Here is a 57,671-nt window from a genome sequence, read left to right as displayed (position 1 = left end):
GGCCAAGCTCAACGGGGCGTTCTGGCGCAAGCCGGACCTGGCGCAGCTGTGCTATGGCGACCCGGCGGGTGACAGCCGCCTGCGCGGCCTGATCGCCGCTTACCTGCGCAGCTCACGGGGCATGCAATGTACGGCTGAGCAAATAGTGATCACTAGCGGTGCACAACAGGCAATCAGCCTTTGTGCACAGCTGCTGGTAGAGCCAGGCGATGGGGTAGCGGTGGAAAACCCGGGCTATCGGGCCGCCGGGCACGCGTTCGCACTGGCCGGTGCCAACCTGCAGGGCGTGCCGGTGGACAGCGACGGCATCGATTGCCAGGTCCTGAATACCTTGGGTGATTGCCGCCTGGCCTATGTCACGCCCTCCCACCAATATCCGCTGGGCGTGGTGATGAGCCTGGCGCGGCGCCTGGAGTTGCTGGCCTGGGCCGAGCGCACCGGCGGTTGGATCGTGGAGGACGACTATGACGGCGAATACCGCTACAGCGGCGCACCCCTGGCGCCGCTGGCCGCGCTGGACCGCAGCGGCCGCGTGCTGTACGTCGGTACCTTCGGCAAAGTCGCATTCCCGGCCTTGCGCCTGGGCTATCTGGTATTGCCGCCAGGCCTGGTTGATGCTTTCTCACGGCGCCGTGCGGTGGATATGCGCCACTCGGAAGTCAGTACCCAGGCGGTGATGGCCGAGTTTATGGCGGCCGGGCACTTCCAGCGGCATATCCGCCGGATGCGGCGCGCGGCATTGAGCCGGCGCAATGCCTTGCTCGCCGGGTGGCCGCGTGGTCTGCCGGGGGTGGGCGAGTTGCCCGTTATCGCTGCAGGGCTGCACATGACCGTGCGCGTGGACAGCCTGGCCCGCGAGCAACAGCTGCTTGAGCAGGCCCGTGCCGTGGGCGTCGAAGTCAATGGTTTAAGCAGTTACTGGCTGGCGCACTCCACCACTCCGGCAGACCAGCGCGCCGGCCTGGTGCTGGGGTTTGCCGCCGTACCCGAGACGGCCGTTGCCGAGGCCCTGGCAACGTTGCGCAGGGCCTGGCAGCACGATTGACGGTCAGGCCTGGAAAAACAACGAGCGGGCCAGGATCGGGCTGATTTCACTGCGATAAATCGCGATCTGGTCACGGTCGCTCAAGCCCGTGCGGTGTACAGCACCCCCCAGCTTCTGCTGGTCGCGGGTCTTGAGGTGGCCGGCGGTGTAGTGCTCCAGCGCCGTCTGGGGAGACTCATAGTGAAAGTGCGCATACCAGAGCACCGCATGGGTCTGGTGATCACGCACCTCGTATTCGTCCAGGTAGTTTTTGCCGGGGCCCTTGAGCCGCCGCCGCGTGACCACTTTGGCGATTTTCACCAGGCCTTGGCTGTGCAGCCACTCCACCCGTGCCGCCGTGGGTGGTTGTTGTTTGGTCATGCTGATGCGGGTGCTTGTGCCCAGTTCGTATAGCCGTTGTGCGGCGTCATTGAGCCGGCGGTTCAGGGCTGCGGCGGGCGGACGGTCGCTTTCCGTGAGGTTGAGCCGGGTGAGCGCCTCTTCGATCGTGGCCATTGCGTGTTCAAGGCGTGCGGCGTACTGGTGGAACATCTCTTCGATTTCCACCGGAATACGCCCGGCTTTCTTCGCGTGGTCCAGGGTGCGCACGGTGGCGGCGGGCTCTTCATCCAGCAGGCTCTGGGCGGCGTCGATGCTGCTACCCAGGTCGATCACCTGGGGCTCACGCGGGCTTGAGGGTGTGCTCTGGCGTTCGACCCAGACCCCAGGGGTTTTTTCGTGAAAGGTCGCGATGAGTTTGCCCGTCACTGGGGCCTTGACGTCCACCAGGCCGCTTTCGGCTTCACGGGGCTCGCCCACCACCACCCCGTTAAAGCGTGTCTTGATGACTTTGCGCTTGGGTGTCGGGGGGGCTTTTGATGGGCCAGGCTTGGGCTCCAGGGCTTTTCGTTGCCTGATCAAGAGCGCCAGTTCATGCACCGCCTGTTGGTTGAATTCATCGATGCGTTGGCGCAGGTGTTCCAGGGGTTCTCGCTGCACCTGTTCCGGGTGTTCGGCGTGCAGGTCCAGCAGGCGTTGGTCGACAATCGCGAACTGGTCGACCAGGCTGTTGAGCACTTCAATACGCTCGTGCAGGTCGCTGATGCTGGTTTCCACCAGGGTCTCGATCCACGTTTGCACCGTGAGATCGGCGGTATCCACGATGTCATTGAGTTGTACCCGGGCGTCGGTGAAGGCCTCCCCGCTGCCTTCGCCAATACACAGGTAGCGGCTGAGGGTGAGTTGCATGGCCTTGAGGTCGTGCAGCTTGAAGTCGGGCAGGGCCTGCACGCTGGTGTGGATGACCTTGGCACCCTCTATGCCCAGGCTTTCCAATTGGCGATAGCGCGATTGCGCATACTCCATGCGGTTGATCATATCCAGGTTCAGCTTCGCCATCGTCTGTGCGATCTCGTTACGCTGCTTGATGTCCAGGGCGGTGACGGCTTCCATGTCTTCCACCGACACCAGCAACTTGTCGCGAAAGACCGGCAAGCGTTCCGAGATGGCCGAGCGGGTCAGCAGCAGTTGTTTGTTCAGGTAGTCGATCATCGAACTCTGGTAGTTGGGTACCGAATCGATGACATTCAGCGAACGTAACTGGCGAATGGGCACGTCATAGTCGGCCAGGCGGCTGTCGACCTTGTCGAGGAACGCCTGGCGCTGGCGATCGGAGGAGGGCCCGGGCACCGGGTCTATCGCGGCGTGGGCCTGGGCGACTTCAGCTTGCCCGCGCCGTTCGTCAGCATCGAATTGGTTGAGTTTCTGCCGGAGGTCGGTGATCCGCGAAGGTGCCTTGCCGCGAGCCGATTGCCGGCGATTCCTGAAACCGGCACCGCGCAGGCGCAGGCGAGTGTCGACAAACCATTGCCCGGCCAGGTTGCTCACCAGCAGCGGGCCGACGTGAGTGGGGCGGCCCGGATCGACGATCATGACATTGTCGTTTTCATCCACCGCCACCTCGAACCAGCGTGCGCCCACCGGCGCGTACCATTTATCGGCAAGCGCACAGAGATGCAGGTGCGGCCCTGTTTCCTTGACGGCTTCCCCCAGCCCGTCGGGCCTGGCCACTTTGAAGCGATCCAACGTGGCCCCCAGGCTTGTCGGAGAGCGTTGGAGTGCGCCGCTGTTGTACAGCGGGCCTTGATGGCGAGCGGGCGGTTCGGCGTCGGGCAAGTCGGGGCGGCGCATCACGGGGATCCGGCGCTCCGGCGGCAGTCTGGTTTCAGGCGCTTGGGTCGGGGTGGCTTCATGTTTCGGCAACGTGGCCTTGGGCGTCTTTCGCAGCGGCGGATGGCGCAGGGCGACGTGCAGCACCAGGGCCATGCCCAGGTTGAGCAGCAGATCCACCTGGGCTGTCCAGGACACCTGCCCGTCAGGCTCCGGCTCCGCCTGGGCGGTCGCCTGCAGGTCGTCCATGATTTGCCAGATCCAGGCCGCGATGCCCACGGTGCGGCCTATGAATGGCAACGCCGCGCTGAAAATCAGCCAGCCGGCTTCTCGATAGCTTGCCCAGCGTTTCTGGGCGTTGGACACCGATTGCCGCGTCGCCAATTCAACCATCGCGTTGGCGTTGTCCCTGAACAGCGTCGCCAGGCTGTCGTTGCCCATCACTTCGTCGCTCAAGGCCAGGGGGCCGCTCATTTGCACCACCACTTGCGGCTCCACCAACCCGCGCACCACGGTCCACGGCGAAGGTAATGCGGCAGGGAAGACATACTGCTCGTAGTTGAAGCGCACATCTTCGGCCAGCCAGGCCAGTACCGAGTCGCGCAGGGTGCGGTGATGCTTGATGGCGTACAACAGGTTTTGCCGTGACGGGTACTGGATCAGCACCGGCTCCAGCAGTGGGCGGTACAACAGGCACGGGCCTTGGGTGTGGTCGCGGGGGCCGATCACAAACATATTCGCCACCCCATCCTGCGCCTGGCTGGTGCGCAGGGTTGGAATGAACGCCAGGCGCCGGATGACGATCTCTTGCCCCTCGACCTGCCGTTCATGGACGTGTGCCTGCACCGCGGCAGCGATATAGCGATAACCGCGATCATCGATGCCGTGCAGGCCCTGGATCTTCCACTGCAAGGCCAGCAGTGGCAGTTGCACCCGCAAGTGCGAGGTGTAGAGGGTTTGCCGGCGCCTTGATTGAACGGGGTCGTCGAGCAAGGTGTGTTTGATCAGCGTCGGGTAGCGTTCACCGATGTCGAGGGTTTCGATCACGTCCTTGAGGTAGTTGTACGTCAGCCATTGCGGCCCCTCGCCGCCGTTGTAGTGCACGCTGGGCGTACCGGTGGGCAGCCCGGTGAGGTTTTCCAGGGCCAGGTCGATCAGGCTGCGCCGGGTGATGTCAGTGGTTCCGGGCAGCACGAAGGTGCCCCAGACCACCGGGCTCTCGATGCTGATCTCTATCTTGTCCAGGTTCAGGCTCGCGCCATTTGCATGGGCCTTGATCCGGTTTTGCAGTTGCTGCCTGGCGTAGTCGCGGATCGGCGGGATACCGTCCTGGAAAGACTGCCCGTGGTTGTGGGTATGCAGTTCGGCCAGCTCGATCACATAACGGCTGTAGGTCGATACGTCCAGGTCCGAGGCATTGGCAAGCCAGTCGGGAAGTTGCTCGTGGATCTGGCGGATGCTCGACAATGAGTGATCGCTCAAGTCTTCAATCACCGGCAGGATGCGCGCGACGGCCTGGCCGGTGACGGCAGCCGTGGCGGGGGCTTCAAGGTCGGCGGAGCCAATTGATCCGATGGCCTGCAATTGCAGGGCGATCAGGTTGCACGCCAGGCTGTCGAAAAAATCCCCGGCGGGTTCGTACAATCGCCATTGCACGGTTACCTCCCCCTCCGCTTGAGTCAGTGCCGCGGGCAAGGCTTCGCCGAGCTTTTGCAGTGACTCGAATTTCTCGTAGCCGTTGATCAGCGAATACGTCAGGACCCGCTGGCGTTGCTCATGTACCCCGATCAGCACCGCGATATCCGACAGGCCGACGTGAGTGGAGCGGTTGTTTTTAAGGCCATCTATATCGATCAGGTAAGCGTGTGTCTGGAATGTGTCGAAGTTCCGACGCTTGGCCCGGTCCGGAAAGTGGAACAACGTCCTGGCCATGGCGCAATCGTGTTCATCCCAGCCGTCCTGCGCGGTGACGTTCCACACGTTGCGCAGGGAACGGGAGAGTGTTTGCCAGCGTGGGCCCGCCAGGCCGTTGGAAGCGTTCCAGTAGTCAAGTTGCTGCTCCTGGAAGGCGGTAAAGATCAGCGCCGCCAGCTCATTGATCAGCCGCGCAATGGCATCGATCTGCACCGGCAGGTGCACGGCGGGCTTGGCCTCGGGCTCCAGGGTGAGGAAGTGTTCGCCGTCGATATAGATCACCGGCTCGGGCGCCAGGGCCTGGTTGGCCAGCACCGAGGTCAGCGATTGCGCGGTGGCGGGTGCGGATTGGATGACATCGCCAACGATGCGCCAGCGCGGCGTGATGACCATGGCCAGGTCAGGGTCGATAGCGAGTGTCGGGTATTGCTCCATGAGGGACGAACGCAACAGGTTGGCGGCAACGTCGCGGATCGACGGGCCGACGCTCAGTTGCGTCAGCAGCTCATAGCTGCTGGGCGGGCGATTGTTGCTAGGGGGTGAATCGTTGGGCATCTGCAGCTCCTTGGCCTGGGTCGGCATGAAGAGCTGCAAGGTAATTGGCGCTGCGGCCGGGCGGTCGGTAGATAAGTCATCATGGCCGGGAAGCGCACTTCCCGGCCACATTTGCTCAGGTCCCGGACTTGATCCTGGACCAGGCGCGGGTCCTGGCGCGTTCGGCGTCACGTCCCAGAGGTTTCAAGGTATAGAGCGTGGCCATCGCGGCTTCGGTGGGGTACAGGTTGGGATTGTTGCGGATCGCCGGGTCCACCTGCCCGGTAGCGTCTTTGTTGGGATTGGGGTAGCCGACAAAATCACTGATCGGCGCAATGACGTGCGGTTGCAGCAGGTAGTTGATGAAGGTGTAGGCGTCCTGGGGGTTCTTCGCGCCCTTGGGAATGGCGAGCATGTCGAACCAGATCGGCGCGCCTTCCTTGGGCAGGCGCATGTCTACGATCACGCCGTTCCTGGCCTCCTTGGCGCGGTTGGCGGCCTGGGAGAAGCTGCCGGAGTAGCCGACGGCGACGCAGATGTCGCCGTTGGCGATATCGGCCATGTACTTGGAGGAGTGGAAGTAGGTGATGTACGGGCGGATCTTCAGCAGCAAGGCTTCGGCTTTTTCATAGTCCTTGGGGTTGTTGCTGTTGGGGTCCAGGCCCAGGTGCTGCAAGGCCAGGGGCAGGATCTCCGAGGGTGAATCCAGCAGTGCCACGCCGCATTGCTTGAGCTTGCTGATGTTCTCCTCCTTGAAGATCAGGTCCCAGCTGTCCACCGGTGCATCTGCGCCCAGCGCGGCCTTGACCTTGTCGGGATTGAAACCAATCAGGATGGTGCCGTACATGTAGGGCACGGCGAATTTGTTGCCCGGGTCGTTGGCCTCGATCAGCTTCATCAACTTGGGATCGAGGTGGTTCCAGTTCGGCAACTGGCTGCGGTCCAGGGCCTGGAACACACCGGCCTCGATCTGTTTGGCCAGGAACACGTTGGACGGCACCACCACGTCATAGCCGGAATTACCGGTGAGTAGCTTGGCTTCCAGGGCTTCGTTGGTGTCGAAGATGTCGTAGACCAGTTTGATCGACGGGTTTTGGGCCTTGAAGTCTTCCAGGGCTTTGGGGGTGATGTAGTCGAACCAGTTGTAGACCCGCAGGTTTTTTTCTTCAGCGTGCGCGGCGGTGCTTAATACGGCGGCGCAGAGCACAAGCGACTTGAACAGATTCATTCGACTGCCCCTTCAAAACCTTCGAGAACGTTGACGGCATTGATGCCGATTTCTTCCACCGCGTAACCGCCTTCCATCACGAACAGCGTCGGCTTGCCCAGGCGGGCGATACGCTTGCCCATGGCCAGGTAGTCGGGGCTGTCGAGCTTGAACTGCGAGATGGGGTCGTCCTTGAACGTATCGACGCCCAGGGACACCACAATGACGTCGGCGCCGTAGCCCTCAATCGCCTGGCAAGCCTGTTCCAGTGCGGCGCTCCAGGTGTCCCAGCCCGAACCGGCCGGCAACGGATAGTTAAAGTTGAAACCCTCTCCGGCCCCGTCGCCCCGCTCATCGGCATAGCCGAGAAAAAACGGAAACTCGGCTTCCGGGTGCCCGTGGATCGAGGTAAAGAGCACGTCACTGCGCTCATAGAAAATCGATTGGGTGCCGTTACCGTGGTGGTAATCCACGTCGAGGATCGCAACCTTCCTGTGGCCGTGATCGAGAAATGCCTGGGCGGCGATGGCGGCGTTATTGAGGTAGCAATAACCGCCCATCAAGTCGCTGGCGGCGTGGTGTCCCGGTGGCCGGCACAGCGCGAAGGCACTGTGGGCGCCTTGCTGGATCGCCCGTTGCGCGGTCAGCGCCACCTGCGCCGCACTATAGGCTGCCTGCCAGGTGCCGGCGGTAATCGGCGCGCCGCCGTCGAAGCTGTAGTAACCCAACTGGCCGTGCAGGCTGGTGGGCATGACGGCGCGCAGGGTGCGGGCGGGCCAGGTATAGGGCAGCAGGTCGCCGTCCTGGCCGAACTCAAGCCAACGGGCCCAGGCACCTTTGAAAAAATCCAGGTACTCGCGGCTGTGGATGCGCTGCAAGGGGGCCAGGTCAAAGTCCTGCGGGGCTTGCACCGGGCCGAGCTGGCGGTCCTTGACCCGCTGCAGCACATGGTCGGCGCGGGCGGGCATTTCGAAGCAGGGCATCAATTGCCCGTCCATCAATTCACAACGGCCGTGGTGCAGATGATGATCGTCCGAATAGATCGTCAGCATTGTTGTTCTCCGCAGGCTGCTTGGGATGCCTTGCAGTGTTGCGGCGTGGGCAGGTTTGGAGAACGGCAGGAGCGGCCAAAAGGGGATAAATATGGCCAAAGCCTGTGTCCGTTATTCGCCCCATGTGGGGCACGCGACTCAAGCGCGGAACTGACTCGGTGCCACGCCGCTCCAGCGTACGAAGGCGTGCCTGAAACTTGCGGTTTCACTGAAGCCTAACTGCTCGGCGATGCGATAGATCGGCAGTTGGTCCTCGCCCAGCAACTGCTTGGCCCGCTCGAAGCGTAACTCGTCCAGCAGTTCCTGATAGCTGCAACCCAGGTCATGCAGATGCCGGCGCAAGGTGCGCGGCGAACAGTTCATCTGCCCGGCCAGGCCATCGATGCCGGGGGCGGCGTTCAATTGGGCGGCCAGCAATTGGCGTACCCGGCCGAGCCAGGCCTGGCGCCCGGTGAATTCGGTGTTCTGTTTGCGGCAGCGCTCGGCCATGGCGCGGTGGGTGATGGGGTCGGCCAGCGGCAACTGCTGGTCGAGCCAGCGCCGGTCGAAAGCGAAGGCATTGGCGCTGGCAGCGAAGGCAAGAGGGCAATCGAAGTGCTCGGCATAGCGTGCGCGATAGTCGGGGGCGCGGTGTTCGAAACGCGCACCGAGCAACGGCAGGGCATGGCCCAGCAGATCGTCACAGATGACCTTCAACGACACCAGGCAGAACTCGACATTGAAGGTGGCCAGCGCCGGGTTTTCCCGATACCCGTCGGCGGTGAACCAGATGCGCTGGCCGTCGTCTTCCAGGCTCAGCTCGAAAAGTGTTCCCAACAGCGCCGGATAGCGCAGGGCCAGGCGCAAAGCGTCACCGAAGGTGGCACTGGTCAGCAGCGCGTAGCCGAGCATGCCGTAGGATGACACGTGCATGCGCCGGCCCAACTCCAGGCCGATATCGCGGCGCAGGGCCACGGCATTGGCACACACGCGCATCTCCTGGTTGGTGGTGATGCGCGTGTCGGCGGTTCAGGTCGGCGCCGCAGATACCGCTGCCGGCCAGCAGCACGTCGCGGCTCACGCCCTCGGCCCTGAAGGTGTCGAGTACCAGGGAGACGGCGTTGAGCGTAGTCAGGTGCGAGTGCAGCATGGGGGAGTCCTGCCAGGGTTTGCCCAGAGGCAGCAAGGAGTGTGCCGCCTACTTGTGGTCAAAAAATAGCCGTTTGGCCGCCTCCAGGCTGATCTCGCTGCGGTAATAGTCGATTTGCTGCTGCTCGTTCAGGCCTTTGACCGAGTCGGCCGCCGAGCCTTGTCGATATTCATGGGTGGTTTTCAACCGTGCGCTGAGGTAGGCCTTGGCAGGCGTCCAGTCGGTCGAATAATGAAAGTGCGCGTACCAGAGCACTTGATGGGTCGCGCGCTCGGTGATGATGTATTCGTCCAGGTAGTCCTGTGTGCTGCTTTTGAGCCGGCGACGCCTCACGGATTTCTTGATGACGATCTCGTCGCGCTCGCTCAGCCATTCGACGCCTTTGGTGGTTGGGGGCTGATGCTTGATCATGCGCGTCATGCTTTCGGATGCGCGTCGGTACAGGTCCTGCGCGGCGTCGTTGAGCTGCTTGCCAAGGGCGGTTGCCGATTGGGTTTGATCGGCTGTGATGGTGCTGTCGGCCAGGGCCTGCTCGATGTGCCGGTTGGTCTCTTCCAGCAGCAACGCGTGACGGTGGTACAGGTATTCGATGCCGACGGCGGTGCGCCCGGCTTGGCGTGTTTGCTCGATGGCCCGTTGCCTGAACGCGGGCAAACCGTCCAGCAGCGTGCGGCCCTGCCCGAGGCTGGCTTGAAGCTCGGGCACCGCCTGCTCGGTGTGTGCAGGGCTCAGCCGTTGCACCCAGACGTTGGGGGTTTTCTCATGGAAGGTGGCAATGACCTGTCGGGTCAGCGGTGACTTGATATCCACCAGGTCAGTTTCAAGGCCGACCGCCGTCAGGCGGGGCTCGCCGATCATCACGCCGTTGTAACGGGTATGGATGAATTTCTTCAAGGGCTTGGGGGGCGTCGGTGGAGGGGTGGGCCGGTTGCGCAGGATGTCCCGCTCAGCGTGCAGTTGGGACAGATGAGTCAAGGCCTGCCTGGAGAAATCCTTGACCTGTTTGCGCAGGCGTTCCAGCGGGGAGAGGTGGGTCAGGCTGGAAAACTCCTGGGAGAAGTCCTCCAGGCGCTCGTCAAGGACCTTGAACTGTTCGATCAGGCTGCTCAGGGATTCGATGCGTTCGTCCAGCCGCGCCTCGCTGCGTTCGTTGAGGGTGTCGCGCAGGGCCTGGACCGACAGATCGGCGTTGTCGACAATCTCGTTGAGGTTGGCCCAGGCCTGGGGTGCACGGGTCGCGCTGTCCTCCGGCAGGCACAACCTGCGCGCCAGGGTTATCTGCAGGGCCTTGAGGTCGATGCTGGTGTAGGCCGGCAGTTTTTTCCTGGCGCTCTGGATCAACTGCACGCCCTCCTTGGCCAGGGCCTTGAGTTGAGTGAAGCGCGCATGGGTGTAGTCCAGGCGGGTGATCATGTCTTCACTCATCTCGGTCATTTGTCGCGCGTCTTCGACGTACCGCGCCGGGTGCCGGGTGTCGGGGTGTTCGAGCTGGTCAAGCACGACCCTGAGCTGGGGGGTGAAGGTGGTCTGGGCCTCCCTGATCGCTGCTTCGGTAAGCTCCAGTTGCGCTCTTATATAACCCAGGGCTTTTTGCTGGTAGTCGGGGACCGGGGTGAACACACTCAGGGTCTTGAGGTGTTGCAGTGCCGCTTCGTAATCCGCGCTTTGCTGGTCGAGGGTGTCCATGTAGTGCTGGCGTTTGACTTCTGCAGCGTTACCGGAGACGTCGGTCATGGCCTGGCGGGCCTGTTGCAGCGCTCTTTGTGCGGTCTTCTTGGCGTTTTCGAAGGCCTCGAGCTTGGCCCGTACTTCGGCGGCCTTGAGGGTCGCTTCCGCTTCGGCTTTGTTGAGCATGCGCTTGGGGCCGCCGCCGCGCAGGCGCAGGCGGGTGTCGACGAACCATTGGCCGGCGGCGTTGTGAATCAGCGGCGGTCCGGTTCGATCCGGCTGCCGAGGGTCGATGATGACCACGTTGCCCTCGTCGTCCGCGCTCACTTCAAACCAGCGCTCGCCGACCTGTGCGTAGAGACGCTCGGCGACGCGGGTCAGGTGGCGGGTGGGCCCCGGGCGGGTGTCGACGCTGCTCGCTGCGCCAGGCTGGCTGACTTTGAAACGGTCCAGCACCCGCCCCAGGGTGGCGGGCGAGCGATTGAGCGCGCCGCTGGTATGCAGCAGTGGAGTGTGGCCCGGTGGGCTTTCATTGCCGGCGATGGCGCCCAGCTGTTTGATCTCGACACGCTGCCCTGCCGAGGGCTCGGTCGGCCTGGATTCCCGCTCGGGCCGAGCGCCGCGGGGACGCAGGCGCGTGCTGATATGCAGGGTAATCGCCATCGACAGGTTCAGCAGCACGTCGGTGAAAGTGGTCCATTGGACCGCGGTGTCATCCTGCTCCGTGGCCCCGACAAACTGTTGCAACTGATCGACGACCTGCCAGATCCATAGGCCTGTCGCCACGCTGGGGCTGGTAAAGGGCAGCGCGGCATTGAGGAGCGTCCAGCCGGTTTGCTTGAGGGTCGCCCAGCGGTTTTCGGTATTGGAGGTCGACTGGCGGTCGGCCAGCTTGACCAGGGCCTGGGCGTTGGCTTCAAACAGCCCGGCGAGCAGGTCACCCTTGAGTGGGTCTTTGCCCAGGCCGATAGGGCCGCTCATGGTTTCCAGCGTCGAGGCGTCCACCAGAAAATCGGCGACGGCCCAGGGGGAAGGCAATGCTCCCGGGAACACATAGTTGGCGTAAGCATCGCGCGCGCTGTCCGGCAACCAGGCCAGCACCGAACGGCGCAGGTCGGGGGACTGGGCAATGGCGTACATCAGGTTGGCCGGGGACGGATATTGCACCAGGGCCGGGGTGAACAGAGGTCGATAGAGCAGGCAGGGGCCGGCGGCGGGATCTTGCGGGCCGATGACGTACATGTTTTCGACCTCATCGGCAGTGGCGTCGCCCCGCCGTTGCGGGATGAACGCCAGAGGCCGCATGACGATGGTCTGCCCGTCTACTGTGTGATCCGAGGCATCGGCTTGCATCAGGGTGGCGACGTATCGATAGCCGCAGTCATCGATGCCATCCTGTTGCTGAATCTTGCCTTGCAGGGCCAGTAACGGCAGCTGGATGCGCAGGTGCTGGATGTAGAGGTTCTTTCGCGATGAGGCCTCGCGGGGCATTTCCAGCAGCTTGCTTTTGATCAGCGCCGGGTAGTTCTGGCCGATGTCCACCCGGGAAACGAGGCTCTCGATGTACTCGACGGTCAGCCAGTCCGGCAGATTTTGGCCGTTATGCAGCTGCAAGGTCTTGTTGCCGACCGGGATGGCGATCAGGTTGTGCAGCGCCAGTTCGGCGAGGTTGAAGGTGGTGGTCTCGGTCATGCCGGGCACCGTGAAAGTCCCCCACACCACCGGCTGCTGGACTTTCAGGGTGAGCGTATCCAAGGCCAGGGCACCGGCTTGCGGGTGGTCCTTGAGGATTTCCGCCTTGAGATGATTGAGCGCGTACTGCTCGATGGGCGGGATATCGTCCTGATACGACTTGCCGCCGGTGCTGCTGTTCAGGGACGCGAGGTCCTTGAGATGCCGCGCATAGAAGTTCAGGTCGGACGTCGACGCCTCCTGCAGCCAGCCCGGCAGCGCCTGCTGATACCACTCGCGGTCGGGGCCGGGGCCGGTGGCCAACTCGGTGGCACCGGGTGGCGGAGCCGTGTCCGGGTGGCGCAGGTCGGAGAAGTCCAGGCTGCCAATAGCCTCGACCTGCAAGGCAATCAGGCTGCAGGCCTGGTGATCGAAAAAATTGCCGTCAGGTTCGAACAGGCGCCATTGCAACTGTGTGCGGGGCGCCGAGGTGTCCAGGCGAGCGGGCAGGCTTCGGCCCAGCTGTGCCAGGGACGTGAACTTCTCATAGCCCTTGAGCAGCGAGTGGGTGAGGATAACGTCTCGCCCGGCCTGCTTGCCGATCAGGACCGACAGCGCGAGCCGGTTGAGGTGGGTCACCTGCGCGCCGTCGACCTGATCGATGTCGAGCAGGTAGGCGTGGCTGGTGTATGGGTCGTCGAGCAGTCGCACATCGTAGGTGGGCGCGTGAAACAACTGGCGCGCCATGGCGCAGTCGCTTTCGTTCCAGCCCGGTGCCTGCCGGACATTCCACACCCCGCGCAATGAGTTGGACAGCTGATGCCAATGGGGGCCGCTGCCGTTGCTTTTGTTCCAGAACGCCAGCTGTTGCTCCTGCCAGGCCGCCAGCATGACGGGGGCCAGGGTATTGAGCAGATGGGCGATGTCACCGATGCGCACCGGCAAATGGGTTGGCGGCTCGGTGAGCGGTTGCTGGGTCAGGAAGTGTTCGCCTTCGATGTACAGGGTCGGTTCGCCGAGCACGGCCTGATCGGTCAGGCTGTCGCTCAGTGTGCCGTAGGCGGTGGTAGTGGCGCAGGCCTGTTCGTCGATGATGTCCCAGCCGGGGGTGCCGATCAGGCAGATATCGGGGTCGATTGCCAGTGTGGGGTAGCGGGCCTGCAGCGCCTGGCGCAACAACACCGCCGCCACTTCCCTGAACGACGGGCCTGTTAACAGTTGGGTGAGCAATTCCAGTGGCTGTTGTGAAGCGATTGAGATGGGCGTGGTCATGGGGCATCCCTGTCTTGCCGGTTGATGGGAACGGCCCGAGGTGTTCGCTCGGGTGTTCCATGCTAGGGGCCGGCCAGCCAGGGAAGGGGGTGACTATCTACAGTGCGGCGGTGGGGTCAGCTCAGTTCGCCGCACAGGTCCAGCTCTACCAGTCGCCGGACTTCGGCGATGGACAGCCCGGCCCCGAGCAACGCGTTGAGCTTGCCGAATACCGCTTCACGGGTCATGCCGCCACCTGACAACACGCCCACGCCGCGCAGGCGGCTGCCGGCTTCGTACACATCCAGTTCCACGCCGCCTTCATGGCATTGGGTGATTGCCACGACCACGATGCTGTTTTCTTCGGCGCGCTGGAGGCTGGCAAGAAACTCAGGGTTATCGCTGGGCCCGGTGCCGCTGCCGAAGCATTCAAGCACCAGTGCCTGGATGCCACTGCCGAGCAGTGCGTCCAATTGTGCTGCGGCGATGCCCGGTACCAGCGGCAATACGCCGACATTGGCCAGGGCCTTCGGCTGGCGGTAATCCAGCGCGGCGGGCAGCGCTTCGGCTTGGGCCACACCGCCGTTGCGCTGCAGCGCGGCGAACGGATGGCGACCAAAGCTGCGGATCTTCGCGCAGCGGGTCGGGGCCATCAGCGCGCCGTGGAAGTACAGGTGCACGCCGGGCGCCAGGCCCTCGCCCAACGCCAGCAGGGCTCCGCTGACGTTTTCCCAGGCATCGCTGTCGGGGACGCCGGCAGGCAACATCGAGCCGGTGAACACCACCGGCGCCGGCAAGCCCAACAGCTGGAAGCTCATCGCCGCCGCGCTGTAGGCCAGGGTGTCGGTGCCGTGCAGGATCAGCACGGCATCGCAACCGTCATCCACGGCCTCGACCACGGCGGTGCGCAGGCGCTGCCAGTAGGCGGGGGTCATGTTGGCGCTGTCGATCAGCGGGGACATTTCCCGGAAGCGCCAGGCGGGTACTGACACGTTGGCGAGCTGTTCGCGCATGCGCGCTTCAAAACCGGATGCGGGCGCCAGGCCATTGGCGCTGGCCTGCATGCCGATGGTGCCACCGGTGTAGAGCACCATGAGGTTATTGGCTGGGGACATCGAAGATTCTCCTGAACGAAAAACGCCGCCGGGCCCAGAGCATGCCCAAGGCCGGGCGGCGTGTCATCTGTCTACGCTCAGCGTTGCACTTGAGCGTTCAGTTCTGCCGATGCGGCAACGTCCGGTTTTGCCGGGTTGGCCGGCCAGGCCTTGCGGTCCAGGTCCAGGTCTGGGAACTGGCTGGAGTCGAACACCGGGGTCTTGATGCCTGCCGCGCGCTGGTTGTCGTAGTCGTTCAGGATGCGCATGGCAATCTTGAAGAGGAACGCCAGGGCGAACAGGTTGACGAACGCCAGCAGGGTCATGGTGATGTCGGCGAAGGCGAACACGGTGCTCAGGTTCTCGATCGAACCCCAGAAAATCAGCACCAGCACCAGCGCGCGATAACCCATCAGCACCTTGCGGTTGTTGCCCACCAGGAAGCGCAGGTTGCTCTCGCCCAGGTAGTAGTTGTACATGATCGAGGTAAACACGAACAACGCCAGGGCCACCGAGATAAACATGCGGCCCCAGTCACCCACCACAGCGGCCAGGGAGTTCTGGGTCAGGGCAATGCCGTCGCCTTCGAAGCCTGGGGTGTAGAAACCGGAGAGCAGGATCAGCAACGCGGTGCAGGTGCAGATCACGAAGGTGTCGAGGAACACGCTGAACGCCTGGACCACGCCTTGGGCGATCGGGTGTTCAACCGACGCTACCGCCGCCACGTTCGGCGCACTGCCCAAGCCGGCTTCGTTGGCGAACACGCCGCGCTTGACGCCCATGATGATCGCGCTGCCCACCAGGCCACCGAAGGCTTGGTCGAGGCCGAAGGCGCTTTTGACGATGGTCGCGAGCATGGCCGGTACGTGGTCGAATTGCAGCACGATCACATACAGGGTCACGGCGATGTAGACCAGGGTCTTGACTGGCACCAGCAGGTCGGCGATCGAGGCGATGCGCTTGATCCCGCCGATGAACACCAGGCCCAGCAATACCGCCAGGGCCAGGCCGGTGTAGGTGGTGTCCAGGCCAAACGCGTTGTTCAGCGAGTGGGTCACGGCGTGGGCTTGCAGGCCGTTGAAGGCAAAGCCGAAGGTCACCAGCAGCAGGAACGCCATGACCATCCCCAGCCAGCGCTTGTGCAGGCCGTGCTGGATGTAATAGGCCGGGCCGCCACGGTAGGTGCCTTCAGCGTCGGTGCGCTTATAGAGCTGGCCGAGGGAGCACTCGATAAAGCTCGAAGACATGCCCACCAGCGCGGTGACCCACATCCAGAACACGGCACCGGGACCACCCAGGGTCACGGCAATGCCGACACCGGCGATGTTACCGGCACCGACGCGGCCGGCCAGGCTGAGCATCAGCGCCTGGAACGAGCTGAGTTGGTCGGAGCTGTTTTTCAGGCTGTCGCGAAACACCGAAAACATGTGGAAAAAGTGACGCAATTGAACGAAACGCGAGCGGATCGTGAAATAACCGCCGAGCCCGACAATGAGCACGATCAGTACTTTCCCTGAGAGGAAGTCGTTGATGACTTCGAGCATGGAGTGTTCCTCGCTGATTTTTCTAATGGCAAACGCAGGACGGTCCTACCCCTCGCATAGCACCAGGCAGTGCGCGACGGTTCGACCCCAATCCTTTTGCGGGTGTTGTTATTCATGCGCTATCGCGTGTATCCGGGCTCGTTACCGACGGCCGCAGACGCGAAGAGGGGCGGCACTATACCTAGGCGAACGTGATCCGTCTGCTCGGGCTGATTAAAGGTTTGTAGGAGCGAGCTTGCTCGCGAAGGTCGTGAACGATGAAGTTGGCTGTCTGGACGGTTGCGGTCTCCTTGCGTTTTTCGCGAGCAAGCTCGCTCCTACAAGCAAAAAAAAGGGCCTGAAGAACGAGCCTTCAGGCCCTCAAAAGGTGAGAGGTGTCTAGTCCCTCAACCTGGTGAGCGGTGCAACAAACGCTTAGGCCTTCAACGGGACCAGGCGTGGGGCAATCATGTTTTCGGGGCGCAGGATGTCGTCGAGCATGGCGTCGTCGAGCAAGCCTTCTTCGCGCACCAGTTCCAGCACGCCGCGGCCGCTTTCGAGGGCGATACGCGCAATGCGGGTGGCGTTTTCATAGCCGATGTACGGGTTCAGCGCGGTGACCAGGCCGATGGAGTGTTCCACCAGTTCGCGGCAGCGGGCTTCGTTGGCGGTGATGCCGACGATGCAGTGCTCGCGCAGCATGTCCATGGCGCGTTGCAGCAGGCGGATCGAGTCGAAGATCTTGAAGGCGATCAGCGGCTCCATCACGTTCAGTTGCAGCTGGCCGCCTTCGGCCGCCATCGTCAGGGCCAGGTCGTTGCCGATGACTTGAAACGCGACTTGGTTGACGGCTTCCGGGATCACCGGGTTGACCTTGCCGGGCATGATCGAGCTGCCTGGCTGGCGCGCCGGCAGGTTGATCTCGTTGATGCCGGTACGTGGGCCGCTGGACAGCAGGCGCAGGTCGTTGCAGATCTTCGACAGTTTCACCGCGGTACGCTTGAGCATGCCGGAGAACAGTACGAAGGCGCCCATGTCGGAGGTGGCTTCGATCAGGTCGGCAGCCGGGACCACTGGCTGGCCGCTGATAACGGCCAGGCGTTGTACGGCCAGGGCCTGGTAGCGCGGGTCGGCGTTGATGCCGGTACCGATGGCGGTGCCGCCCAGGTTCACTTCGGTCAGCAGTTCTGGCGCCAGGGTTTTCAGGCGGGCCAGGTCTTCACCGAGGGTGGTGGCGAAGGCGCGGAATTCCTGGCCGAGGGTCATCGGCACGGCGTCCTGCAATTGGGTGCGGCCCATTTTCAGCACGTGGCTGAATTCGACGCCCTTGGCGGCGAACGCCTGGATCAGGCTGTCGAGGCTGGCCAGCAGCGCGTCGTGGCCCAGCAGCAGGCCCAGGCGGATCGCGGTCGGGTAGGCGTCGTTGGTCGACTGCGCCATGTTCACGTCGTTGTTGGGGTGCAGGTACTGGTATTCGCCCTTGTTGTGGCCCATGGCCTCCAACGCGATGTTGGCGATGACTTCGTTGGCATTCATGTTGGTTGAAGTGCCGGCGCCGCCTTGAATCATGTCCACCACGAATTCTTCGTGGAAATCGCCGCGGATCAGGCGGGCACAGGCTTCGCTGATGGCCGCGTGCTTGGCTTCGCTGAGCTGGCCCAGCTCGCGGTTGGCGTCAGCCGCCGCTTGCTTGACCATTGCCAGGCCGACCACCAATTTCGGGTAATGCGAAATCGGAACGCCCGAGAGGCGGAAGTTATTCACCGCTCGCAGGGTCTGGATGCCGTAATACGCTTGGGCAGGTACTTCGAGTACGCCAAGCAGGTCTTTTTCTGTGCGGAATGATGCAGCGGAGGACATGACGGAAATCATCTCGATATGGACCCGGAACAGGCCGGAACGCTGCGAATGCTAGGCCTGTAGGAAATTTTGGGCCAATGCTGTTAAACACTGGCCTATGCATAAACGGCATAATGTGAGTGTGACCCGGCTATCATGGCGGGCGTGTGTGCCAAAATGGTGCGTATCCGTGGGAGGCAGTGATGAACCTTGAGAGCAAATGGCTGGAAGACTTCAGCGCCCTGGCGGCGACTCGCAGCTTTTCCCAGGCGGCGGAGCGGCGCTTTGTCACCCAGCCGGCGTTCAGCCGACGTATCCGCAGCCTTGAGGCCGCATTGGGCCTGACCCTGGTCAACCGCTCGCGCACGCCGGTTGAGCTGACGGCGGCGGGGCAGTTGTTCCTGGTCACCGCGCGTACCGTGGTCGAGCAGCTCGGCGAAGTGCTGCGCCATTTGCATCACCTGGAAGGCGGGCAGGGCGAAGTCATGCAGGTGGCCGCGGCCCACTCCCTGGCGTTGGGTTTCTTTCCGCGCTGGATCGCGCAACTGCGCAACGACGGCCTGAACATCGCCACGCGGCTGGTGGCCACCAACGTCGGCGATGCGGTGCATGCCCTGCGCGAAGGCGGCTGCGACCTGATGCTGGCGTTCTACGACCCGGATGCGGCGATGCAAATGGACGCCGAAATCTTCCCCTCACTGCACCTGGGCAACACCGAAATGCTCCCGGTATGCGCCGCCGACGCCGACGGCAAGCCGCTGTTCGACCTCGAAGGCGAGGGCAGTGTGCCGTTGCTGGCCTACAGCGCCGGGGCGTTCCTCGGCCGTTCGGTGCACCTGTTGCTGCGCCAGCGCGCGCTGCGCTTTACCACGGTGTACGAAACCGCCATGGCCGACAGCCTCAAAAGCATGGCCCTGGAAGGCCTGGGCATCGCCTGGGTGCCGCAACTGAGCGTGCGTGCCGAACTGGCCCGCGGTGAGTTGGTGGTGTGCGGCGGGCCGCAATGGCATGTGCCGCTGGAAATTCGTCTGTATCGCTGCGCGCTGGTGCGCAAGGCGAATGTGCGGTTGTTGTGGCGCAAGTTGGAAGGTGGCGCGGCGCAAAGTACCTGAGCCTAATCTCGGGCCGAGTGCAGAGTAAATGTGGGAGGGGGCTTGTGGTGATTTGGCTGACTTGAAAGTCAATAAAACCGCCACTTTGCCCCGCTAGACAGATGGTCATCCCAGGGGCTGTTTATCTGGATTATTACGGTATACTGCGCGGCCTTCGGCCGGTCCAACCGGCCACATTTCGTACAACAAGCCACGCCGGATTTCCCGCGTGGCTTGTTGTTTTTTGACGCGCCTGCGGGCGCCCAGAGAGAAGAGGCACGACGATGAGTGCATTGGTTGGCGTGATCATGGGCTCCAAGTCCGATTGGTCCACCCTTAGCCACACCGCCGATATGCTGGAAAAACTCGGCATTCCGTATGAAGTGAAAGTGGTCTCTGCCCACCGCACCCCGGATTTGCTGTTCCAGTATGCCGATGAAGCAGAATCCCGTGGCATCGAGGTGATCATTGCCGGTGCCGGTGGTGCCGCACACCTGCCGGGCATGTGTGCGGCCAAGACCCACCTGCCGGTGCTTGGCGTACCGGTGCAGTCGGCAATGCTCTCGGGCGTGGATTCGCTGTTGTCCATCGTGCAGATGCCGGCCGGTATCCCGGTGGCCACCCTGGCGATCGGCAAGGCCGGCGCGATCAACGCAGCCCTGCTGTCCGCCAGCATCCTGGGCGCCAAGCACCCGCAGTTCCACGCGGTGCTGAAGAAATTCCGCGCCGAGCAGACAGACAGCGTGCTGGACAATCCAGACCCACGTATCGCCTGAGGGTGTTGACGATGAAAATCGGTGTAATCGGTGGCGGCCAACTGGGCCGTATGCTGGCCTTGGCGGGCACCCCGCTGGGGATGAACTTCGCTTTCCTGGATCCTGCGCCGGACGCCTGTGCGGCAGCCTTGGGTGAACACCTGCGCGCTGACTACAGCGACCCGGACCACCTGCGCCAACTGGCCGACGAAGTCGACCTGGTGACGTTCGAGTTTGAAAGCGTCCCGGCCGAAACCGTGGCCTTCCTGTCGCAGTTCGTACCGGTGTACCCGAGCGCCGAAGCCTTGCGCATTGCCCGTGACCGCTGGTTCGAGAAGAGCATGTTCAAGGACCTCGGCATTCCGACCCCAGCCTTCGCCGATATCCAGTCCCAGGCGGACCTGGACGCCGCCGTCGCCAGCATTGGCCTGCCAGCCGTGCTCAAAACCCGCACCCTGGGCTACGACGGCAAGGGCCAGAAAGTCCTGCGCACCGCCGCCGATGTGGTCGGCACCTTCGCCGAACTGGGCAGCGTCGCCTGCCTGCTGGAAGGCTTCGTGCCGTTCACCGGCGAAGTCTCGTTGATCGCCGTGCGTGCCCGGGATGGTGAGACCCGCTTCTACCCGTTGGTGCACAACACCCACGACAGCGGCATCCTCAAGCTGTCCGTGGCCAGCACCGATCACCCGTTGCAGGCCCTGGCCGAAGACTATTCCAGCCGCGTGCTCAAGCAGCTGGATTACGTCGGTGTGATGGCGTTCGAGTTCTTTGAAGTCGACGGCGGCCTCAAGGCCAACGAAATCGCCCCGCGTGTGCATAACTCCGGGCACTGGACCACCGAAGGCGCCGAGTGCAGCCAGTTCGAAAACCACCTGCGCGCTGTCGCGGGCTTGCCATTGGGCTCCACGGCCAAGGTCGGTGAGAGCGCGATGCTCAACTTTATCGGCGTGGTACCGCCGGTGGAGCGCGTGATCGCCATCCAAGACTGCCACCTGCATCACTACGGCAAGGCCTTCAAGGCCGGGCGCAAGGTCGGCCACGCCAACCTGCGCTGCAAGGACCGCGCAACGCTGCAAGCGCAGATCCTCAAGGTCGAAGCGCTGATCGCCGAGCAATAACCCGGGGATCGGCGGGAACCATTGGTTATCGCCGTCCTCTGATTGCAGGATGCCAAAGCCTGTCTAGGCTTTGGCATAGCTCACTTCATTCAGAGGGAAATGCCATGGGTATCATCGGAACCATCTTTATCGGCTTGATCGTCGGCCTGTTGGCGCGTTTCCTCAAGCCCGGCGACGACAGCATGGGCTGGATCATGACCATCCTGCTGGGTATCGCCGGTTCCCTGGCCGCGACCTACGGTGGCCAGGCACTGGGTATCTACCAGGCGGGTCAAGGCGCAGGCTTTATCGGCGCACTGGTCGGCGCCATTGTGCTGCTGGTGCTCTACGGCCTGATCAAAAAGAAGTAATCAGCCGACAAAGTCCTCTGCGCTGCGCAGGCGCAGAGGGCTAGAATGCTCGCCACTTGTACTTGCCGAGCCTCTCCATGCGCCGTCTCCTGTTGACTCTCCTTCTGCTGGGCTCTGGCCTGGCCCACGCCGGTGAATTGCCGGAAACCGACTGGCTCGACCTGATGCCGCTGTCGGACCAGAAGGCCCTCGAGGCCATGCCCGAGATCGACCACAACTCCCCCGAAGCCCAAGGCACGTTCACCGACAAAGGTGGCCTGAAGCAGAGCAAAGGCTTGCCGGCGGTGATGTATTCGACCAAGACCGTGGCTGCCATGAACGGCAGGAACATCCGCATCGGCGGCTACCCGGTGCCGTTGGAAACCGACGCCAAAGGCCGCAGCACCCTGTTCTTCCTGGTGCCATACCCGGGCGCCTGCATCCACGTGCCGCCACCGCCGCCTAACCAGTTGGTGCTGGTGCGTTATCCCAAGGGTTTGAAGCTGGATGATATCTACACGCCGCTGTGGGTGACCGGCACGTTGAAGGTGGAGACGGTGAATAACGATTTGGCCGACGCCGCCTATGCGCTGGATGCGGGCAAGGTGCGGGTCGTAAAGGAATCCGATCTATAAGCTTACGCTGAACCCAATGTGGGGGGCGGTGTGCCCCTCCCACATTTTCGATTGGGTTTACAGGGCGATAGCGGTGATGCTCACGCCCAGCGTGTGGCTTTCACCTGGGGCCAGGCTCACCACATCATCCAGCACATTCGCCGTCTCGATGCACAGCATGCCCTGCCAGCCATCATCGGCCATGTCGTCGAAGGCTTTGGCGCGTTCGGTCCAGGGGTTCCAGATCACGGTGGATTTCGAGCCTTGGCTGGTGAGCTGGATGCGACGCTGCCAGTCCTGATCGAGGATGCTCAGCGACGGGGGCGTATCGAGGTAGATGCGGTCGGTCTCGGCAGTGAAGTGCAGCAGGCCGGACTGGGTTTTCTCGCTCCAGCCATCGGCGGTATCGATGTATACCGAGCCGTCCAGGCCTTCGACCTGCACGTTGCGTACGTCGCTCACGGCGAAATAGGTGTGCAGCGCCTGGCTGAGCGTGACAGTGTCGTTGCCACGGTTGTGGCTGGTCAGGCGGATGTGCAGTTGGTTGTCCAGCAGCAGGCTCAGGCTCAGGTCGACCTGATGGGGCCAGCCGGGGAAGCCGCCTGCAGGAACCGGTAGTTGCAGGTCCACCCGCAGCGCTTCACCTTCAAGGGTGGTCCCGGCCAATGCCCAGGTCGCGGTACGCACGAAACCGTGAGCGCCCGCAGGCTGATCACTTTGGCGCATCGCCTTTACGCTGGGCGGGTTGCGGTCGAACACCCCAAACCAGGGCCAGCACACCGGGACGCCGGTACGAATGCCCTTGCCCTTCTTGAACACCGCCTCAGGGTTCGGCCAGATCAGCGGCTGCTCGCCTTCGCGGCCGTAACTGAAGATATGCGCGCCCTGCTGGGCGATCATCAGTTCGGCGCCGTTATGGCGGATGCGCCAGCAGTCCAGTTCGTCGACTTTCACGGTCTCAACGTGGGGCGTAGGCATAACAGGCACTCTCAATGGCAGGCAATGGGGCAATTGACCGTCAAAACCCCGCGAGGTTTAACGCGCGCGCGATGGCACCGAGCGTGTGCGGCCGCTGCCATCGATAGCGACGAACACAAACACCGCCTCGGTGACCTTGCGCCATTCGCTGGACAGCGGGTCGTCGCTCCACACTTCGACCATCATCTGGATCGAGCTGCGGCCGATTTCCAGGGCCTGGGTATAGAAGGACAATTGCGCGCCCACTGCCACCGGCACCAGGAACGCCATGCGGTCAATGGCCACGGTGGCCACACGCCCGCCCGCGACCTTGCTGGCCATGGCGGTACCGGCGAGGTCCATCTGCGCGACCAGCCAGCCGCCGAAAATATCGCCAAAACCGTTGGTTTCACGCGGGAGCGCGGTGATTTGCAGGGCGAGATCGCCTTGCGGGATAGGATCTTCTTGTTCGAGTTCGATCATGCCGGGGGGCCTCTGACCCGTGACGCTTTTATAGGTGGAGCAAGGTGGATAGCCGACTGTTAGAAAAACGTTTCAGCACAAACATACTCCGTTCGATACGTTTCTCGTAAGGCGTGCTAAAGGGAAACTCTGCCAAATCGGCTGGATGGCACCCAACGGCGTTTTGGCGCAGCAGCCCCTCAAGCCTGGGGTTCTTGCGCTTGCAAGGGCCGAGTATATCGAGACCCTGGCGCCACGACGACCTCCCGACGCTCATTTGGTCGGTAAATAGCCGCTGTATCGCGGCTTTTGCGCGCAACTGTTCTCCTGGCGCTGTGCTTTTACAAGCGATTTGCTATCTTGCCAGACCCGCCGCCAGTCCCGGGCGTGCCGTCCTTATCAAGCTGACTACTATAAGAGAAGCCTTGCCATGTCCTCCGTGCCCGCAAGCAGTGCGCAACCGTCGCGCCCGCTGACCCGCAACGACTACAAAACCCTGTCGCTGTCTGCCTTGGGCGGGGCGCTGGAGTTTTATGACTTCATCATTTTCGTGTTTTTCGCCACCGTGGTCGGAAAACTGTTCTTCCCTGTCGATATGCCCGAATGGCTGCGCATGATGCAGACCTTCGGCATCTTCGCCGCCGGTTACCTGGCACGCCCGCTGGGCGGCATCATCATGGCGCACTTCGGTGACCTGCTGGGCCGCAAGAAGATGTTCACCCTGAGCATCTTCATGATGGCGGTGCCGACCCTGATCATGGGCCTGCTGCCGACCTACGCGCAGATCGGCCTGTGGGCGCCGGTCCTGTTGCTGTTGATGCGCATCATCCAGGGCGCAGCGATTGGCGGCGAAGTCCCGGGCGCCTGGGTGTTCGTGTCCGAACACGTACCGCCGCGCCACATTGGTTACGCCTGCGGCACCCTGACCAGCGGCCTGACCGCCGGTATCCTGCTGGGTTCGCTGGTGGCCACTGCCATCAACACTATTTACAGCCCGGAGCAGGTCTCGGATTACGCCTGGCGCATTCCTTTCCTGCTCGGTGGCGTGTTCGGCCTGCTGTCGGTGTACCTGCGCCGCTGGCTGCATGAAACGCCGATCTTCGCCGAGATGCAGCAACGCAAGACCCTGGCCGCCGAGCTGCCATTGCGTGCCGTGCTGCGCGACCACCGTGGTGCCATCGTATTGTCGATGCTGCTGACCTGGCTGTTGTCGGCCGGCGTCGTGGTGGTCATCCTGATGACCCCGACCGTGTTGCAGACCATCTACCACTTCAGCCCGACTGTTGCGCTGCAAGCCAATAGCCTGGCCATCGTGACTTTGAGCCTTGGCTGCATTGCCTCCGGCGCCCTGGCTGACCGTTTTGGTGCCGGGCGTGTACTGGTAAGCGGTTGCGCATTGCTGCTGGCGACCTCCTGGACGCTGTACCACAGCCTCATGACCCACCCGGACTGGCTGTTCCCGCTGTACGCCTTGACCGGCCTGTTCGTCGGCACCATTGGCGTGGTGCCTTACGTGATGGTGAAAGCCTTCCCGCCCGTGGTGCGCTTCAGTGGCCTGTCGTTTTCCTACAACGTGGCCTACGCCGTGTTCGGCGGGCTGACGCCGCTGGCGGTGTCGCTGCTGATGAAGGAAAGCCCGATGGGCCCGGCTTACTACGTGGCTGTCCTGTGTGTGATGGGGATGGTGGTGGGTGGGTATCTGTGGAAGCGCGGGCGGTAACCCCGTTTAGCGCTTTTACCGGTAACCATGTGGCGAGGGAGCAAGCTCCCTCGCCACATGCCTTGCGTTTTATAACAATTACAGCTTGTTTCCAAGAAGTCGCTTAGTCGCTCTAACCTCCTCGTACGTCCCGACCTTCTCTCCTTTTGTTGTGTGATCTCCAATGCTGGCCTTTCATCCAATTGTCATATTTCAGACATAGAGTGTTCACACGGCCTCTCGATACTTGGCCCCGATCCAACTATCCCTATCTGCTAGGAGCAAGGCATGAAACTGAAACGTTTGATGGCGGCAATGACTTTTGTCGCTGCTGGCGTTGCGACCGCCAACGCGGTGGCCGCAGGTGTTGATCCGGCAATCCCGGCTTACGTCAAGACCACTGGTGTGTCGGGCAACTTGTCCAGCGTCGGTTCCGATACCCTGGCCAACCTGATGACCCTGTGGGCCGAGGGTTACAAAAAGGAATACCCGAACGTCAACATCCAGATTCAAGCTGCCGGCTCCGCCACCGCGCCACCTGCGCTGACTGAAGGCACCTCCAACCTGGGCCCGATGAGCCGCAAGATGAAGGACACCGAACTGGCGGCCTTCGAGCAGAAGTACGGCTACAAGCCAACCGCTATCCCGGTTGCCGTGGATGCCCTGGCCGTGTTCGTGCACAAGGACAACCCGATCCAGCACCTGACCATGGAACAAGTCGACGCGATCTTCTCCTCGACTCGCCTGTGTGGTGGCAAAGCCGATGTGAAAACCTGGGGTGACCTGGGTGTGACCGGCGACCTGGCCAACAAGCCAGTGCAACTGTTCGGCCGTAACTCGGTATCCGGCACCTACGGCTACTTCAAGGAAGAAGCCCTGTGCAAAGGCGACTACAAGCCTAACGTGAACGAACAACCCGGCTCGGCTTCGGTCGTGCAGTCGATCAGCTCTTCGCTGAACGGCATCGGTTACTCGGGCATCGGCTACAAGACCGCCAGTGTGAAGACCGTGGCCCTGGCCAAGAAAGGCAGCACTGACTTCATCGAAGACAGCGAAGAAAACGCCCTGAACGGCAAATACCCGCTGTCGCGTTTCCTCTACGTTTACGTCAACAAAGCCCCGAACAAGCCTCTGGCCCCGCTGGAAGCCGAGTTCGTGAAACTGGTTCTGTCCAAACAGGGCCAGGAAGTTGTCGTCAAGGACGGCTACATCCCACTGCCAGCCAAGGTTGCCGCCAAGGCCCTGGCTGACCTGGGTCTGAAAGAAGGCAACTGATTGCCTCTGCGGGGCCGGAATACCGGCCCCGCATCCGAATTTTCTAGTCCGCTGCCAGCCCTGCTTCGCGGCGGATTTGTTGCGTCACTGCACTGTCATCTTTCTGTCATACAGGATCGCTAGGGTGTGCGCATGAATGATCTGGCCAATTCCACCATGACGACAACTTCTCCCCCCAAGCGCATTGATTTCAATACGCCTGAGCTGCAACGCAAGCGCCGTATTCGCGCGCTCAAGGATCGCCTGACCCGTTGGTATGTGCTGGTGGGCGGCCTCGCCGTTCTGGGTGCGATCACCCTGATTTTCTTTTTCCTCGCCTACGTGGTCGCGCCACTGTTCCAAGGCGCCTCGCTGACCAAGGAAGACGCACTGACGCCCGCCTGGATGCAGGACGCCGGCAAGCCGTTGTTGATCTCCCTGGAAGAGCAGAACCAGGTCGCCATGCGGGTTTCCGACAAGGGCCAGGCGCTGTTCTTTGACGTCACGAGCGGTGCCGAACTCAAGCGTGTCGACCTGCCGCTTGCGCCCGGCGTGAGCGTGGCTTCCATCGGTGAAGACCAGCCGGGCAGCCCGCTGGTGATCCTCGGTTTGTCCAATGGCCAGTCCCTGGTGTTCCGTCACACCTATAAGGTGTCGTACCCGGACGGCAAGAAGACCATCACGCCTGCGATTGAATACCCCTACGGTGAAACGCCGATCGTGCTCGACGATGCCGGCCGCCCGTTGGAGCATGTCGCCCTCAACGCCACCGATTCGTCGCTGGTGGTGGCAGGCTCGGCCGGTTCGCACTTGAACGTGCTGACCCTGAGCCGCGAAGAAAACATGATGACCGGTGAAGTCACCAGCGAGCAGAAGCGTGTCGAGCTGCCGCAAATGACCGAGCCGGTGAAGGCGATCTTCATCGATCCGCGCCAGCAATGGCTGTACGTGATCAACGGCCGCGCCCTGGCGGATGTGTTCAGCCTGCGCGACAAGAGCCTCAACGGTCGCTACAAATTACTGGAAGATGGCACTGCCGAAGTCACCGCCAGCACCCAGTTGGTGGGCGGCATCTCGCTGATCGTCGGTAACTCCAAAGGCGGCCTGGCCCAGTGGTTCATGGCCCGTGACCCGGATGGCGAGCAGCGCTTCAAGCAGATCCGTACCTTCCAGATGGGCACCGCGCCCATCGTGGAAATCACCGCCGAAGAGCGGCGCAAAGGCTTTACCGCCCTCGACGCTTCCGGCAAGTTCGGCGTGTTCCACAGCACCGCCCACCGCACCCTGCTGGTGGATCCGGTGGTCGACGGCCAGGGCGTGTTTGGTATGTCGCCGCGCGCCAACCGCGTGATCGTCGAAGCCGGCGGCAAGCTGCAGCCGCTGCTGCTGGACAACCCGCACCCGGAAGTGTCCTGGAGCGCGTTGTGGAGCAAGGTCTGGTACGAAAACTACGACGAACCTAAGTACGTCTGGCAATCGACCGCCGCCAACACCGACTTCGAACCCAAGATGAGCCTGGCGCCATTGACCTTCGGTACCCTGAAGGCGGCGTTCTACGCCATGCTGCTGGCGGCGCCACTGGCCGTTGCCGCGGCGATCTACACCGCTTACTTCATGGCCCCGAGCCTGCGCCGCAAGGTCAAGCCGGTGATCGAACTGATGGAAGCCATGCCGACGGTGATCCTCGGCTTCTTCGCCGGCCTGTTCCTGGCGCCGTATGTCGAAGGGCATCTGCCGGGGATCTTCAGCCTGCTGATGCTGTTGCCGATTGGCATCCTGGTGGCCGGGTTTGTCTTCAGTCGCCTGCCCGAGTCGATTCGCCTGCGGGTTCCCGACGGTTGGGAAAGCGCAATCCTGATCCCGGTGATCCTGTTCGTGGGCTGGCTCTCGCTGTACATGAGCCCGTACCTGGAAACCTGGTTCTTCGGCGGCGACATGCGCATGTGGATCTCCCACGACCTGGGCATTACCTACGACCAGCGCAACGCCCTGGTGGTCGGCTTGGCCATGGGCTTTGCGGTGATCCCGAACATCTACTCCATCGCCGAAGACGCCGTGTTCAGCGTACCGCGCGGCCTGACCCTGGGTTCCCTGGCCCTGGGCGCCACGCCGTGGCAGACCATGACCCGCGTAGTGATCCTGACCGCCAGCCCGGGCATCTTCTCGGCGCTGATGATCGGCATGGGCCGCGCCGTGGGCGAGACCATGATCGTGCTGATGGCCACCGGTAACACGCCGGTGATGGAGATGAACCTGTTCGAAGGCCTGCGCACCCTGGCGGCCAACGTCGCGGTGGAAATGCCCGAGTCGGAAGTCGGCGGCAGTCACTACCGCGTGTTGTTCCTCTCGGCGCTGGTGCTGCTGCTGTTCACCTTCATCATGAACACCCTCGCCGAGCTGATTCGTCAGCGTCTGCGCAAGAAATACTCGTCGCTTTAAGAAAGGTAGAAGTCTGTGAAACAGAACTCCCTGAATGGATGGTTCAAGAGCGGCGCTCCGGGCGTCTGGATCAGCGGTGGCGCGGTGTCCATCGCGGTCATCATGACCATTGGTTTGCTGGCCGTGATTGCCGTGCGTGGCCTGGGCCACTTCTGGCCGGCCGACCTGATCCAGGCCAACTACAACGTGCCGGGCCAGGAAAACCATATCGTCATCGGCGAAGTGGTGCAGAAAGAAGAAGTGCCGCGCGAGCGCCTGAAAAGCGCGGGCCTGCCGGTGCCCGATGCGGGCCCGGAGTTCATGACCCGCGAGCTGATCAAGGTCGGCAACCGCGATCTGAACGGCAACGACTTCACCTGGATTGTCGGCGAATGGTTGAAGGACCAGAGCACGCCGAAGAACCTGATGACCATCGAACGTCGTGAGTGGGGCAACTTCTACGGCACTCTGGTCAACGTCAAGCAGGATGGCAAGGTCATCGCTGAAGGCGAGGCCGCGTGGCCGGAGCTGCAAGCCCGCGTGGACCGCGTGAACAAGCTAGCGGCCCAGCTCAAGACCCTGGAGAAGTCCGACATCGGCGCGATCAACGCCGGCCTCGAGCGCATCCGCCTGCATGGCCGCAAACTGGAGCTGGAAGGCAAGCTCGACGCGGCCGCCCAGGCCGACATGGATGCCGACCGCGCCGAGCTGAACGCTCGCTACCAGGACATCGAAGCGCGCCTGGCCGACCTGCACGCCCAGTTCAACCGTGACGCCTTGACCGCTCGCGATGGCAACGGCAAGGAAATTGAAATCGGCATCGGCAAGGTGGTGCACGCCTACCAGCCGAACGCCATGGGGACCGTGACCAAGATCGGTTTCTATGTCAGCAAGGTGTGGGAATTCCTCAGTGATGACCCGCGGGAGGCCAACACCGAAGGCGGGATCTTCCCGGCGATCTTCGGCACCGTGATGATGACCCTGATCATGGCGATGATCGTGACCCCGTTCGGCGTGCTGGCGGCGGTGTACCTGCGTGAATACGCCAAGCAGAACACCCTGACGCGCATCATCCGCATCGCCGTGAACAACCTGGCGGGTGTACCGGCCATCGTCTACGGCGTGTTCGGCCTGGGTTTCTTCGTGTATGTATTGGGTGGCTCGGTCGACCGTCTGTTCTTCGCCGAAGCGCTGCCGGCACCGACCTTCGGTACACCGGGCCTGCTCTGGGCCTCGCTGACCCTGGCGCTGCTGGCGGTACCGGTGGTGATCGTGGCCACCGAAGAAGGCCTGGCACGGATTCCGCGTACGGTGCGTGAAGGCTCCCTGGCGCTGGGCGCGACCAAGGCGGAAACGCTGTGGAAGATCGTGCTGCCGATGGCCAGCCCGGCGATGATGACCGGCATGATCCTCGCCGTGGCCCGCGCCGCCGGTGAAGTGGCGCCGCTGATGCTGGTCGGCGTGGTGAAACTCGCCCCGTCGCTGCCGCTGGACGGCAACTACCCGTACCTGCACCTGGACCAGAAGATCATGCACCTGGGCTTCCATATCTATGACGTCGGCTTTCAGAGCCCTAACGTTGAGGCCGCACGGCCGCTGGTGTACGCCACCGCCTTGCTGCTGGTGCTGGTGATCGCCACGCTCAACCTGTCGGCGGTGTGGATTCGTAACCACCTGCGCGAGAAGTACAAGGCGCTGGACAGCTAAAGCTATTCGCCACAAGCGGCAAGCTACAAGCCGCTTTTGCTCAAATCTTGCGGCTTGCAGCTAAAAGCGTGCAGCTACGAACGGAGTGAGACCATGCAACACGACACCCATTCCCACGGCATCAACATGTCTGCCCTGGGTCGCGACAAACAGAGCCTGAGCCTGGCCCAGGAAACCGTGGCCATCGAAGTACCGGGCCTGAGCCTGTACTACGGTGACAAGCAGGCACTGTTCGACGTCAGCATGAACATCCCCAAGCAGCGCGTGACCGCCTTTATCGGCCCGTCGGGCTGCGGCAAGTCCACGCTGCTGCGTACCTTCAACCGCATGAACGACCTGGTGGACGGTTGCCGCGTGGACGGGGCCATCAACCTCTACGGCACCAACATCTACCGCAAGGGCGAAGACGTGGCCGAACTGCGTCGCCGTGTGGGCATGGTGTTCCAGAAGCCTAACCCGTTCCCCAAGACCATCTACGAAAACGTGGTCTACGGCCTGCGCATCCAGGGCATCAACAAGAAGCGCATCCTCGACGAAGCCGTTGAGTGGGCCCTTAAAGGCGCGGCGCTGTGGGACGAGGTCAAGGACCGCCTGCACGAGTCGGCACTCGGCCTGTCCGGCGGACAGCAGCAACGTCTGGTGATCGCGCGCACCATCGCCGTGGAGCCGGAAGTGCTGCTGCTCGACGAACCGTGCTCGGCACTCGACCCGATCTCGACGCTGAAAGTCGAAGAACTGATCTACGAGCTCAAGTCCAAGTTCACCATCGTTATCGTGACCCACAACATGCAACAGGCGGCGCGGGTTTCCGACTACACCGCGTTCATGTACATGGGCAAGCTGGTGGAGTTCGGCGATACCGACACCCTGTTCACCAATCCGGCGAAGAAGCAGACCGAAGACTACATCACCGGTCGCTACGGCTAGGAAGCTGTGGTTCTGATTGCACTGACGCTGCGGTTCTCCGCACCTTACCGGACGCTCCAAGGACGCCAACATGATTAGCAAAGAAGGCCTTACCCACCACATCTCCGCGCAGTTCAACGCCGAGCTCGAGGAGGTGCGCAGCCACCTCCTGGCGATGGGCGGGCTGGTGGAGAAGCAAGTCAACGACGCCGTGACCGCGCTGATCGAGGCCGACTCGGGCCTGGCCCAGCAAGTGCGCGAGATCGACGACCAGATCAACCAGATGGAACGCAACATCGACGAAGAATGCCTGCGCATTCTCGCCCGTCGCCAGCCGGCAGCATCCGACCTGCGCCTGATCATCAGCATTTCCAAGTCGGTGATCGACCTCGAGCGGATCGGCGACGAAGCCACCAAGATTGCCCGCCGTGCCATCCAGCTGTGCGAAGAGGGTGAAGCGCCGCGCGGTTATGTCGAAGTGCGTCATATCGGCGACCAGGTGCGCAACATGGTACGGGATGCCCTGGATGCCTTTGCGCGCTTTGACGCCGAGCTGGCATTGTCGGTAGCGCAGTACGACAAGGTCATCGACCGAGAATACAAGACCGCCCTGCGTGAGCTGGCCACCTACATGATGGAAGACCCGCGCTCTATCTCGCGGGTCTTGAGCATCATCTGGGTGTTGCGCTCCCTGGAGCGGATCGGTGATCACGCGCGCAATATCTCGGAACTGGTGATCTATCTGGTGCGCGGTACCGACGTACGGCACATGGGTCTCAAGCGCATGAAGGCCGAAGTTGAGGGTTCAGCCGATCAAATCCCTAATGTTCCGGGCGAACCTGACGATAAGTAAGGTTGCCCGAGAAATTAACGCCCGGCCTCTGGTCGGGCGTTTTCGTTTGTGGCGCCTGAATTTTTTGCGAATCGGGTAAAAGAAAGTCCGAACGTGACTACAGAGTTTTGGCAAAATGCCATTAGTCAGGCGTTTTGCGTGCCGAAGTTTTTATAGGATGAAGGGTCGATGAGTAAAGTCAGTGTATTGGTGGTGGATGACGCCTCGTTTATCCGCGACCTGGTGAAGAAGTGCCTGCGCAACTACTTCCCCGGGATCAAGCTTGAAGATGCGGTAAACGGCAAGAAGGCCCAGACCATCCTGATGCGCGAGAGCTTCGACCTGGTGCTGTGCGACTGGGAAATGCCGGAGATGTCCGGCCTGGAGCTGTTGACCTGGTGCCGTGAGCAACCGCACCTCAAGGCCATGCCGTTTGTGATGGTGACCAGCCGTGGCGACAAAGAGAACGTGGTCCAGGCGATCCAGGCCGGGGTTTCCGGTTACGTCAGCAAACCGTTCACCAACGAGCAACTGCTGAACAAGGTCAAGCAAGCCCTGCACAAGGTCGGTCGCCTCGACGCCCTGGTCGCCAGCGCGCCGACCAAGATGAACTCGGCCTTCGGCAATGATTCCCTGAGTGCCCTGACCGGTGGCAAGCCTGAAGCCGTACGTGCAGCCCCCGTTGCGGCGGCTGCGTCTGCGCCAAGCAAAGGCCTGCTTAACAACGCCCCGCCGGTCCAAGCGCCAGGCGCTGCACCCACTGGCGGCCGTGGCCAGGGCCAGTTGCGCCTGTCCAGCGGCACCCAGCAATGCGTGATCAAGGCGCTGAGCATCAAGGAGGCGCTGCTGGTGGTGCGTCGCGGTGAGGTCCTGCCTCAGGTGCTGGAAAGTGCCGTGCTCGACCTGGAACAGGGCGACAACGCCGAGGTGGCGCGTCTCAACGGCTACCTGCACGCCATCGTCGCCTTCGAACCCAAGCCGGACAGTGACTGGCTGCAACTGACCTTCCGCTTTATCGACCAGGATGCGCAGAAGCTCGACTACATCTCCCGCCTGATTGCGCGCGGTACGGCGCAGAAGCATTTTGTGCCGGGGGCCTGACTTTCAGTCCGAAGGGGCGTGCCCTGGGATTGTCATGATCCCTTGCTAGCTTGCTGTTCATTCACTCCGGCAGGTTCGCGCCATGCTCCTTCGCCTTTTGCTGTCCTGCATGTTGGCCTTGGTCGCCAATTCGACCCAGGCCATGACCCTGTACAAATCCACCGATGCCAACGGCATGGTGTTTTTCAGCGATCGGCAAACCCCCGGCGCCCAGGCGTTCGTGATCCAGGAACGTAGGGTCGAGCGCGTACAGCCGCCGGTACTCTACAGGCCAAAACCCGTTTACCCGCAACAAGCCTACCGTTACCCCTTGCCCTGGCGTGGCGGTCCGTTCCGCCTGACCCAAGGTCCCAACGGCAGCTTCAGCCACACCGACGCCAAAAGCCGCTACGCCATGGACATCGCCATGCCCGAAGGCACGCCGATCATCGCGGCACGCAGCGGTGTGGTGGTGAAAATCGAGAATAGCCAGATCGGACGCGGCAACGATGCGTCAGGCAATTTCGTGCGCGTGCAGCACGATGACGGCACCCAGGGTGTGTACCTGCACCTCAAGCAAGGCTCGGTGAGTGTCAGGCCGGGGCAGCGTGTGGCGGTGGGCAGCGCGCTGGGGTTGTCGGGCAATACCGGCAACAGCAGCGGGCCGCACCTGCACTTTGTGGTGCAACAGAGTACCGCGGCCGGGCTGGTGTCGATTCCTTACGAATTCAACCAGCCGGTCGGGACATTGCCCAATTTTGCATTGGGCAATTGAGGGTCAATCCAGCAGCAGGACCTTGGCCAGCACGATCTTCGGCCCTTTCATCTTCTTGATGATGATCCGCAAGCCTTCAACCTCCAGCACTTCTTCCTCTTCCGGCACGCGCTTGAGGGTGTCGTAGATCAGCCCTGCCAGGGTTTCGGCCTCGATGTGGTCCAGGTCGACGCCCAGCAGGCGTTCCACCTTGAACAGCGGCGTATCGCCCCGTACCAGCAGTTTGCCAGGCTGGTAGGCGAGGATGCCGCGCTCGGCCTTGCGGTGTTCGTCCTGGATATCGCCCACCAGCACTTCCAGCACGTCTTCCATGGTCAGGTAGCCGATGATCTTGCCGTCGGCTTCTTCCACCAGGGCAAAGTGCGCGCCGCCTTTGCGGAACTGCTCCAGCAACTGCGACAACGGCATGTGCCGCGACACACGTTCCAGCGGGCGGGTCAGCTCGGCCAGGTTGAACGATTCGGGGATGTGGTCCAGGGCCGCCAGTTCCAGCAGCAGGTCCTTGATGTGCAAAAGCCCGACAAACTCGTTGCGCACCGCGTCATACACCGGATAGCGGCTGAATTTATGGCGACGGAACAGCGCGAGGATTTCCTTGAGCGGGGCGTTGAAGTCCAGGGTCACCAGGTCTTCACGGGAGTTGGCCCAATCCACCACTTCCAGCTCGCCCATCTCCACGGCCGAGGCCAGTACGCGCATGCCTTGGTCGCTCGGGTCCTGGCCACGGCTGGAGTGCAGGATCAGCTTGAGCTCTTCGCGGCTGTAATGGTGCTCGTGGTGCGGGCCGGGCTCGCCTTGGCCGGCGATGCGCAGGATCGCGTTGGCGCTGGCGTTGAGCAGGTAGATCGCCGGGTACATGGCCCAGTAGAACAGGTACAGCGGCACCGCCGTCCACAGTGACAGCAGTTCGGGCTTGCGAATGGCCCAGGACTTGGGCGCCAGTTCACCGACCACGATGTGCAGGTAGGAAATCACGAAGAACGCGGCAAAGAACGACACGCCCTTGATCACTTCCGGCGATTCGACGCCTGCGGCGCCCAGCAGCGGTTCGAGGATGTGCGCGAACGCCGGCTCACCGACCCAGCCCAGGCCCAGGGAGGCCAGGGTGATACCCAGCTGGCAGGCCGACAGGTAGGCGTCGAGCTGGCTGTGCACGGTACGCAGGATCTGCCCGCGCCAGCCGTTGGTGTGGGCGATGGCCTCGACCCGGGTCGAGCGCAGCTTGACCATGGCAAATTCCGCCGCAACGAAAAAACCGTTGAGCAGTACCAGGATTAGAGCAAAAAGAATCATGCCGAAATCGGCGAAGAGTGTGGCGAGGGTGATACCAGGGGAAGGGTCCATGATTGGGTTTTGCAGGTTCCGTGTGTTCAATAAGGGGTGACAGAAGGGCCTGAAAGGCAGGCGCAAGTCGGCCAATGTAGCGGCTGACGGGGCGCTTGCCTAGTGGTTGCTGCCGGGTGGGGCCTGGAATGCCTTATTCGAAACAGCACAATTCCAATTGTGGGAGGGGCCTTGCTCCCGAGAGCAGTGTGTCAGTCAGCATATCTGATACTGATGCACCGCCATCGGGAGCAAGCCCCCTCCCACATTTAGTTTTGTGCTGTGTTTGAGTTATTCGTCATTTCCGACGAGCCGCGAACGGGTCATCTGCGCGGGTGGAAAATGGCAGGTGAATGTACTGCCATGTCCCAGCACGCTGCTGATTTCCAGGCGTGCACGGTGGCGCAGCAGCACATGCTTGACAATGGCCAGGCCCAGCCCGGTGCCGCCGGTGTTGGAGTTGCGGCTGGAATCGACGCGGTAGAAACGCTCGGTCAGGCGCGGCAGATGCTTGGCGTCGATGCCGATGCCAGAGTCCTGCACGCTCAGGTGTGCGCCGTGCTCGTCGGCCCACCAGCGAATGCGGATAGTGCCCTTGTCCTGGGTGTACTTCACCGCGTTGAACACCAGGTTGGAGAACGCGCTGCGCAATTCGCCCTCGCTGCCTTTGAGCAACACCTGCGGGTCGGCATCCAGGCTGATCTGCTGCCCGCGCTCGCCCGACAGGGCCTTGGCGTCATTCTTGATGGTCTGCAACAGGCTCTGGACGGCTACCGGTTGGTTGTCCGACGGATAATCCGTGGCCTCGAGCTTGGCCAGCAACAGCAAGTCGTTGAGCAGGGTCTGCATGCGTGAACCCTGCTGCTGCATTTGCTGCAGGGCACGGCTCCAGCGCGGGTTGATCTCCTCGACGTTGTCCAGCAGCGTCTCCAGGTAGCCGCAGATCACCGTCAAGGGCGTGCGCAGTTCGTGGGAGACGTTGGCAACGAAGTCTTTGCGCATCTGCTCCAGCTGATGGATGCGGGTTACGTCGCGCACCAGCATCAGGTGTTCGTTGTTGCCGTAGCGGGTCAGGTACAACTGGATACGCACACGGTCGTTGGTGGGCGAGGGGATTTCCAGGGCTTCTTCGTAGTTGTCCTGCTCGAAGTATTCCTTGAAGCGCGGGTGACGCACCAGGTTGGTTACCGGCTGGCCGCTGTCCTGGGGCGTCTTGAGGCCCAGCAGGGTCTCGGCGGCGCGGTTCCACCACTCCAGGTTGCCGTCGCTGTCGAGCATGATCACCGCGTCCTTGAGCGCAGCGGTGGACTCCTGCACCCGGTCGATCACGGCTTGCAGGCGCCCGCGTACCCGTTGGTCGCGGCGTTGCAGGTGGTAGATGCTGTCGAACACCTCACCCCACAGGCCGTAGCCATCGGGCGGTGCTTCGTCGGGTTTGTGCTGGCGCAGCCATTCATGCAGGCGCAGCAATTGCTTGAGGGTCCAGCCCAGGTACAGGCCGATACCGATGGCCAGGCTCCAGCCGTAATAGCCGCTGACCAGGCCCACCAACAGGCAGGCGGTGATCAACAGGAGCATGTGGCGGATCAGGGTGCCATGCCAGTTCTGGTTCACTTAAACATGCGTCCTTGTCAGCTGTTAAGGAAGGAAAGTGACTGGCTCAGCCCTTGGTGGAGAACCGGTAGCCGGTGCCGCGCACGGTTTGTACCAGATTCTCGTAGGCATCACCCAAGGCTTTGCGCAGGCGACGGATATGCACGTCGACGGTGCGTTCCTCGACATACACGTTGCCGCCCCACACCTGGTCCAGCAACTGGCCACGGGTATAGGCACGCTCCTGATGGGTCATGAAGAATTGCAGCAGGCGGTATTCGGTCGGGCCCATCTCGGCCGGCTTGCCGTCGATGGTTACGCGGTGGCTGATCGGGTCCAGCAGCAGGCCACCGACTTCGATAGGTGCTTCGCCATCGGTCGGGCCGGCACGGCGCAGCACGGCTTTCAGGCGCGCTACCAGTTCCCGTGGGGAAAACGGCTTGGTGATGTAGTCATCGGCGCCGACTTCCAGGCCCTGGATCTTGTTGTCTTCTTCGCCCTTGGCGGTGAGCATGATGATCGGGATATCCCCGGTCAGCTCATCGCGCTTGAGGCGGCGGGCCAGTTCGATGCCGGAGGTGCCGGGCAGCATCCAGTCCAGCAGGATCAGGTCCGGCTTGCGGTCGACGATAATGGCATGGGCCTGCTGGGAGTTCTCCGCCTCCAGGCAGTCATAGCCGGCCATTTCCAACGCAACGGCGATCATCTCGCGGATGGGCGCTTCGTCGTCAACAATCAGAATGCTCCTGCCAACCATGCTCGAAAATCCTCTTGTCATTTAACTGTCTTGCGCCGCATTAGATAACGGAATTATTGCAGTCGTGTGACAGTAATTTAGTCGCTTGGGCAATTCGGGGCACTCTGGACTACGCTTTGGGTCCGAATCCTGACAACCACAAAAGGAAGGTTCCGATGACTCACAGTACTTTTTCTTGGAAGGCCCTGCTGGTCACGGCGGCGTTGACGCTCCCGACACTGGCATTCGCGGCGGAGCCGGCGATGACCCAGAACGGTCTGTTAGTGGATCACAGTGGGAAGACCCTTTACACCTTCGACAAGGACGCCGATGGCAAGTCAGTGTGCAAGGACCAGTGCACGACCAACTGGCCGCCGCTGAAAGCAGAGTCTACCGACAAATCAATGGGCGATTGGACCGTGATCACCCGTGATGACCAGACCAGTCAATGGGCCTACAAGGGCAAACCTGTCTACACCTACAAGGATGACCACAAGGCCGGTGACAAGAGCGGTGATGGCAAGGGTGGGGCATGGCATGTGATCAAGCCCTGATTTCGCGGCGCTGCTGAAACCATCGGGGGCAAGCCCCCTCCCACCTTTTGATGTGTGAACACATTCAAATGTGGGAGGAGGCTTGCCCCCGATGAGGCCCGACCAGGCACTGCAAAAACCTCAGCGAAACGCGTAATCCGCCACAATCCCGACAAAAATCGCCAACCCGGCCCAGTGGTTGTGCAAAAACGCCTTGAAGCATTTCATCCGGTCCCGGTCGCGGGTGTACCAGAACTCCCAGGCAAAGCAGCCTGCCGCCGCCAGCAGCCCCAGGTGGAACCAACTCCCCAGCTCAAACCGTGCGCCGGCCAGCAACAGGCACAGCAGCGCCAGGCCTTGCAGGGTCAGGATGATCACCCGGTCGGCATCGCCGAACAGAATGGCAGTGGATTTGACGCCGATCTTCAAGTCGTCGTCGCGGTCGGTCATCGCGTAATAGGTGTCGTAGGCCACTGTCCACAACAGGTTGGCTATATAGAGCAGCCAGGCGGTAGCGGGCAGGTGGCCGGTTTCGGCGGTGAACGCCATCGGCATGCCCCAGGAAAACGCCGCGCCCAACACCACCTGGGGGTAATAGGTGTAGCGCTTCATGAACGGGTAGCTGACCGCCAGTGCCAGGCCGCCCAGCGATAACCAGATGGTGGTGGCGTTGGTCAGCAGTACCAGCAGGAAGCTGATCAGCATCAGTACCGCAAAGAACACCAAGGCCTCTTTCGAACGGATCCTGCCGCTGGCCAGCGGGCGTTGCGCGGTGCGCTTCACATGGCCGTCGACCTTGCGGTCCGCCCAGTCATTGATGACGCAACCGGCAGCGCGAGTCAGCGTAACGCCCAACACAAAAATCACGATATTGGCCAGGGACGGCGAGCCCTTGCCGGCGATCCACAGCGCCCACAGCGTCGGCCACAGCAGCAGGTAGATGCCGATGGGCTTGTCCATGCGGGTCAACTGAATGAAATCCCAGGCCCGGGGGTGCAGGCGGTTCAAGGATTTGAGCAGACGTTGATACATCAGCAGTTCTCCGGATGGTCATGCAGCGCGTGCCAGAAAGCCGGCAGGAAGACTTCCGCCACCAGCACGCTCAGCGGCCCGCGATCGAAGCGTGAGCGGCGCGCCCACAGCCCGTCGGCCTGGTCCGTGGTGGGCAGCCATTGGCGAGGGTAATGGCACACCTCGATGGCCTGGCGGGTGAACGCGCGATCGCAAAACAGCAATTCGCCCAAGGAACGGCTGCCCAATTCATCCATATGCAAGCCGTCGCCCTGCAATGCACTGCGCGCCGCCACACTGCGGGCAAACACCCACGGTTGGCCATGCCCGCGCAAATACACCTCGCGCACCCAACCGATACTGGCCGGTGGCATGCGCAGCGCCGCGCATTCATCATCGCGTAGCGGCTGCCAGCCTTCGAACAGCGGCGTCACGCTGAAGCCATCGTGGGACAGCCACGTCAACCGGCGGGTCAGCGAGCCTTCGTCGAACAGCCAGTTCAGGGTCAAGGGCGCGGGCGCAGGGCTCAGGAGGCTCTGGGTCAACCATTGGCAAGCATCGGGAAGGGCGATTGAGTGCGGCACGGTGCGTCAGTATTGGCGGCAAAAGAGGCGGCGAGCTTACCATGGCGTCCTGATCTTTTGCCGGGCCGGCCCGGCGCCTTGCGTCGATCGAGCTTGCATCTGTCGGCCCCGATCAGTACAAAACGCCCTGAGCCGCGCGGCAACGCTGGATCCATCGACCGCCGGCCAACCTGCCTGGACCCTGAGGAAGCAAGTAAATGAAGAAGTGGCAATGTGTAGTCTGCGGCCTGATCTATGACGAAAAAGACGGCTGGCCGGATGATGGTATCGCTCCGGGCACCCTGTGGCAGGACGTACCGGAAGACTGGCTGTGCCCGGACTGCGGCGTCGGCAAAATGGATTTCGAAATGATCGAAATCGGCTAATTTTCAGTTTCAGAGACGTACTACAAGGAGAACAGAATGAACGCACCTGTCGTGATCATCGGCACAGGATTGGCCGGTTACAACGTGGCCCGGGAATTTCGCAAGCTCGACAGCGAGACCCCATTGCTGCTGATCACCGCGGATGACGGGCGCTCCTACTCCAAGCCCATGCTCTCCACCGGCTTTGGCAAGAACAAGGAAGCCGATGGCCTGAGCATGGCCGAACCCGGCGCCATGGCCGAGCAACTCAAGGCCGAAGTGCGCACCCACACCCGTGTCAGCGGCATCGACCCCGGCCACAAGCGCCTGTGGATCGGTGAAGAAGCGGTGGTCTATCGTGATCTGGTCCTGGCCTGGGGCGCGGAGACCGTGCGGGTACCGGTTGAAGGCGACGCCGCTGAGCTGGTTTTCCCGATCAATGACCTCGAAGATTACGCCCGCTTTCGCGCCGCCGCGGCCGGCAAGCGCCGCGTGCTGCTGCTCGGCGCCGGCCTGATCGGCTGTGAATTCGCCAACGACCTGATCCTCGGCGGTTATGAAATCGACCTGGTGGCGCCGTGCGAGCAAGTCATGCCGACCCTGCTGCACCCGGCGGCGGCCGCAGCGGTACAGGCCGGCCTGGAAGGGGTGGGGGCGCGTTTCCACCTGGGCCCTGTGCTCAACCGCCTGCAACGCAGCGCTGACGGCCTGGAAGCGCATCTGTCGGACGGTGAAGTGGTGCACTGCGATCTGGTGGTCTCGGCCATCGGCCTGCGTCCGCGTGTCGACCTGGCCGCCGCCGCCGGCCTGCAGACCAACCGTGGGATCATGGTGGATCGCCACCTCAAGACCTCCCACGCCAATATCTACGCCCTGGGCGACTGCGCCGAGGTTGATGGCCTCAACCTGCTGTACGTCATGCCGCTGATGAGCTGCGCCCGTGCCCTGGCCCAGACCCTGGCCGGTAACGCCACGGCCGTCAGCTACGGTCCGATGCCGGTCACCGTGAAAACCCCGGTCTGCCCGCTGGTGGTATCCCCGCCGCCACGGGGCACCGAAGGGGTGTGGAGCGTCGAAGGCCAGGGTGCCGACATCAAGGCCCTGTGCCGCGACGCCAACGGTCGTCTGCTGGGTTACGCGCTGACCGGCAACGCCGTGATGGAAAAACTTGCCCTCAACAAAGAACTTCCGCCGTTGCTGGCGTAAATACCGGTCGTTCTGTCGGAATAAGCACGTTTTTCCCCCGAGAAAGGTCGCCGCGAGACTGGCGGAGCGTGCGAGGGCATGCCATCCTCACTCCCGTCTGCCGCAGAGTAGAGCCTGCGGCGCTTTGGGCGCTGCTCCACAGACGAGCAGCACGGACATAACAACAAAAAACCGTCAAAGAGGCTTCACATATGCGTAAACCAGAACTCGCAGCCGCCATCGCTGAAAAAGCGGATCTCACCAAAGAACAGGCCAACCGTGTCCTCAACGCCGTTCTCGAAGAAATCACCGGCGCCCTGCACCGCAAGGACAGCGTCACCCTGGTGGGCTTCGGCACCTTCCTGCAACGCCACCGTGGCGCCCGCACCGGCAAAAACCCGCAAACCGGTGAGCCTGTGAAGATCAAGGCGAGCAACACCGTTGCGTTCAAGCCGGGCAAGTCGCTCAAAGACAGCGTCAACCCGTAATTGCGGTACCGTCTCGAAGGGAGGCGGGGCGGTAAGAAGAATGGGCACGCCGACTGGGTTGGGTGCCCATTTTTTAATGCTTCAAATCACCTAAACACTGCTTGTTTATCTCAACGGCAAAGGCAGTCGTCGGGTCAAAGGCCTGAGGCTTTCACGATCGTTCCAGAGTCCCGGAAAGACTTCAAATTTCAAATCATCCCGGTTAACACCGGTATCGAAGTAGCGACACAGTCTGTCGGTGAGGTCCTCATCTCCCCACATGTTGGTCAACTCATACTTTTCGATAATGTCGCGACTGTCAGAAAGTTGCAGATCTTCCTTTAGTGCAGGTACCAGGCTGTAGTCAGCATCGCAGCCGATGCCGAGGTCAACAAGATCAGCATCTCGAAACGGAAAGCCGCCCTCAAAGCTGACGTGGGGCCTGAGCCAATAACGCTCATGATCCGAAAGGCTAAATGGTGTGACGGAAATTAGTTTTTCCGTTGCCAATCTCTGGGTCACCACCTTGCCGACAAAACCACTGAACAGGATCATACTGTTGTCCAGCGCAAGCTCGGTCCAAGCGCCGTCCACACTTCTCACATCGTAGAAGCGCATGACGGAGTTTTTGATCATCTGGCCTACGGTGTATAAGTCATCTCGCAATTTGAGGCTGACTAGATCGCCTTCCTTCCAGAGGATGCGCTTGGCCATGGGCTCACTCCATTTTCAATAGTCATTGATGATATTCACGAGCAGCGGCCTGCTCGCGCACCCCTGCTTTTGCCGGCGACTTTGGCAGGGGCTTTGCCCTTGGTTTTATTCGCGGCTTTTATGCGTTTATCCAGTGCTTTGCCTGAGTCAGTCTGAGACAAATGTTTATCCGCCGCAGCTAGGTATTCTTTCCTTCGGCCATTTCCTTTGCCGACCGGATTTTGTGCGTTGGCGGTTCCATCTTTTCCTCCCAAACCTTCATACACTCGTTGTTCCAGCCCTCGTGTGGTGTCCTTGCCATCCTGTCCATAGGCGGTATGCAGGACTTGAGGTGCCTGGCCGCCAAAGCGATCGAAATTTGACCCGTAGCGATAGTTCAACACGTCTGAACCTACCTGCTTGCCTTGCATGCTGGCATAACCCACATAAGGTTTGCCGGTCGCTTTGTCGACGCCCAGGTAGGTGATATGAGTCGCTGTGGTTGGACTGCCTGCCAGCCCCCACGCATCACACCAGCCCATCGGATTAGGCCCGTACTGATAGAGGTTCAAGCCACCGGCGAGTCCTATGGGGTCCGGTGTGATAAACCGACCTATATCGGGGTCGTAAAACCTGAACGTGTTGTAGTGCAAACCGGTTTCCCGGTCCAAGTATTGCCCCTGAAACCTCAAGTTCTGCTCTTCGATGTAAGAAGATTCTCTGGTTTCCTCGGCGGTATTACCCCAAGCGTAATAACTGGCCTGCCATACACGGTGCCCATCGTGGTCCGTCAATTCGTGCGGCAGTCCGTTAGGGTCGTTGTGGTAGTACCTGATTCTTTGCAGTGGGCCCAGGCCATCAACACGTGCCAGCGCTTCATAGCTCCCATCTTCATAAAGATAAAGGCTGGTCTGGTTATTACGATGCTCTTGTATCAGTTGCAACCCGTCCCAGACAAAACGAGTGGTACCAAGCGTATTACCGTTGCTGTTTTGTTCGGTTTTTGTAATCCGACGACCTAAAGGGTCGTAGGTCATTGTGATGACGGTTTCATTGGCGGCGTGCTGATTTCGTATTTCGACCACTCTGCTTTCAGCGTCGTACTTGAATAGTTGAACGGCGCGACGAGCACTACGTTTTTCAACCAGCCGACCGAAACTGTCATACCGGTAACGCTTGTCTTGGTAGGTCATTAATTTGTTATGTACCACCAGGCCTACACCCGGCAGGGGACCATCCAGAAGGTTGGCCGCTGCGTCATAAGCAAAGCTTTCCTGCGTCCCATGTATTGGATTCTGGCTGGCAATGATGCGATCAGTGGCGTCGTAGTGAAACGACTGTTGGTGTGCAATTCCTGCTTTTTGTTCGTGGCGGGCGATCAGGTTGTCGCTGGGATCAAAGTCGAAGTATGTCGGGCTCATTCCCGTCAGTGGTCGCGGCAGGGTACTTGGATACCGTACACGAGCGCGCAACCGCCCGCCTCGATCATATTCAGTGCGGGTGCTGATCTGACCTTGTGTGCGAAGTACTTCACGATGCAGGCGGTCACGCTCGAAGTCACTGATGACTTGGCCATCGAGGTTGATCTGGTGCAAATGACCGCTGCCGTAGTACAGACGGTTGATCCAGCGACCATCGGGTAATTGGGTCTGGGTCAGATTGCCCAATTCGTCATAGCGATGTTTCAAACTGCCGGCCGAGCTTTGCTCTTCAAGTGGCTGGCCGAGGGCGTCATAGCGATAACTCAATTTTTGTTCGTTGCCCTGGGCGTCCTTGAATGTGATTGCGATCAATTGATCCAGGAGATCGTATAAATAATCCGTGCGGCCATCGTCGGTGATTTTGACAACCAGGCGCCCGGCAGCATCACGCTCCAAATAGTGAACAATAGGCTGTTCAGGGATACCTGGCGCATTGCTGTCGTGAGCTGGTAAAGCAGTGACGCTGGTGATGCTGTTCAATGCATCGTAGTCATAGTGATGGGCGCTGCCATCTAGGTCGCGCTGCTCGACCAGGCGATCATTGGCATTCCACGTGAAACGATAACATTCGCCATTCTCATTGGTCAGTGCTTGCAGCCGTGCGTAGCTGTCATAGCTGAATTGCACTTTGCGGCCGTGCGCATCCGTGCGCTGGCGAATGCGCCCGCGAGGGTTGTACTGATAATGAGTCGAGTGGCCTGACGGGTCGGTATGGACCGTCAATTGTCCGCAGGCGTTGCGTTGAAAATACTCGATGCGACCATCTGGCAACTGCTGGCTGAGCATCCTGCCCGTCGTGTCGTATGTGAAGGTTGTTCGTTCCCCTAGCGGGTCGGTAATGACCTGCAAATAACCGCGCTCGTCGTAACTGAAACGCGTCGGGTAACCCGAACAATCGATATGCTCGACCAACTGCCCAAAAGGATTCCAGCGCAGCTTCTTGCTTTTGCCGGTGGCGTCGATGATCTCCACGACCTGGCCGTGATCGTCATAACGGTAGCGGGTGACGTAGCCCAGCGGGTCGGTTTCGGCGATGCAGTTGCCGCGCTGATCGTAGCGATACGCCCAGCTATTGTCGGCGGCGTCGGTCTCCACCAGCGGCAGTGCCCAATGCTCAAGCCACAAGGTCGAGTCACTGCGGCCCAGCGGGTCGGTCTCGCCGATCAGGTTGCCGGCGTCGTCGTAGCTGTACGTATAGCGCCCGCCCAGTGGATCGGTGGCGCTGAGCAATTGGCGCTCGTCGTTCCACTCGAACAGCCAGGTTTGCCCGAGGTTGTCGCAGTAGCGAACGATCTGGTGCTGGGTGTTCCAGTGGCGAGTACTGACGCGTTGCAAGCCGTCGGTAATCCGCGTGATACCGGCCTGCAAGTCATAGTCGAACTGGTAGGCGTCGCCTTCGTCGGTCCAGTGCCGGACCACGCGCCATTCCACGTCTTCAACCAAGGCCCATTCGTAGAAACAGCGCAGACCGGTCGGCAACTGGTGCTCGACCATGCGCTGGCCGGCATCATAGCTGAAGCGTCGCTGTACCTGGCCAGTGGCATCGCGGACCTCAGCCAGGTTGCCGATAGCGTCGTAGCCATAGCTTACGAGTACTTCGCGACGCTGATCGGGGTACAGTCGTTCGAGCCGCACCACGTGGCCTTGATCGCGGATCAACTCCACTTGCACCAGGTCGAACGTATCGCGCAGCCGGATCAGCCGCCCGGCTTCGTCGTAATCAACATGGATGCGGTTGTCGTTGCGGTCGCCGAGCTGGCTGAGGCGCAGCAACGCCGGGTTGGCGGAAGGCTCAAATAAGCGATACAGCCCGTCATCGCTTTCGATCAGCAACTGCCCATTGAGGTGTCGGCGCACGGCCAGCCCTTCACCGGCGCTGAACACCGCGCCGCCCAGGGGAATACTGCCCATGTCGATAGGCCGGCCCTGTTCATCGGTGTAGACCAGCGTTTCGCCGCCGTCGGGGTGAGGCTGGATGTCGACGCACACTTCATACGGCAGGCTCCAGCCTGCGCCGAACAGGCTGCCCGAGCGTTCGTCGCGGCTGTTGTAGAAGCGTTGCCAATCAATCGGCAGGATGCCGGGCAGTACGAAATCCAGCTCATCATCGCCGCCCAGCACCTTGGCGCCGGTGGCCGCATGCACCGGGTTCGACGAGCCCATGGCCGCATTGGCCATAGCCCCCATCGCGCTGCTCACGGCCATCGAGGTCGCGCCGCCGATCAACATGCACGGCAGCTTGCTGAAGAACTTGCCCTTGCCGCCCTTGAGCATCAACAACGCTGTCACCGCCAGTCCGACGCCCGGCGTCTTGCCGCTGCGGATCTCGCGCACCACCACCGAACCGCCGCCAATGGTCACGTTGGAGGAAATCAGCCCCGACGACACCACCGTTGCATCGCAGGTGCTGCGGTCACCGCTGCGCACTGCCGGCTGGCCATTGATGGTGACTTTTTCCGAACCCTCGGCCAGAAACTGCGGCGGCATCGGCGGATGCTTCATGCACGTGACCAAATCCAGCGGCTTGGGTTCGGCGCCGGGCGCAGGTGTGGCAACCGTGGGGCGCCACATCTGCGAGAAGAAACTCTCGGCCATGTCCAGGTAGCTGGCTTCCGGCTCGGGCGCGGGTTCTTCCAGCTCAGTGCCGGCGGGTGCGACGTGAGAACTGATCGCCCCGGCGGCGCGAGCGGCCGGAATACTGTTGGTGAGGGTATTGGTGGAACCGGTGAGAATGTTCGCCTGTACCGTAGGCGGGAACAGGGCGTTGCTGAAGCTCTCGCATAAATTCGATAAGCCTTTGTCCGCCCCGGTCTTGCTCATGGCCAGGCCGACAATCGTGCCTACCACGGCGCCCAGCAGGAAACAGCCGAGCCCGCCGGTGGCCACCGTAATCCCGGTGGCGGCAACCACCGCCGCAGTCGCCACGGCGGTGATCGCAATATTGGCCGCCACCTCCAGCACACCGCCGAGGATGTCGGCCATCATCGAAGTGTGGGAGAGCGCATCGCCCATCCGGGCAGCCCATAATGCGTCAGACATACAAGCAACTCATCAGGAAATAGCGTCGAACGACAGCGAGTTTTTGATCAAGGCCCAGTGCGCCGCCTCGGCATCCCCCAGCGTGTCCGCCTTCACATAACTCAACGCGAGCATCTTGCGCGTGCCCGGTATCACCAAGGCCAGCTGGTACTGGAACACCTTGTCATTGCCCTTGTTGAATTGGCTGCGCAGCTCGATGCCTTCCACCTCCTGCGCGGCGCCCAAACGCACGTCCACACCCGGTTGATAGCGCAAATCCTGCACCTGTTTTTCCAGGCGCTGGAGCTGGTCGTTGAAGTTGCTGTGCAGGGTTTCGCCGTCGGCCAACAGGCTGCGGCTGACGATCAGGGATGTGCCCAAATCCGGGAACTTGAGGATATTGATCGTCGCGTCCTGCAACTCACTGGCGGGCAATTGAAACTGGAATTCGTTGATTCGGTACGTCATGGCAAACGGGTCTCGTCAGGAGCTTTTAGGCGCGGGGAAGGCGGCTTTGATATTGGCGTCGATGGCGCCTTTCTGGCCCTGGCCGTCGGGCGTGGCGCCAGGGCCGCCGCCGTTGTTCAGGTGCAGCACGCCGCCGGTATTGAACTCGGCATCGCCGCTGGCATAGAAGCTGATGTTCACGCCGGTCAGGTTGATCTGCCCACTGGCGTTGAGCTCCAGGATGCTTTCACCGCAGACCAGGCGCAGGTTTTCGCCCACTTCGATGACGTAGCTCTGGCTGATGCTGTCGGTCTTTCTCTGGCCCACCGAGAGGATGTCTTCCTGCTTGACGATGCGCAGGCGGTTGTTGCCGATGGTCACCGTCTCGTTATGGCCGATACTTTTATTGCGGTCGTGCCCGACGGAATGACTCTCGTCCACCTCGACAACAATGTCCTGGTTACGCTCGGCATGGATATACAACTGCTCCAACCCCTTCTTGTCCTCCATGCGGATTTCATTGAAATTGGCCGGCGTGCCGCCCTTGCTCGAGCGACTCTTCATGCCGCTCTGGGTCGCGTTCTCCGGCAGGTCGTAGGGCACGGTCTGCTCGGCGTTGTACACCCGCCCGGTGATGATCGGGCGGTCCGGATCACCTTCCAGAAAACTGACAATCACTTCCTGGCCGATCCGTGGAATCTGCATCGAGCCCCAGTTCTTGCCGGCCCAGGATTGCGACACGCGAATCCAGCACGAACTGTTTTCGTTGGATTGGTCGTGGCGGTCCCAGTAGAAGTGCACCTTCACGCGGCCGTACTGGTCGGTCCAGATTTCCTCGCCTTTGGGGCCAACCACCAATGCCGTCTGCGGGCCTTTGACGATGGGGCGGTGGGTGGTGGCCAGCGGGCGGAAGCTTTGCTGGGCGTCGATGCAGGTCAGGCTGCTTTCGAACTGCGCCGAACCCGAACCGCCGCCGCTTTCCAGGCTTTCCTGGACGATGTAGTAGCGGCAGCCGACGATCAGGTATTCGCGGTTCTGGTCCTGGCGGCTGAAGCCGGTGAGGCTGAACAGGTGGCCGGAACCCAGGCCACGGGCATTGCCGGCGAACTCGACCTGTTCATGCAGGGTTTGCAGGGCTTCGATGCGGGTGCGCGCGTAGTGTTCGCCGTCGGCGCTTTGCACGTAGGTGCCGGGGTAGTCGTACAGCGGGTAGTCGCCGGCGGTATGCGGACGCGGCATGGCCGAGCGCACGTCGATGCTGGCGCTGGGGCGCTGGAAGTCGTAGTCGTTGAGCTCCAGCGAGCCGGGCTGAACCTCCTGCGCCAGGTGCCAGTTGTGCATGTGGTCGCGTTCGCGCTGCTGCTCGTCCTTGGGGTAATACGGGATCGACGCATAGCCCGGCACCGTGGTGTGGGCGCCATAGGCGTCGGCCAGCACCAGCACATGGCGGTCCTGCTCGTGGCGGAAGAAGTAGTAGATGCCTTCCTGTTCCATCAGGCGGCTGACGAAATCGAAGCTGGTCTCGCGGTACTGCACGCAGTATTCCCACTCGCGGTACGGCCGGCTCAGGGCGTCTTCGAAGTCGGAAAACCCCAGGTCGCGGAACACCTGCTTGATGATCTGCGGGATGCTCAGGTTCTGGAAAATCCGGCAGTCCGAGGTGCGCGTCAGCAGCCAGAACCACGGGCGCAGCGTCACCTGGTAACTGGCGAACTGGCCCTGGTCGATGTTCTGGCTGCAGCGCGCGACGATGCCGTGGAAGTGCCGCTCGCCGCCGTCCGCCAGTTGCACGCCCACGCTCATGGGCTTGCCGAGCAACTGGTTGAGGTCGATGTTGGCATCCAGGGACGTCAGTTGCAGTTCATAGTTGAACAGGCGGCCCAGCTCTTCGCCGCCGCCCATTTCATTGAGCAGCAGCACATCCGGCCCGAGAGGGCTGGTGATCTTGGCCAGGCGTGAGGCTTGGTTGAATAGCATCGGTTAACCTGTAAATGACTAAATAACTGACGGAACCGGTTCGAAATATGGGAGGGGGCAAGCCCCCTCCCACATTTGCATTGCATTCCAACAGTCGTTATTCGGCGTCGCTGAAGTCGTAATGCAGCTCGTTATCCCGGCTGCTGATGCGCACACCCGCCAATGCCTTGCCTTCGAGCATGCGCGTGAGGAATTCACGGCTCATGTCCGGCAGCAGGCTGTTGGTGAGGATGGTGTCGATCATGCGCCCGCCGCTTTCGGTCTCGGTGCAGCGCGAGACGATCAGGTCGACCACCGCGTCGTCGTAGTCGAAGGCGACCTTGTGGGTCGTCTCCACGCGCTTCTTGATGCGGTTGAGTTGCAGGCGGGTGATCGCCTTGAGCATCTCGTCGCTCAGCGGGTAGTACGGGATCGTCACCAGGCGGCCGAGCAAGGCGGGCGGGAAGATCTCCAGCAATGGCTGGCGCAGGGCCCTGGCGATTTCTTCCGGCTCGGGGATGTTCGCCGGGTCCTTGCAGACCTGGGAGATCAGCTCGGTACCGGCGTTGGTGGTCAACAGGATCAGGGTGTTCTTGAAGTCGATCACCCGGCCTTCGCCGTCTTCCATCACGCCCTTGTCGAACACCTGGAAGAAGATCTCATGCACGTCCGGGTGGGCTTTTTCCACCTCGTCCAGCAGCACCACGCTGTAGGGCTTGCGCCGCACCGCTTCGGTCAGCACGCCGCCTTCGCCGTAGCCGATATAGCCCGGTGGCGCGCCCTTGAGGGTGGACACCGTGTGGGCTTCCTGGAACTCGCTCATGTTGATGGTGATCACGTTCTGCTCGCCGCCGTACATGGCTTCGGCCAGGGCCAGGGCGGTTTCGGTCTTGCCCACGCCGGAGGTGCCGGCCAGCATGAACACGCCAATCGGCTTGCTCGGGTTGTCGAGGCCGGCGCGGGAGGTCTGGATGCGCTTGGCGATCATCTGCAGGGCGTGGTCCTGGCCGATGATGCGTTTTTTCAGGTGCTGGTCGAGGTTGAGCACGGTTTCCAGTTCGTTGCGGGCCATGCGGCCCACCGGGATACCGGTCCAGTCGGCGACCACCGAGGCCACGGCCTGGTAATCTACGGTCGGCAGGATCAACGGGGTTTCGCCTTGCAGCGCGGTGAGGCGCTGTTGCAGGTCGACCAGTTGCGCACGCAATTCATCGTTGCCGCTGTCCACGACGCCGGCCTTTTCGCGCAGGGTTGCACGGGTGGCGAGCAGCTCATCCACCAGGGTTTTCTCTTCGGCCCAGCGGCTTTCCAGGGTCGCCAGGCGCTCACGCTCGGCGCTTAACAGGGCTTCGCTGTTGCTCTGGCGCGCACCAATGGCAATGCCGATGGCATGCTCGCGGGCGATGATTTGCAGCTCGGTTTCCAGGGCTTCGATGCGGCGGCGACTGTCGTCCACTTCGGCCGGCACCGCGTGCAGGCTGATGGCGACGCGGGCGCAGGCGGTGTCCAGCAGGCTCACGGATTTGTCCGGCAACTGGCGCGCCGGGATATAGCGATGGGACAGCTTCACCGAGGCTTCCAGGGCTTCGTCGAGGATCTGCACCTGGTGGTGTTTCTCCATGGTCGAGGCCACGCCGCGCATCATCAGCAGCGCCTTGTCTTCCGATGGCTCGGCCACTTGTACCACCTGGAAGCGGCGGGTCAGGGCCGGGTCTTTCTCGATGTGTTTTTTGTACTCGGCCCAGGTAGTCGCGGCCACGGTGCGCAGGGTGCCACGGGCCAGGGCGGGTTTGAGCAGGTTGGCCGCATCACCGGTCCCGGCGGCGCCACCGGCACCTACCAGGGTGTGGGCTTCGTCGATAAACAGAATGATCGGTTTGGGCGAGGCCTGGACGTCTTCGATGACCTGGCGCAGACGCTGTTCGAACTCGCCTTTCATGCTCGCGCCGGCTTGCAGCAGGCCGACGTCGAGGCTGCGCAGTTCCACGTCTTTCAAGGCGGGCGGCACGTCACCGGCGACGATGCGCAGGGCAAAACCTTCGACCACAGCGGTCTTGCCGACGCCGGCTTCACCGGTGAGGATCGGGTTGTTCTGGCGGCGGCGCATGAGGATGTCCACCAGTTGGCGGATCTCTTCGTCACGGCCCACGATCGGATCGAGCTTGCCGCTGCGCGCTTGTTCGGTGAGGTCAACGGTGAAGCGCTTGAGGGCCTCCTGCTTGCCCATCGCACTCGGTGCCATGGCGCCGCTGGCCTCGCCCGGCACGGCGCCGGCATTGAAACCGTCGCTGGCAGTCAGGGCGTTTTCCGGCGAATCACCGACGTATTCGTCAAAACGCTCGCTCAGGGCTTCGGCCTTGATCTTGTCGAACTCCGAGGACAAGCCCAGCAGCGCATGGCGCAGGCTTGGCGTCTTGAGGATGCCCAGCACCAGGTAGCCAGTGCGCACCTGGCTTTCGCCGAACATCAGGCTGCCGTACACCCAGCCGCGTTCCACCGCCTCTTCCACGTGGGAGGACAAGTCGGTGATCGACGTCGAGCCACGCGGCAGGCGGTCCAGGGCTTCGGTGAGGTCTCGGGCCAGGCGCGCCGGCTCGACGTTGAACTGGCGGATGATGCGGTGCAGGTCCGAGTCCTGCAGTTGCAGCAACTGGTGGAACCAGTGGGCCAGTTCCACGTACGGGTTGCCCCGCAGCTTGCAGAACACGGTGGCGGCTTCGATGGCCTTGTAGGCCACGCTGTTGAGTTTGCCGAACAGTGCGGCGCGACTGATTTCACCCATGCTCTGGATTCCTTGAGGTGGTGGCTTGATCGGCGTAATGCCGGGCCAGGATTAGGTCGTTGGCATCAACCGCAGGGCAGCCGAGCCAGGTGTTGAAGCCCAGGCGGAACTGGCCATTGAGTTGCAGCGCCGGTACTTCGGGTTGTTGCAGAATCAGGTTCAAGTCCCAGTCCAATTCATGGCCCAGGTACTCGGCCACCCACGCCACCAGCTCGTTGAACGGCTGGCTGCCGGGCAGCATGCCCATGTAGTCGTCCAACTTGAGCGGGCCCAGGCGGATGCGGAATTTATGCTGGCGGTCCCACACGTGGCTGCCCAGGCAGAAGTCCACCCCCAGCTGGTTGGCGCTCACGCCTACGCGGCTGCGCTCGGGCAGTTCCAGCCATTGGCCGACGTATTCTTCGATCTCCACCGGCAGGCCGAAATACTCGCCGAGGATCGCCTTCAAACCGTCTGGGTAGCGGGTTTGTGCCGACAGGTGGCCGCTGTAGTGCAGCTTCGCCGTGTCGGGGATCAATCCCTGGTTAAGCAGGCTCGGCATGCCCCGGCCACTCAAGGCCGCGAGGCGTGCGGACCAGTAGTCATCGTCCGGGCGGTCGTGGCTGACCGTCGGCCGCGCCTCGGCCCAGGCTCGGTAAAACAGGCTCAGCAGGCGGTGGTGGAAGACGTCCAGGAACTGCTTGCTGGTGCTGTCGGCGTTGTTGCGCTGACGCTCGCGTACGTACTCGGTGATATGCAGCGGCAACGGGCCGTTGGGGCCACCCAGGCCGAAGAAGAACTGTTCCAGCCGTGCCGGTTTGCCGTCGCCGCCGGGATCGACCGAGGCCAGGGTGGCCGGGGCGAAGGTGCAGTCGGCCTGTTGCCCCAGGCGCAACGGGTCATCCGCCAGGCGCAGGGAATGGCCCAGGCGCGGCAGCTCGGGCGATTCGCACTCGATACGCCGCAACGCCTGGAAGAAATCGTATTCCCAGGGCTCCTGATGCATCGCATCCAACGTACTCACAGGGTCGGACGACGCCCGGGCTTGGCTTTCCATCGCATGATCTCGCCGCGTTCGGTGGTACGGATCACCGTCTCGGTAAAACTGTTGATCGACACGTAGCGTGCCAGGAAGCGTTCCAGCACCGCACCGAGCAGGAACACGCCGGTGCCGCGAAACGCGTTTTCATCGAACTCCAAGGTAATTTCCAGGCCGCGACCAAACACAATCGGGCCGGGCATCGGCAGGCGCCGGGTGACGGCCTTGCTGCTGACGTCGCGCAAGCCTTCGATCTGCAATTGCAGCGCCGCGTCGTTGCTGTCGCCATACAGGCGCAGCAGTTCGCGCAACGCCGCCGCGCCCTGGCCTTGCTCGCTCAGGGACAAATAGTTGAGCGACAACTGGCTGATCAGGCGCCAGGCCTTGGCGTCATGGGCATGGCTGGCGCGTGGACGGCTTGGCCCGGCGACGCAACGCACGGATAACACCGGCGCGCTGTCGGCCAGGGTGAAGTCGGTCTTGCCGTTGCCCACGCTCATGAACAACGGCAGGTCGCGGTTGGTGCACAGCGCGGTCACGCCGAGTTGGCGCAGGTCGTGGCGATACGGCGCCTGGCGGCTGTCGACCAGGCTGACAAAGGTTTCGCTGCCCACATAGGTGGAGCGCGGGCCGTTGCGGCGCTGGTCGCTGGACAACACCCGTGGCTCGCGGCGCACGGTGTAGTACGCCTGGTCGCGGCCATAACGGGATGGATCGCGGACCGCATAGAACGGTAAAAAGGGCTGCTCTGGCCCGGTGCCGTGGCCGGTGATGCCGCTCAACGAATGAATCTCGAAATCCATCGGCCGCGTGCGGTCGGCGATCACGTGGTGCTCGTTGACCCGGTCGGACAAGTGGATGCGGTCCACGCGTTTCGGGAACAGGTTGATCGCCGGGGTGCAGAACGGCAGGAACTGCGCCGCGCCGACGCTGCCTTCCAGGCTTGGCTCGTGACGGTTGAACAGCACGATCAGTTCCAGCTCCTGGCCGTCGCAACGCTTGACCGCGCGGCTCAGCTCGGCGAATTCGACGAACAGGAAGCGGTGGGGCAGGGCGAAGTATTCCTGCAACAGGCGATAGCCCTGGAATGCGCGCGCGACGACCGGCATGGCCGCATCGGCGTCGTCGAAACCCCGCGAGCGCAGCGCGTCCTGGGGCAGGCGCTCGACCCAATCGCCACCGGGCTTGCGTGCAAACACTGCGCAGGCATTGCCCAGCAGTTGTTCATAAAGGCGGAACGGTTGCTCGTCGGCCCCGCTGAGGTACAGCGGCAGGTTGTCCAGGTCGAGGCTGTTGAACGGCAATTCGGCGCCGGTGCGCAGGGTCAGGCGCAAGCCGGCCTTGGCTTTCGGCTCGCTGGCGGCCAGGCGCCCGAGTACGGCGGCGGGGTTGCCGAAGTACTCGGCGCTGCTGACCTGCAACGGCCACAACGTCACCGGATGCGCGGTGCGGTACTCGCAGCAGGTCTGGGTTTCGCGGCCCAGGGCGGCGCGCAACACGGTGTCGCGCGGCAGCGGGAAGCCGCTGGCCAGGGAGCCTTCATCGGGGTCGGTGTGCAATTGCACCACGGTCATCGATGGTGTCGGCGCCAGGTAGTGCGGGTAGGCGATTTCCAGCAGGTTGTGGGTGAAGGTCGGGTACTCGGCGTCGAGTTTGAGCTGTACGCGGGCAGTGAGGTAGGCAAAGCCCTCAAGCAGGCGTTCGACGTACGGGTCGGCGCAGTCCATACCGGACAAGGTCAGCCGACTGGCGATCTTCGGGTATTCCTTGGCGAACTCCGCCGCGCTTTCACGCACGTGGTGCAGTTCCTGGTTGTACAGCTCCAGCAGGCGCGGGTTCATGGGCGTCTCCGCTGGTCGGCATTCACTACGCGCACATGGCCGGATTCCAGGTCGAGGTCGGTTTGCAGCAACAGGCGCAAGGGCACCGGCTGCGCCCACAGGTCGCCTTCGATCTCGAAACTCAGGGCGTTGTGATTCATCTCGCCATGGCCGACGCGGGCCTTCACCCGCAGTGTATGGCGCAGGATGCGCGGTTCAAAGGTGGCAATCGCCTGGTAGATCAGGGCTTCCAGGGCCTTGATGTCGACGCTGGAAACGCTGTTGCCCGCCAGCGCCGGCAGGCCGTAATTGACCACCGAGGTGCCTGCCTGTGTGTGCAGCGTGGCATCGGCATCGAGCAACGACGTGGTATTGAGCAGCCACGCCAGGTCGCGCAGCACCGAGGCTTTCAGTTGGGTCAGGGACAGCACGCGTTTATCGGCGCTTTCCTTGGGATTGGTTGGGTCGTCGTCGGTCAACCGGTCCAGCAGGGACGGTTGCAGACGGTCGCGGGAAGCGATTTCAGTTACCACCAAAGCAGCTCCACGGACAATATCGAAAATGAAAGACCCGCCGTAGCAGCTGCCGAGCGAAGCGAGGCTGCGTCCGACTGCGAAGCAGTCGTAGAGCAGGCACTGAGTTTCATCAGGTAAACCTCAGTGCCTGGTGTGCGAGGACTTCGTCCTCGAACGCAGCCTCGCTTCGCTCGGCAGCTGCTACGGCGGAGCGAGGTAGGCGTATCAGCGCTTGGTGTTGGAACGGATGTTCCAGCCAAACTTGATCGCGCCGCCGTCTTTGGTGCCGTCGGCTTTCTGCGGCTGGTAGTCGACCATCACTTGGGCGAAGTTCAAGGTGACGTTTTCAGTCAGGCGGTCATCGCCGCCCGAGCCGCCGGTGCTCAGGGACGTTACCAGCACTTCTTCCAGGTTGATCACCATGTACTCGACCTGGCTTTCGCCACCGGCCTTGCGCACGGTCAGCTTGACCTTGTCGATGTGCTTGCCGCTGGCGCAGTGCATCATCAGGTTCGGCGAGGCCTTGTCGACGTACTTGGTCAGCGACAGGTCCTGGATGTTCACCTTGCCCGCACCGCCGCCACCGCCAACGTGCATGTTGCCGGACTGGGCCATGCCCCAGCTCCAGTTCAGCACGTCGATTTCGTCCTTGTGGGCCTTGTCCATGGACTCGCCCTTGATGTCGCCGATCTTGATGAAAATATCAACAGCCATGTTTTCTCCCTGTGTGGCCTCAGCCACTGTATTTGTTAACGCCGCCGACCCCTGTAGGAGCGAGCTTGCTCGCGAAGGTCGTCAACGGTGACGCGGGCATCCTGGATGAACGCAGCGCCTTCAAGTTTTTCGCGAGCAAGCTCGCTCCTACAGGGAGCGAGCCAGTCCCGATTTTTTACGCGCTTTTCGCCGAAGGCAGCTTCGATACCAGGCGCAACGACACGGTCAGCCCTTCGAGCTGGTAGTGCGGGCGCAGGTAGAACTTGGAGTTGTAGTACCCCGGGTTGCCCTCGACGTCTTCCACGATCACCTCGGCGGCGGCCAACGGGTGCTGGGCCTTGGTGGTCTCGGTGGAGTGCGCCGGGTCACCGTCGACGTAGTTGAGGATCCAGTCCTGCAACCAGCGCTGCATCTCGTCCTTCTCTTTGAAGGAACCGATCTTGTCGCGCACGATGCACTTCAAGTAGTGCGCGAAACGGCAAGTGGCGAACAGGTACGGCAGGCGCGCGGCCAGGTTGGCGTTGGCGGTGGCGTCCGGGTCGTCGTATTCGGCCGGCTTCTGCAACGACTGGGCGCCGATGAACGCGGCGAAGTCAGTGTTTTTCTTGTGCAGCAGCGGCATGAAACCGTTCTTCGCCAGTTCCGCTTCACGGCGGTCGCTGATGGCGATTTCGGTCGGGCACTTCATGTCCACGCCACCGTCATCGGTAGGGAACGTGTGGGCCGGCAGGTTTTCCACTTCACCGCCGGACTCCACGCCACGGATGCGCGAGCACCAGCCGTAGTGCTTGAACGAACGGTTGATGTTCACCGCCATCGCGTAGGCGGCGTTGGCCCAGGTGTACTTGGAGCTGTCGGCGCCGTCGGTGTTTTCTTCGAAGGCGAAGGCTTCCACCGGGTCGGTCTTGGCGCCATACGGCAGGCGCGCCAGGAAGCGCGGCATGGTCAGGCCGATGTAGCGCGAGTCTTCCGATTCACGCAGCGAGCGCCAGCCGGCGTATTCCGGGGTGGTGAAGATCTTGGTCAGGTCGCGCGGGTTCGACAGTTCCTGCCACGAGCCCATGCCCATCACGGTCGGCGATGCCGCAGCAATGAACGGGGCGTGCATGGCGGCGCAGACTTTCGACAGCTCGCCCAGCAGTTCCACGTCCGGTGGCGACTGGTCGAAGTAGTAGTCGCCTACCAGGCAGCCGTACGGTTCGCCGCCGAACTGGCCGTACTCTTCTTCGTACATCTTCTTGAAGAGCGGGCTCTGGTCCCACGCGGTGCCCTTGAATTTCTTCAGGGTCTTGTGCAGGTCCGGCTTGGAGATGTTGAGCACGCGAATCTTCAGCTGCTCATCGCTCTCGGTGTTATTGACCAGGTAGTGCAGGCCACGC

42 protein-coding genes and 1 pseudogene (2 of these 43 cut by a window edge) are annotated in these 57,671 nt (G+C 62.1%); 18 read left to right on the top strand and 25 right to left on the bottom strand.

Translation table 11 applies throughout. The features are described from left to right. A protein-coding gene (locus BFQ01_RS21175) for a MocR-like pyridoxine biosynthesis transcription factor PdxR (protein ID WP_065926885.1) crosses the window boundary here: on the top strand, positions 1–1,045 show its 3' portion. It extends 497 nt beyond the left edge of the window; the window shows 1,045 of its 1,542 coding nt (coding positions 498–1,542); its start codon lies off the left edge, out of view; it ends in the stop codon at positions 1,043–1,045. 3 nt (positions 1,046–1,048) lie between these two features. Here the strand turns inward: BFQ01_RS21175 and BFQ01_RS21170 are convergent, their stop codons facing one another. From BFQ01_RS21170 to aspA, 8 genes and pseudogenes are all read right to left on the bottom strand, one after another. Then, a complete protein-coding gene (locus tag BFQ01_RS21170) occupies positions 1,049–5,662 on the bottom strand; it encodes a dermonecrotic toxin domain-containing protein (protein WP_065926884.1) in 4,614 nt (1,537 codons plus the stop codon). A 115-nt stretch (positions 5,663–5,777) separates the two neighbouring features. Continuing rightward, positions 5,778–6,869, bottom strand: coding sequence for a polyamine ABC transporter substrate-binding protein (locus BFQ01_RS21165; protein ID WP_065926758.1), 1,092 nt, complete (start codon positions 6,867–6,869; stop codon positions 5,778–5,780). Then, positions 6,866–7,900 carry a histone deacetylase family protein gene (locus BFQ01_RS21160; RefSeq protein ID WP_065926757.1) on the bottom strand — a complete coding sequence of 345 codons (1,035 nt, stop codon included), beginning with the start codon at positions 7,898–7,900 and terminating at the stop codon, positions 6,866–6,868. Before BFQ01_RS21160 ends, BFQ01_RS21165 begins: the two co-directional genes overlap by 4 nt. A 138-nt stretch (positions 7,901–8,038) precedes the next feature. Further along, a pseudogene (locus BFQ01_RS21155) lies at positions 8,039–9,029 on the bottom strand (AraC family transcriptional regulator). Positions 9,030–9,077: 48 nt separating this feature from the next. Continuing rightward, positions 9,078–13,640, bottom strand: coding sequence for a hypothetical protein (locus tag BFQ01_RS21150; protein WP_065926756.1), 4,563 nt, complete (start codon positions 13,638–13,640; stop codon positions 9,078–9,080). 116 nt (positions 13,641–13,756) lie between these two features. Then, a complete protein-coding gene (locus BFQ01_RS21145) occupies positions 13,757–14,734 on the bottom strand; it encodes an asparaginase (RefSeq protein ID WP_065926755.1) in 978 nt (325 codons plus the stop codon). 77 nt (positions 14,735–14,811) lie between these two features. Then, positions 14,812–16,257: an alanine/glycine:cation symporter family protein gene (locus BFQ01_RS21140; RefSeq protein WP_065926754.1), complete on the bottom strand. Its 1,446-nt coding sequence runs from the start codon at positions 16,255–16,257 to the stop codon at positions 14,812–14,814. 414 nt (positions 16,258–16,671) lie between these two features. After that, the gene (aspA, locus tag BFQ01_RS21135; protein ID WP_025854459.1) at positions 16,672–18,096 is read right to left on the bottom strand and encodes an aspartate ammonia-lyase; all 1,425 of its coding nucleotides are present in this window, start codon (positions 18,094–18,096) and stop codon (positions 16,672–16,674) included. Positions 18,097–18,278: 182 nt separating this feature from the next. Between aspA and BFQ01_RS21130 the strand changes: the two genes are divergently transcribed. From BFQ01_RS21130 to BFQ01_RS21110, 5 genes are all read left to right on the top strand, one after another. After that, the gene (locus BFQ01_RS21130; RefSeq protein WP_065926753.1) at positions 18,279–19,187 is read left to right on the top strand and encodes a LysR substrate-binding domain-containing protein; all 909 of its coding nucleotides are present in this window, start codon (positions 18,279–18,281) and stop codon (positions 19,185–19,187) included. Positions 19,188–19,450: 263 nt separating this feature from the next. Beyond that, complete coding sequence (gene purE, locus BFQ01_RS21125; protein WP_003176980.1) at positions 19,451–19,942, top strand: 5-(carboxyamino)imidazole ribonucleotide mutase; 492 nt, start codon at positions 19,451–19,453, stop codon at positions 19,940–19,942. Between the two features lie 11 nt (positions 19,943–19,953). Further along, a complete protein-coding gene (locus BFQ01_RS21120; RefSeq protein WP_065926752.1) occupies positions 19,954–21,039 on the top strand; it encodes a 5-(carboxyamino)imidazole ribonucleotide synthase in 1,086 nt (361 codons plus the stop codon). 104 nt (positions 21,040–21,143) lie between these two features. Continuing rightward, positions 21,144–21,389 (top strand): GlsB/YeaQ/YmgE family stress response membrane protein, encoded by a 246-nt coding sequence (locus BFQ01_RS21115; protein ID WP_065926751.1) that lies wholly within the window; start codon positions 21,144–21,146, stop codon positions 21,387–21,389. 77 nt (positions 21,390–21,466) lie between these two features. Continuing rightward, positions 21,467–22,003: a DUF3299 domain-containing protein gene (locus BFQ01_RS21110; RefSeq protein ID WP_027608241.1), complete on the top strand. Its 537-nt coding sequence runs from the start codon at positions 21,467–21,469 to the stop codon at positions 22,001–22,003. 57 nt (positions 22,004–22,060) lie between these two features. Here the strand turns inward: BFQ01_RS21110 and BFQ01_RS21105 are convergent, their stop codons facing one another. Both BFQ01_RS21105 and BFQ01_RS21100 read right to left on the bottom strand, forming a co-directional pair. Further along, positions 22,061–22,960, bottom strand: a complete 900-nt coding sequence (locus tag BFQ01_RS21105; RefSeq protein ID WP_065926750.1) for a D-hexose-6-phosphate mutarotase — start codon at positions 22,958–22,960, stop codon at positions 22,061–22,063. Positions 22,961–23,017: 57 nt separating this feature from the next. Continuing rightward, complete coding sequence (locus BFQ01_RS21100; protein WP_003176975.1) at positions 23,018–23,422, bottom strand: acyl-CoA thioesterase; 405 nt, start codon at positions 23,420–23,422, stop codon at positions 23,018–23,020. Between the two features lie 409 nt (positions 23,423–23,831). Between BFQ01_RS21100 and BFQ01_RS21090 the strand changes: the two genes are divergently transcribed. The 8 genes from BFQ01_RS21090 to BFQ01_RS21055 all read left to right on the top strand — a co-directional run bounded on the left by BFQ01_RS21090 (position 23,832) and on the right by BFQ01_RS21055 (position 34,072). Next, positions 23,832–25,121 (top strand): MFS transporter, encoded by a 1,290-nt coding sequence (locus BFQ01_RS21090; RefSeq protein WP_027608244.1) that lies wholly within the window; start codon positions 23,832–23,834, stop codon positions 25,119–25,121. Positions 25,122–25,388: 267 nt separating this feature from the next. Next, positions 25,389–26,375: a phosphate ABC transporter substrate-binding protein PstS gene (locus BFQ01_RS21085; RefSeq protein ID WP_016978637.1), complete on the top strand. Its 987-nt coding sequence runs from the start codon at positions 25,389–25,391 to the stop codon at positions 26,373–26,375. A 384-nt stretch (positions 26,376–26,759) separates the two neighbouring features. Further along, positions 26,760–28,793, top strand: a complete 2,034-nt coding sequence (locus tag BFQ01_RS21080) for an ABC transporter permease subunit (RefSeq protein ID WP_174562752.1) — start codon at positions 26,760–26,762, stop codon at positions 28,791–28,793. A gap of 15 nt (positions 28,794–28,808) precedes the next feature. After that, positions 28,809–30,479, top strand: coding sequence for a phosphate ABC transporter permease PstA (pstA, locus tag BFQ01_RS21075; RefSeq protein ID WP_065926747.1), 1,671 nt, complete (start codon positions 28,809–28,811; stop codon positions 30,477–30,479). 93 nt (positions 30,480–30,572) lie between these two features. Next, entirely contained in the window at positions 30,573–31,406 is an 834-nt protein-coding gene (pstB, locus tag BFQ01_RS21070; protein ID WP_027608247.1) for a phosphate ABC transporter ATP-binding protein PstB, read from the top strand. Between the two features lie 70 nt (positions 31,407–31,476). Beyond that, the gene (gene phoU, locus BFQ01_RS21065; RefSeq protein WP_027608248.1) at positions 31,477–32,238 is read left to right on the top strand and encodes a phosphate signaling complex protein PhoU; all 762 of its coding nucleotides are present in this window, start codon (positions 31,477–31,479) and stop codon (positions 32,236–32,238) included. 168 nt (positions 32,239–32,406) lie between these two features. Then, positions 32,407–33,318, top strand: coding sequence for a response regulator (locus BFQ01_RS21060; protein WP_027608249.1), 912 nt, complete (start codon positions 32,407–32,409; stop codon positions 33,316–33,318). Positions 33,319–33,400: 82 nt separating this feature from the next. After that, the gene (locus tag BFQ01_RS21055) at positions 33,401–34,072 is read left to right on the top strand and encodes a peptidoglycan DD-metalloendopeptidase family protein (RefSeq protein WP_065926746.1); all 672 of its coding nucleotides are present in this window, start codon (positions 33,401–33,403) and stop codon (positions 34,070–34,072) included. A gap of 3 nt (positions 34,073–34,075) precedes the next feature. On the opposite strand, the gene BFQ01_RS21050 is transcribed toward BFQ01_RS21055, so the two are convergent. From BFQ01_RS21050 to phoB, 3 genes are all read right to left on the bottom strand, one after another. Continuing rightward, complete coding sequence (locus BFQ01_RS21050; RefSeq protein WP_027608251.1) at positions 34,076–35,416, bottom strand: hemolysin family protein; 1,341 nt, start codon at positions 35,414–35,416, stop codon at positions 34,076–34,078. Positions 35,417–35,686: 270 nt separating this feature from the next. Further along, positions 35,687–36,973: a phosphate regulon sensor histidine kinase PhoR gene (gene phoR, locus BFQ01_RS21045; protein WP_256097769.1), complete on the bottom strand. Its 1,287-nt coding sequence runs from the start codon at positions 36,971–36,973 to the stop codon at positions 35,687–35,689. 82 nt (positions 36,974–37,055) lie between these two features. After that, on the bottom strand, positions 37,056–37,745 hold the full coding sequence (phoB, locus tag BFQ01_RS21040; RefSeq protein ID WP_003176964.1) for a phosphate regulon transcriptional regulator PhoB: 690 nt from the start codon (positions 37,743–37,745) through the stop codon (positions 37,056–37,058). Between the two features lie 155 nt (positions 37,746–37,900). Here phoB and BFQ01_RS21035 point away from each other — a divergent pair, with 155 nt between their 5' ends. After that, positions 37,901–38,278, top strand: a complete 378-nt coding sequence (locus BFQ01_RS21035; protein WP_065926744.1) for a COG4315 family predicted lipoprotein — start codon at positions 37,901–37,903, stop codon at positions 38,276–38,278. Between the two features lie 120 nt (positions 38,279–38,398). On the opposite strand, the gene ubiA is transcribed toward BFQ01_RS21035, so the two are convergent. Together ubiA and BFQ01_RS21025 are read right to left on the bottom strand one after the other, a co-directional pair. Beyond that, a complete protein-coding gene (gene ubiA, locus BFQ01_RS21030) occupies positions 38,399–39,289 on the bottom strand; it encodes a 4-hydroxybenzoate octaprenyltransferase (protein WP_065926743.1) in 891 nt (296 codons plus the stop codon). Then, positions 39,289–39,852, bottom strand: coding sequence for a chorismate--pyruvate lyase family protein (locus tag BFQ01_RS21025; protein WP_065926742.1), 564 nt, complete (start codon positions 39,850–39,852; stop codon positions 39,289–39,291). Before BFQ01_RS21025 ends, ubiA begins: the two co-directional genes overlap by 1 nt. Positions 39,853–40,049: 197 nt before the next feature. Between BFQ01_RS21025 and BFQ01_RS21020 the strand changes: the two genes are divergently transcribed. From BFQ01_RS21020 to BFQ01_RS21010, 3 genes are all read left to right on the top strand, one after another. Then, on the top strand, positions 40,050–40,217 hold the full coding sequence (locus BFQ01_RS21020; RefSeq protein WP_003213373.1) for a rubredoxin: 168 nt from the start codon (positions 40,050–40,052) through the stop codon (positions 40,215–40,217). A gap of 36 nt (positions 40,218–40,253) precedes the next feature. Next, positions 40,254–41,402 (top strand): NAD(P)/FAD-dependent oxidoreductase, encoded by a 1,149-nt coding sequence (locus BFQ01_RS21015; RefSeq protein WP_065926741.1) that lies wholly within the window; start codon positions 40,254–40,256, stop codon positions 41,400–41,402. Between the two features lie 191 nt (positions 41,403–41,593). Further along, positions 41,594–41,869 (top strand): HU family DNA-binding protein, encoded by a 276-nt coding sequence (locus BFQ01_RS21010; protein ID WP_003213368.1) that lies wholly within the window; start codon positions 41,594–41,596, stop codon positions 41,867–41,869. 105 nt (positions 41,870–41,974) lie between these two features. Here the strand turns inward: BFQ01_RS21010 and BFQ01_RS21005 are convergent, their stop codons facing one another. The 10 genes from BFQ01_RS21005 to tssC all read right to left on the bottom strand — a co-directional run. After that, positions 41,975–42,562, bottom strand: coding sequence for a hypothetical protein (locus BFQ01_RS21005; RefSeq protein WP_065926740.1), 588 nt, complete (start codon positions 42,560–42,562; stop codon positions 41,975–41,977). A gap of 35 nt (positions 42,563–42,597) precedes the next feature. Further along, on the bottom strand, positions 42,598–47,061 hold the full coding sequence (locus BFQ01_RS21000) for an RHS repeat-associated core domain-containing protein (protein ID WP_065926739.1): 4,464 nt from the start codon (positions 47,059–47,061) through the stop codon (positions 42,598–42,600). A gap of 12 nt (positions 47,062–47,073) precedes the next feature. Beyond that, entirely contained in the window at positions 47,074–47,508 is a 435-nt protein-coding gene (locus BFQ01_RS20995) for a DcrB-related protein (RefSeq protein WP_065926738.1), read from the bottom strand. Between the two features lie 15 nt (positions 47,509–47,523). Beyond that, on the bottom strand, positions 47,524–49,464 hold the full coding sequence (locus tag BFQ01_RS20990; RefSeq protein WP_065926737.1) for a type VI secretion system Vgr family protein: 1,941 nt from the start codon (positions 49,462–49,464) through the stop codon (positions 47,524–47,526). Positions 49,465–49,561: 97 nt separating this feature from the next. Continuing rightward, positions 49,562–52,225 carry a type VI secretion system ATPase TssH gene (tssH, locus tag BFQ01_RS20985; protein WP_065926736.1) on the bottom strand — a complete coding sequence of 888 codons (2,664 nt, stop codon included), beginning with the start codon at positions 52,223–52,225 and terminating at the stop codon, positions 49,562–49,564. Next, positions 52,218–53,261, bottom strand: coding sequence for a type VI secretion system baseplate subunit TssG (gene tssG, locus BFQ01_RS20980; protein ID WP_065926735.1), 1,044 nt, complete (start codon positions 53,259–53,261; stop codon positions 52,218–52,220). Before tssG ends, tssH begins: the two co-directional genes overlap by 8 nt. Continuing rightward, entirely contained in the window at positions 53,225–55,084 is a 1,860-nt protein-coding gene (gene tssF / locus BFQ01_RS20975; RefSeq protein WP_065926734.1) for a type VI secretion system baseplate subunit TssF, read from the bottom strand. Before tssF ends, tssG begins: the two co-directional genes overlap by 37 nt. Beyond that, on the bottom strand, positions 55,081–55,596 hold the full coding sequence (tssE, locus tag BFQ01_RS20970) for a type VI secretion system baseplate subunit TssE (RefSeq protein ID WP_027608263.1): 516 nt from the start codon (positions 55,594–55,596) through the stop codon (positions 55,081–55,083). The genes tssF and tssE overlap by 4 nt, the downstream gene beginning before the upstream one ends. A 207-nt stretch (positions 55,597–55,803) precedes the next feature. Beyond that, positions 55,804–56,292 carry an Hcp family type VI secretion system effector gene (locus BFQ01_RS20965; protein ID WP_015886558.1) on the bottom strand — a complete coding sequence of 163 codons (489 nt, stop codon included), beginning with the start codon at positions 56,290–56,292 and terminating at the stop codon, positions 55,804–55,806. Positions 56,293–56,467: 175 nt separating this feature from the next. Next, positions 56,468–57,671 carry the 3' portion of a type VI secretion system contractile sheath large subunit gene (gene tssC / locus BFQ01_RS20960; protein ID WP_065926733.1) on the bottom strand. The gene runs 293 nt beyond the window's last position, so only the last 1,204 of its 1,497 coding nucleotides appear in the window; its start codon lies off the right edge, out of view — the gene reads right to left on this strand; it ends in the stop codon at positions 56,468–56,470.

The sequence above is a fragment of the Pseudomonas sp. 8 R 14 genome, from assembly GCF_900005955.1.
In the GTDB taxonomy this organism is placed as follows: Bacteria; Pseudomonadota; Gammaproteobacteria; order Pseudomonadales; family Pseudomonadaceae; genus Aquipseudomonas; species Aquipseudomonas marginalis.
Note: the sequence above shows the minus strand (reverse complement) of the source record. Positions and strands in the feature narration are given on the sequence as shown.

What these genes read in the sequence shown, in the direction of transcription:
- BFQ01_RS21170 (WP_065926884.1), bottom strand. Translation starts at nt 5,662, where the DNA reads ATGCCCAACGATTCACCCCCTAGCAACAATCGCCCGCCCAGCAGCTAT.
- BFQ01_RS21165 (WP_065926758.1), bottom strand. Translation starts at nt 6,869, where the DNA reads ATGAATCTGTTCAAGTCGCTTGTGCTCTGCGCCGCCGTATTAAGCACC.
- BFQ01_RS21160 (WP_065926757.1), bottom strand. Translation starts at nt 7,900, where the DNA reads ATGCTGACGATCTATTCGGACGATCATCATCTGCACCACGGCCGTTGT.
- BFQ01_RS21150 (WP_065926756.1), bottom strand. Translation starts at nt 13,640, where the DNA reads ATGACCACGCCCATCTCAATCGCTTCACAACAGCCACTGGAATTGCTC.
- BFQ01_RS21145 (WP_065926755.1), bottom strand. Translation starts at nt 14,734, where the DNA reads ATGTCCCCAGCCAATAACCTCATGGTGCTCTACACCGGTGGCACCATC.
- BFQ01_RS21140 (WP_065926754.1), bottom strand. Translation starts at nt 16,257, where the DNA reads ATGCTCGAAGTCATCAACGACTTCCTCTCAGGGAAAGTACTGATCGTG.
- aspA (WP_025854459.1), bottom strand. Translation starts at nt 18,096, where the DNA reads ATGTCCTCCGCTGCATCATTCCGCACAGAAAAAGACCTGCTTGGCGTA.
- BFQ01_RS21130 (WP_065926753.1), top strand. Translation starts at nt 18,279, where the DNA reads ATGAACCTTGAGAGCAAATGGCTGGAAGACTTCAGCGCCCTGGCGGCG.
- purE (WP_003176980.1), top strand. Translation starts at nt 19,451, where the DNA reads ATGAGTGCATTGGTTGGCGTGATCATGGGCTCCAAGTCCGATTGGTCC.
- BFQ01_RS21120 (WP_065926752.1), top strand. Translation starts at nt 19,954, where the DNA reads ATGAAAATCGGTGTAATCGGTGGCGGCCAACTGGGCCGTATGCTGGCC.
- BFQ01_RS21115 (WP_065926751.1), top strand. Translation starts at nt 21,144, where the DNA reads ATGGGTATCATCGGAACCATCTTTATCGGCTTGATCGTCGGCCTGTTG.
- BFQ01_RS21110 (WP_027608241.1), top strand. Translation starts at nt 21,467, where the DNA reads ATGCGCCGTCTCCTGTTGACTCTCCTTCTGCTGGGCTCTGGCCTGGCC.
- BFQ01_RS21105 (WP_065926750.1), bottom strand. Translation starts at nt 22,960, where the DNA reads ATGCCTACGCCCCACGTTGAGACCGTGAAAGTCGACGAACTGGACTGC.
- BFQ01_RS21100 (WP_003176975.1), bottom strand. Translation starts at nt 23,422, where the DNA reads ATGATCGAACTCGAACAAGAAGATCCTATCCCGCAAGGCGATCTCGCC.
- BFQ01_RS21090 (WP_027608244.1), top strand. Translation starts at nt 23,832, where the DNA reads ATGTCCTCCGTGCCCGCAAGCAGTGCGCAACCGTCGCGCCCGCTGACC.
- BFQ01_RS21085 (WP_016978637.1), top strand. Translation starts at nt 25,389, where the DNA reads ATGAAACTGAAACGTTTGATGGCGGCAATGACTTTTGTCGCTGCTGGC.
- BFQ01_RS21080 (WP_174562752.1), top strand. Translation starts at nt 26,760, where the DNA reads ATGCAGGACGCCGGCAAGCCGTTGTTGATCTCCCTGGAAGAGCAGAAC.
- pstB (WP_027608247.1), top strand. Translation starts at nt 30,573, where the DNA reads ATGCAACACGACACCCATTCCCACGGCATCAACATGTCTGCCCTGGGT.
- phoU (WP_027608248.1), top strand. Translation starts at nt 31,477, where the DNA reads ATGATTAGCAAAGAAGGCCTTACCCACCACATCTCCGCGCAGTTCAAC.
- BFQ01_RS21060 (WP_027608249.1), top strand. Translation starts at nt 32,407, where the DNA reads ATGAGTAAAGTCAGTGTATTGGTGGTGGATGACGCCTCGTTTATCCGC.
- BFQ01_RS21055 (WP_065926746.1), top strand. Translation starts at nt 33,401, where the DNA reads ATGCTCCTTCGCCTTTTGCTGTCCTGCATGTTGGCCTTGGTCGCCAAT.
- BFQ01_RS21050 (WP_027608251.1), bottom strand. Translation starts at nt 35,416, where the DNA reads ATGGACCCTTCCCCTGGTATCACCCTCGCCACACTCTTCGCCGATTTC.
- phoR (WP_256097769.1), bottom strand. Translation starts at nt 36,973, where the DNA reads ATGCTCCTGTTGATCACCGCCTGCCTGTTGGTGGGCCTGGTCAGCGGC.
- phoB (WP_003176964.1), bottom strand. Translation starts at nt 37,745, where the DNA reads ATGGTTGGCAGGAGCATTCTGATTGTTGACGACGAAGCGCCCATCCGC.
- BFQ01_RS21035 (WP_065926744.1), top strand. Translation starts at nt 37,901, where the DNA reads ATGACTCACAGTACTTTTTCTTGGAAGGCCCTGCTGGTCACGGCGGCG.
- ubiA (WP_065926743.1), bottom strand. Translation starts at nt 39,289, where the DNA reads ATGTATCAACGTCTGCTCAAATCCTTGAACCGCCTGCACCCCCGGGCC.
- BFQ01_RS21020 (WP_003213373.1), top strand. Translation starts at nt 40,050, where the DNA reads ATGAAGAAGTGGCAATGTGTAGTCTGCGGCCTGATCTATGACGAAAAA.
- BFQ01_RS21015 (WP_065926741.1), top strand. Translation starts at nt 40,254, where the DNA reads ATGAACGCACCTGTCGTGATCATCGGCACAGGATTGGCCGGTTACAAC.
- BFQ01_RS21010 (WP_003213368.1), top strand. Translation starts at nt 41,594, where the DNA reads ATGCGTAAACCAGAACTCGCAGCCGCCATCGCTGAAAAAGCGGATCTC.
- BFQ01_RS21005 (WP_065926740.1), bottom strand. Translation starts at nt 42,562, where the DNA reads ATGGCCAAGCGCATCCTCTGGAAGGAAGGCGATCTAGTCAGCCTCAAA.
- BFQ01_RS21000 (WP_065926739.1), bottom strand. Translation starts at nt 47,061, where the DNA reads ATGTCTGACGCATTATGGGCTGCCCGGATGGGCGATGCGCTCTCCCAC.
- BFQ01_RS20995 (WP_065926738.1), bottom strand. Translation starts at nt 47,508, where the DNA reads ATGACGTACCGAATCAACGAATTCCAGTTTCAATTGCCCGCCAGTGAG.
- BFQ01_RS20990 (WP_065926737.1), bottom strand. Translation starts at nt 49,464, where the DNA reads ATGCTATTCAACCAAGCCTCACGCCTGGCCAAGATCACCAGCCCTCTC.
- tssH (WP_065926736.1), bottom strand. Translation starts at nt 52,225, where the DNA reads ATGGGTGAAATCAGTCGCGCCGCACTGTTCGGCAAACTCAACAGCGTG.
- tssG (WP_065926735.1), bottom strand. Translation starts at nt 53,261, where the DNA reads ATGGAAAGCCAAGCCCGGGCGTCGTCCGACCCTGTGAGTACGTTGGAT.
- tssF (WP_065926734.1), bottom strand. Translation starts at nt 55,084, where the DNA reads ATGAACCCGCGCCTGCTGGAGCTGTACAACCAGGAACTGCACCACGTG.
- BFQ01_RS20965 (WP_015886558.1), bottom strand. Translation starts at nt 56,292, where the DNA reads ATGGCTGTTGATATTTTCATCAAGATCGGCGACATCAAGGGCGAGTCC.